Below are 57671 nucleotides of genomic sequence, written 5' to 3' on the forward strand. Positions count from 1 at the left end.
CGACCTCACGCTTATCAAGCGCGCGCTCTAACCAACTGAGCTACAAGCCCCTAACGCTTCCTCCGATGAGGATCAGGGACATGCGCGCACGCAATCGACTCGCGCCGATGCATCGCACAGCGCTAAGCCCCGGCGCGTGTTCGTCCGCGAAGAAAGAGAAACGAAGACGGCGAAATCCCGCCAATGCAGCTCAACAATCCTGACGATTGTTGGCCACTGATGTTTCTAAAACGATCCGATAGTCAGCGTGAGCTGAACTGAAGGATCATCCTTAGAAAGGAGGTGATCCAGCCGCAGGTTCCCCTACGGCTACCTTGTTACGACTTCACCCCAGTCGCTGACCCTACCGTGGCCGGCTGCCCCCTTTCGGTTAGCGCACCGTCTTCAGGTAAAACCAACTCCCATGGTGTGACGGGCGGTGTGTACAAGGCCCGGGAACGTATTCACCGTGGCGTGCTGATCCACGATTACTAGCGATTCCAACTTCATGGGCTCGAGTTGCAGAGCCCAATCCGAACTGAGACGGCTTTTTGAGATTTGCGAAGGGTCGCCCCTTAGCATCCCATTGTCACCGCCATTGTAGCACGTGTGTAGCCCAGCCCGTAAGGGCCATGAGGACTTGACGTCATCCCCACCTTCCTCGCGGCTTATCACCGGCAGTCTCCTTAGAGTGCTCAACTAAATGGTAGCAACTAAGGACGGGGGTTGCGCTCGTTGCGGGACTTAACCCAACATCTCACGACACGAGCTGACGACAGCCATGCAGCACCTGTCTCCGGTCCAGCCGAACTGAAGAACTCCGTCTCTGGAGTCCGCGACCGGGATGTCAAGGGCTGGTAAGGTTCTGCGCGTTGCGTCGAATTAAACCACATGCTCCACCGCTTGTGCGGGCCCCCGTCAATTCCTTTGAGTTTTAATCTTGCGACCGTACTCCCCAGGCGGAATGCTTAAAGCGTTAGCTGCGCCACTAGTGAGTAAACCCACTAACGGCTGGCATTCATCGTTTACGGCGTGGACTACCAGGGTATCTAATCCTGTTTGCTCCCCACGCTTTCGTGCCTCAGCGTCAGTATCGGGCCAGTGAGCCGCCTTCGCCACTGGTGTTCTTGCGAATATCTACGAATTTCACCTCTACACTCGCAGTTCCACTCACCTCTCCCGAACTCAAGATCTTCAGTATCAAAGGCAGTTCTGGAGTTGAGCTCCAGGATTTCACCCCTGACTTAAAGACCCGCCTACGCACCCTTTACGCCCAGTGATTCCGAGCAACGCTAGCCCCCTTCGTATTACCGCGGCTGCTGGCACGAAGTTAGCCGGGGCTTATTCTTGCGGTACCGTCATTATCTTCCCGCACAAAAGAGCTTTACAACCCTAGGGCCTTCATCACTCACGCGGCATGGCTGGATCAGGCTTGCGCCCATTGTCCAATATTCCCCACTGCTGCCTCCCGTAGGAGTTTGGGCCGTGTCTCAGTCCCAATGTGGCTGATCATCCTCTCAGACCAGCTACTGATCGTCGCCTTGGTGAGCCATTACCTCACCAACTAGCTAATCAGACGCGGGCCGATCTTTCGGCGATAAATCTTTCCCCGTAAGGGCTTATCCGGTATTAGCCCAAGTTTCCCTGGGTTGTTCCGAACCAAAAGGTACGTTCCCACGCGTTACTCACCCGTCTGCCGCTGACGTATTGCTACGCCCGCTCGACTTGCATGTGTTAAGCCTGCCGCCAGCGTTCGCTCTGAGCCAGGATCAAACTCTCAAGTTGGACTTGAAACCTTGAACCGGCTGATCACAACGTTTGACGAGGTCCCACCATTCTTCGCCGGCCGAAGCCGACGAGCTGCCCACGATTCACATCGCTGGCAACGATGGTGTAACCTTTAAAACGTGTACCGCCGAAGTCTTTCGTCCACTCCCAGAACTTGAAAGCCGAAGCTCTCAAGTATTCCGAGAGACGCAAGGACTCCGCCGTCCACGTTTCTCTTTCTTCATCTTCACTTGTCAAACAGCCCGGGACCCGAGGGACCCCACCCTTCCACTTCTGGAAGGTTCCCGCGCACTTCATCCGACGACAAATAACAACCGATTGGTATCGGCTGTTGAGTCACTCATCGTAATGAGGAGCTTACGGGGCGCGAATAGATGCCTTGGCCTCGTGGCCAATGCATCGCCGCGCTCAGTGGCCGGGTTATAGGCCCGCCCGATCGGGGTTGTCAACGCCCCTCGTCAAGAAATTGTCGTATCGCTCGCAAGTTTTTTGGGACGCCAAGAAGTCCCTATGTTTCGGGCCTTTGGCCGCACTTGAGCCACATTCCTGCGACGTTCTGACTATAAGGTTTGCATTGAATCGCCGGTACCAGTGGGGGCTGCCGGAGTTCATCTACCTGGGACAGGCGGTCTCGAGGAACCCGTCGCCTTTCCCACGCGGCCAGGAAACTTCGAGAGATCTGCTCACCATTGACGTTCGAGATTGTGGCCGGTCTTCTTTCTGGCCTCTGATTCCCGAATTTCCATGCGTGCGGCAACGCCATGCTCCGGATCGCTCCTTCAAAAGGGCGGAAACTTGGGTCTGGATCGGGCGAAGGTCTTGTCGGATGTCGATGGAATTTGGGGGGACACAGGGTTGAGCCAGAAGGCGCCACGCGGGAGCGGCTATGGACGCGAGATCGGGATCATCGATCTCGGTCACGAGCCGCCACTTTCCGTCGATGGCTCCGAGGCCGCGGTGATCGATCGCCGCCGTGTCTCCGTACAATGGTTTAGCGGCACCATCCTGACCGGTCTGTGCGGCGCGGCCCTGATCGGCGGCGCCGTTTTTGCGTCGCTCGACGGCGAAATGACCTTTGCCAAGGTGCCGGAGCGTGTCGAGGGCGCACTACGCGGGGCATTCGGCGCCAACGATCGTACCGCGACCCTGCATAAGAGCGACCGTCTGCCACCGCCCGGCGAATCCACCGCCTCCCGCAACGTGGTGCGGATATCCACAGTCACCCGTGTCGGCAACCGCGAGGTGATGCGGGCGCGGCCCTTCGTCCGCATCTCCGGCAACCTGTCCATGACGACGAGCGATCTCAGCTCGAAGATCCCGCCCTACAATGCCCAGCGCCTGCTGACCGATGTCGGCACCTCGACGCAGGCGGCTTCCGAGGATCCGAACAATCCCGAAGCCGTCGAACCCGACGCCGAGGTTTCCTTCGTTACCAAGGACCTCGCGACCGTGCTGCCCAAGGCGAAGCTCGCCGCCGTGGTCGCACTCGATGAAGTCCTGATGCGGGTACGGGATGCAGCGAACTGGCGCGGCTCGGGCGGTGTCCGCTACACGTCCCTTGCCAATGCCGCAGCCGACGCCAGCGGTGTGCAGTCCGATCTCAAGCTCGCCTATGCCACCGAAGGCAACGTCTCCGATCCCTATGCCGGCTTTGAAACCCGTATCGTGCCGGAAAACGTCACCCTGCTTCCGAAGACCAAGGACCAGATCACCGGCGGCAATCCATCCGGCGAGCGCGTTCACGTCGTGAAAAAGGGCGACACCATCGCTTCGATCCTGCGCGACCTGGGCGCGACGCCCGATGAAGCCAGGGCGGTTGCGCTGACCCTTGGCCCCCGCGGCCGCGACGGCGGCCTGAAGGAAGGTCAGAAGATCCGCATCCTGATGGCCCCCTCCGGCCTCGGACCCAGCGCCCGGCTGCAGCCCTATCGGGTGATCGTCGCCAACGAGACCACCGTTGAAGCCGTCGCCGCACTGTCTGACGTCGGCAAATATGTCGCCGTCGACGTGCAGAGCATGAATACCGTCGCCGAAGCCGCTACCGGCAAGGACGACGATGACGACGATGAAGATGATGGCAGCGGCGTCCGGCTCTACCAGAGCATCTACGAGACCGCGCTGCGCAACAAGGTGCCGGCCGCCGTGATCGAGGACATGGTCCGTATCTATTCTTACGACGTCGACTTCCAGCGCAAGGTGCAGCCGGGCGATTCCTTCGACGTGTACTTCGCCGGCGACGACGAAGGCACCCCCAACAACGAAAAGACCGAAGTGCTGTTCGCTTCGCTGACCGTCGGCGGCGAAACCAAGAAATATTATCGCTTCCAGACACCGGACGATTCTGTCGTCGACTTTTACGACGAGACCGGCAAAAGCGCGAAAAAGTTCCTGGTCCGCAAACCCGTCAACAACGCGATCATGCGTTCGGGCTTCGGCGGCCGCCGCCACCCGATCCTCGGCTTCACCAAGATGCACACCGGCGTGGACTGGGCGACGCCGTACGGCACGCCGATTTTCGCCTCCGGCAATGGCGTGGTCGAGAAAGTCGGCTGGGAAGGCGGCTATGGCAAATATGTTCGCCTGAAACACAATAACGGCTACGAGACCGCCTACGGCCACATGTCGGCGTTCGCCAAGGGCATGGAGCCCGGCAAGCGCGTGCGCCAGGGCCAGGTCATCGGCTTCGTCGGATCGACGGGCATGTCGACCGGCGCCCACGTCCACTACGAAATCCTGGTCAACGGCCGCTTCGTCGACCCAATGCGCGTCAAGCTGCCGCGCGGCCGCTCGCTCGAAGGCTCAATGCTGGCGAATTTCGAAAAAGAGCGCGACCGGCTCGACACCCAGATGAACAATCGCGGCAGCTCGGCGCGGGTTTCGGAGGCCACCGGCACCACGCCGCAGACGCGCCAGGTCAGCCGTTGAAGTCAGCCGCTGAGCCTTCGATAACATCTTGAAGATCCGATAGGAATACTCACGCCACGCCGAGTGTCGGATCAAAGGCAGCGGTCACGCGAGCACCGAAAGTGTCATTTGCCAGACCGCTCGCTGCCTCCGGCCGCGCCCGGCGGACCGGCGTCGGCGTCGGTGCAAGCGGGGGTGATCTATTTCTCGTCGGATATCGGGAACGCGATCTACAAGGTCGCGAAAAAATAGCCGCCGCGGCCTGAGGCTGGCGGAACTCTGCCCGCGCTCTCCGGTTGATGTGCAGGACAAAGCCGCCGGCCCGCCGCGGCCGGTGACGCATGGCCCGAGTGATGGAGGTCGTCATGCAGCTGACGCGTGAGGACGTTGCCAGGGTGGTCGGCGCCGCCGACGATGTGACCATCGCCCAGATCATTGGAACTGGCGCCACCGTGGACGAACTTGCCGAGGCCCAAGCCTGGCTCGCCAATGACGAGCCAATGATGAACGCCGGCAAGCCGCTGGCAACGGGCCGCGTGCGCGAACTCGTCGACATCCTCTCGGAGCTTGATCCAAGTGAGGATGACGACGAACGCGGTGGCAGCAGCCCGGCGCCCGAGCAAGCCTGACCCAACAATCTGGCGGGTGGATGCCTCCCGCATCTAGCGGGATGCATCCACTCGCTTTCCTGCCTGGCTTAGTTCAGCTTACGCTTCGGCACCGGCGTCTCGAACTGCGCGATCTCGGCGGTCTGGGCTGCCTTGCCGTTGAAGGTCAACACATTGCCCTCGCTCGAGATCACGACGCGGTCGCCGTCGGCGACATCGCCGGAGAGGATCATCTCGGCCAGCGGGTCCTGCAAGCTGCGCTGGATCACCCGTTTCAGGGGTCTTGCGCCGTAAGCCGGATCCCAGCCCTTGGCGGCCAGCCAGTCGCGGGCGGCCTCATCGAGCGTCAGCGTGATCTTGCGATCCTCCAGCAGCCTCTGAAGACGAGCGAACTGGATCTCGACGATCCGGCCCATCTCGCTCTTCTGCAGGCGGTGGAACAGGATGATCTCGTCGACGCGGTTGAGGAATTCGGGCCGGAAGTGCACCCGCACCATCCCCATCACCTGCTCGCGCACCGCCGAGGTATCCTCGCCTTCCGGCTGATTCACCAAAAACTCCGAACCGAGATTCGAGGTCATGATGATCAGCGTGTTGCGGAAGTCGACGGTACGGCCCTGGCCGTCGGTCAGACGGCCGTCGTCGAGCACCTGCAAGAGCACGTTGAAGACGTCGGGATGCGCCTTCTCGATCTCGTCGAACAGCACCACCTGATAGGGCCGCCGCCGCACTGCTTCGGTGAGCGCGCCGCCCTCGTCATAGCCGACATAGCCGGGAGGCGCGCCGATCAGCCGCGACACCGAGTGCTTTTCCATGTACTCGGACATGTCGAGGCGGACCATCGCGGTCTCGTCGTTGAACAGGTACTCTGCCAGCGCTTTCGTCAGTTCGGTCTTGCCGACACCGGTGGGCCCTAAGAACATGAACGAGCCCATCGGACGGTTCGGGTCCTGCAAGCCCGCGCGCGAACGGCGCACGGCGGTTGCAACCGCGCGCACGGCTTCGGCCTGGCCGACGACGCGCTTGCCGAGCGCGTTCTCCATCTTCAGGAGCTTGTCCTTTTCGCCTTCCAGCATCTTGTCGACGGGAACGCCGGTCCAGCGCGACACCACCTGCGCGATGTGGTTGGCGGTCACCGCCTCCTCCATCATCTCGCCGGCGTCTTCATTGTCCTCGATGGTTTCGAGCCGCTTCTCCAGTTCCGGAATCTTGCCATAGGCAAGCTCGCCCGCGCGCTGGAATTCGCCGCGGCGTTGCGCGTTGGCGAGTTCAATGCGTAAGGCATCAAGCTCACTCTTGATCTTCTGCGCGTCGGAGAGCTTGTTCTTCTCCGCACTCCAGCGCGCCGTCAGCGCCGACGATTTTTCCTCCAGATCCGCCAGTTCCTTTTCCAGCGACTGCAGGCGGCTCTTGGAGCCGATATCGGTTTCCTTCTTCAGCGCCTCCTGCTCGATCTTCAATCGGATGATTTCCCGATCCATCAAATCGAGCTCTTCCGGCTTGGAATCGACCTGCATCTTCAGCCGCGCCGCGGCCTCGTCCATCAGGTCGATCGCCTTGTCGGGCAGGAAACGGTCCGTGATGTAGCGGTTCGAAAGCGTGGTCGCGGCAACAAGCGCAGAGTCGGTGATGCGGACGCCGTGATGCTGCTCGTATTTGTCCTTCAGGCCGCGCAGGATCGAGATGGTGTCCTCGACCGTCGGCTCGGAGACGAACACCGGCTGAAAGCGCCGTGCCAGCGCCGCGTCCTTTTCGACATGCTTGCGGTATTCGTCGAGCGTGGTGGCGCCGATGCAATGCAGCTCGCCGCGCGCCAGCGCAGGCTTGAGCAGATTGGACGCGTCCATCGCTCCGTCCGCCTTGCCGGCGCCGACCAGCGTATGCATCTCGTCGATGAACAGGATGATCGAGCCTTCGGCCGCGGTGACTTCCTGCAGCACGGCCTTCAACCGCTCCTCGAACTCGCCGCGGTACTTGGCGCCCGCGATCAGCGCACCCATGTCGAGCGAGAGCAGCTTCTTGTCCTGCAGGCTCTCCGGCACGTCGCCATTGAGGATACGCAGCGCCAGCCCCTCGACGATCGCGGTCTTGCCGACGCCGGGCTCGCCGATCAGCACGGGATTGTTCTTGGTGCGGCGGGACAGCACCTGGATGGTGCGGCGGATTTCCTCGTCGCGGCCGATTACCGGATCGAGCTTGCCGTCGCGCGCGGCCTGCGTGAGATCGCGGGCATATTTCTTCAGCGCGTCATAGGCGTTTTCCGCCGTCGCGCTGTCGGCGCTGCGGCCCTTGCGCAACGCTTCGATCGCCGCATTGAGGCTTTGCGGCGTGACGCCGCCCTTGTTCAGAATGTTGCCGGCCTCGCCGTTCTTCTCCAGCGTCAAGCCCAGCAGCAACCGCTCGACCGTGACAAAGCTGTCGCCGGCCTTCTCGGCCGCCTTTTCCGCGGCGTCGAAGGCGCGCGCCATGTCGGGGGCAAGGTAGATCTGCCCGGCGCCGCTGCCCGAAACCTTCGGCAGCTTCTTCAGCGCGTCCTCCGTCGCCTTGAGGATGGCGCGGGAGTTCCCGCCGGCGCGATCGATCAGACCCGCGGCCAGCCCCTCGCTATCATCAAGCAGAACTTTGAGGACGTGCAGCGACGAGAACTGCTGGTGCCCGTCGCGCATGGCGAGCGACTGCGCAGACTGGACAAAGCCGCGCGCCCGCTCGGTGTATTTTTCAATATTCATGGTTTTACTTCCCTCGGCCTACCGCCCTCACCCCTGAGGCATGATTGCGGCATCTTCATTGGGGTTTCGCGGACCGCGTTGACATTCCTCAACCGGCCGCGGGTCGTCGCCCGCTTTTCAGGCTTGACGCAAATGTGGGCACGACCGGGCAAAACGGAAGAGCCGAGGCCATAAATTCGGAGTTGTGGCGCGAGCCGGAGAAATCTCTTAATAAGCCGCATGGACGCGACCTCCCCTGCCCGGATCACCGGGATTTACCGCTACCCCGTCAAAGGCCTGACCCCGGAGCAACTCGGCCGCGCCGAGCTGAAGCCCGGCCAGACCCTTTTGGCCGATCGCCGCTACGCCATCGAAAATGGCCCTTCCGGGTTCGATCCGGCCGAGCCGAAATGGCTGCCGAAGCCGCACTTCCTGATGCTGATGCGGGATGAATGGCTGGCCGGCCTGCACACCCATTTCGACGATGCGAGCCAAATCCTCTCGATTCGCCAAAATGGCGAGATCGCAGCTCAGGGCAACCTGGCGACGGCCGAGGGCCGGCGGATCATCGAGAATTTTTTCGCGACCGCCTTCGCCGGTCAGATCAAGGGGCCGCCGAAAGTGCTGGAGAGCCCCGGCCACAGCTTTTCGGACGTCGCCCGCAAGGTCGTTTCCATCATCAACCTCGCCAGCGTCCGCGCCATCGAGGATATTGTCGGCGCACCGGTCCATCCGCTTCGCTTCCGCGGCAATCTCTACGTCGACGGCTGGCCGGCCTGGCACGAATTCGACCTGCTCGACCGCACGCTTGCGATTGGCGATGTCAGGCTGAAGGTGGTGAAGCGCATCGTCCGCTGCGCCGCCATCAATGTCGATCCCGATACGGCCCAGCGCGACCTCGCGGTCCCGCCGGCGTTGCAGCGCCGGCTCGGCCATGCCGACTGCGGGATCTATGCCGAGGTGATCACCGGCGGCACGATCAATGCCGGCGATACGATCGCGGCGGAGCAGGTCGAGTTGTTGTGACGTGGATTGGGGCGGCATTGTCCGTCCTGCGATTTCTGTCGTCATTGCGAGCGAAGCGAAGCAATCCATTCGTCCGCATGCGTGGTGACAATGGATTGCTTCGCTGCGCTCGCAATGACGTGGATATGACTTCGCCTTCTCGCGACGCACCGCGCCCGAGGTTTGCATGAACCATCTCCTCCCCTCGACAACGAGGGTGCAGGGAATGCCGGGTGCTGGCTAGCACCCGCGGTCTCGTGTGCAATGTGTGCAGAAGATGCGCACACGAGCATACAGGTACAGCCGAAGCAGTCCGGCATTCCCTGCGCAAGGAAGTCAACCGGTCTGAAAAGTCGAGACAAATCAACGTCGTGTGGTGGATGTGTTCACATTTGTGTCGCGATTCCCGTTGGTGTCTTGATGAAAATAAATATCAATCGCTATACAGCCCTGTGGAGAGTTTGGCTCCGCCTGCCTAGGCATGCCGCCCGGAAGCTCATAGTGCTGCAAGGCGGCCGGGGGGAGAATTGTTCGGTTGGCAAAGAAAACGGGCAGCCGGAGCCGTCGTTGATGCGCTTCGGCCAATCGTCGGAACGATCCAGTACCATGGTGTACCCGCTGGCTTGTGGCTTGAACCTTACGTCGCGGGCTTTTTCGCTTCGTGATTGGCCATCACGCCAAGATGGCAACGAGCGGTCGCATCACCGGCGCGGACTTGGGGGTTCTGCTGGCGGAGGTTTTCACGGCGCTTTCGAACATGATCGGTGTTGCTATCGCACGGCTTGCGACCGAACTACATGCAGCCAATGATCCGACTTCAACCGAGCGGCCGATGATGCGGCGGCTGTTTGTTTTTATCAAATACGTATTCTCAAAAATGAGATCGACCATCCGCTGGTTCAAGCCGCCACGCGTATTGCTGTTGCCGCTGGCGAAGCGAAGGGCGAGAACCGGGAGACCATCTATTCCATGATGTATGTGGCCTCGCTTTTCAATGAAGTGGCGAGGCTCCGCGGCGAGAGTTGAAAATCTTTTGAGGAGTCTCACTTGTCTGACCGTTGGTATTACGCCGATTACAACGGACAAAATGGACCGGTAACCCTTCAAGAATTGAAGGCGACGCTGTCACGTTCTGCTGAACCCGAGAACGTGCTGGTTTGGCATGACGGCTTTCCAGATTGGATGAAGGCCGGTGCTGTTGCCGAATTGAAAGCGCAGATTTCGAAGCCGCCACGGTTGCCAACGGACCAGATTCCTACTTGGCAGGTGAAGTGGTGGTGGTGGTACCCGGTCCCTTTCATTTCAATTGGTATCGGCAGCCAGGTGGGACGAAAAGTAGTGATTTGGAGTTCTGCGCAGCGGCGAACGGCAAGATTGCAAAAAAGGCTGCGTGATGCCTAAGCCTCCTTATCCCCGCATGACGAGCGGCGCGTCTGTACCATTGCGATGGTTGAACGGTACGAAAAAGAAATTAGGGGGGTCGAATGGCAGGCATTTGGAATAGGCTGTTCGGGAAGCGCCAGCGGCCTACAGCAGCGCTAACGTTGCTCGATTACGCCGAAAATTATCTGTTTGTTGTTTGAAGTCGGCTCGCAGGATGAGAAAACTCAAATCGCTGAACAACTGTTTGGGGCGGCAAGCAGCACAGCTCATCAGGTGGGCGCAGGCGATCTTCATTTGCTCATCAAATCCAGTAACATTGAAAAAGTGTCGCGGGCGGCGGTTTATTCCCGCCAGAAATTCGACGAGGTTTTTGCCAGCAACGAGGCAAGATTCGGGGCGGGCGCGTTGGCTCTGGTCCACTTCATTATCCTCAACTCGACGGGCGCGCTTAAAGACACACCGCGCGCAGAACTGGTGGCCCGGAAGGCAGCGCATCTCTATTCGGCCACATACGCCGGGAAACAATCGACCAAGCCGTATTAGCAGCTGTCACATGCTCATCATGACTGATTATTATTTTGCCTCCCTATCCCGCTCCGCCCGCGCAAACGCCTTCGCCCGCTCCAGAGCTTCTTCGCTGGTGAGGATGTCCGGCCGCAGCCGTCGGGCCAGGATGTCATCGAAGTAAAGAATTTGGATTCCCGGCCGTCGGCGAAACGGACTTCGAAGCTGCCGGACTTCGGCACGGCTTCATGGCGGATGATGCGAATGCAGTTTGGCATCAAAACAGAAGGACCGGTTAGATGTCGCTGTGTGTCCGCTTCTTCCGCCACAACGCAAATGCGATTAAAGCCAGCACCGCAATGCGAAAGGTGCTGGGCCGCCGATGTGCATCGTTTCCTAACTCACGTCGCCGTCGCCAGTGCATAGAGATCGTTCCCTGACTTGCCTCGCCCTCGCCAACGCTAGGCCGCCGCCAAACATACGCCAGATGGTTAGGATCGTTCCTAACGTGGCGGCCCTACTCAATGTATAAAAAGAGCGATGACCATTAACAGGACCGTCAATGCTCCAAGTGCGATCACTGCAATTTTGAACCAGATATCTCCAAAACTACTCCCGTCGGAAAACTCATACGGGAGTACCGATGATGTCTCTCCAGTCACCAATGATAGGCGATGAATGATAGGCGATGCGGTGATGATGAAAGTTGATTTATGTTAGGCAGCCGGCGCGTGGGAGGTTTCTGAAAAGGGGGTGCCGGACTCTCCCGATGCCTCAAGTCCAATCTAGCAGCAGGCATGGCGGAATTGGTGTCGCTGCCTGTCCCTCCCTCGGAACAAAGATTAAATTTACGCCGCGCCCTGCCACAGACCGCGCCTCGCCCTTGCCCCCGCGCCGCCGATCTACCGATCTCCCTCCGATTTCGCGATGATCGCAAGGCTCTCAAATTGGTTCGCTAGCGCTGCCCAGCTACGTGAAATATTCCTTAGCACGGCAGATCGGCGGGCTGAATTCCTAGGATTACCTGCGAGGGCTTTGTACTCCGCAGCATAGGCTCTGCATTGTTCGACTGAATGCATTTGGGCTCCGCGCGGAGCCGCCATTGGCCCTCGTGTTTGACGGCAACATCGTATTTCTTTTGCAGTTCCTATTTTTCCCGTCGGACTCCACTGTGTGCGTGCAGGATCGTCAAATGACAACCGTCTGGATCTATGTCGATACCAGCAGGCAAGTCGGCGACCGGGATCACCTCAAGGTTTTCGCGAACCGCGACGCCGCCGATGAACGGTTTGCGAAGAACGATCCGGAGGGCGTTGCGTTCGAATACGAGGTTCTGGAATGAGCCGGAGATGCGGCACGGTAACAGGCGCAACGAACCATGACCCTTCAGGGTGCCGCCCAAAGGGAATACAGCATGCCGACGACTAGAGCCACGCTCAAAATGATCGTCGCGATCCCGGCAATCTCGAGGATGGAAACCTGCTTTGGATCAACTGCCATCCGCCATTCACCGGCGGCTGCTGGGCGACGGCGTTGATCTGGATCAAGTAAGAGAAGACGCCATCGAGGGGAGCTTTCTTCAGCCCGCAGCTAACAGGATTGGCAACAACGTCACGGCGGTCAACAGTGCTCAGAGCAGAAGAGAAAGCGCGCCGACCTTAAACCACCCAACCATGGCAGCCCCCTTACTCTACACAGGGTGACCAGTGTTGATCTGGCGAAACCGAAAAGCAACGTCTTTCCTCTCACGCCTTAGTGACATGCAATATGCAGTTTGTGCCGCGGCCACCAGCCGAGCCGGCTGGAAGCGCCGATCACGCTGACCAGGCGGAGGACGGGCGCGGCAGCTCGGCCCAATGTCGACTATGACGACGTACCGGCTTCGGTGCAGGAGCTACTGGAGATGGCAAAGCGCTGAAGCCTGGACGAGACTTGCGCTCGATCAATGTGGAACTCCGCACCTCGCCCATCATTGCTGCTCGTAATGAGTGAGCATTGGCTGATGAGTAGGCCATTCATTTTCAAATGTCCGATAACCAATCAGCACGTCCAAGGCTGGTTGAGGATGAGGATGCGCAAGTTACTGAGTTCGAAGGAATGGCCTGCCCAGCGTGTACGCGGCTACACTTCGTCAATCGTAAGACCGGCGAGCTGCTGGGAGCCCGAAGCAAATAAGGACCAAGGATGCCGCTTAAGCTGATCCTCATTCCCGATTGCTCTCGCTGATCTCGGACTCGGCCTGAAGCCAAAACTCCAAGTCGCGGTCTGCAGAGCGTCCGTTCTGTCCCTAAATTTCCCGAGCACAGTACGCCTCTCCGACCTGGAGCCGAGATTTACCTGTCAGGTTTGCCGCCATGGAGCCGATTATCCGGCCGTCTTTGAGCATCGACGCATGAGGACCGGTTAGCCCCGGGTATCGCTGTCTGCCGATCTTCGTGACGCGGAGGGTCAGGGCTTCGGAGGCGGTCCTGCCTCGAACGCCATTAGATTGATTGTCTCTGGTGTGGACCGCGTCAGCCTCGCCCGGCACCCGCCTTCGTACGAAGGGCCCCAGCGGGGGCGACGCTGAGGCCCTTGCGGGCTGAGGTGTCGCACTTCGGCAAGCGCGACAGCGCCTCAACCCACTTCGCTCGCTCGCGTTCCTAACCTCCGCGCCGCTCCTTGAGCCCCATGCACGATGCGCCGGTTTCCAGCTGTTCCTGGCCTGGAGCGATGCAATTCTTAGGAACGAGTTGAGGACTGACGGCATAGAATTGGGCGGCGTCTCCCGTCGACGCCACGGCTCCAGCTCTAATCCACCGCCTCAACTTCCAAGAGCTGAGCCACCTAGTGGAGTTGCGTATGCGTCACTCGCAATCAATGGTGCCGTCAGAAGGCGGCGGGGATACGTATTTGGTGCTGGAGGACTTGGGCCGCTTCGGCCGCGTCTGGCGCGAGACCGCTGAAGCGGACGCCAACCACGAGATGCTGATCCGCGAACTGTTGGACGATCAATACAGCCGTCCGAGGCGTATCGTCGCATTCAATACCGCTGAGGGGTGGTCTCGCGACGTGACGGTCGATATAGCCGACGAGCTACGCCGACGGTTTGCCGAGTGCGATGACGTGCCAGTTTCCGTCGAGGAGTTCTTGGAGTTGGCGAGACGCTGAGCCCTCAAGTTCCGAAACGGATGTGAGCGCCGATCTGAGAGCGTGAGCGGCCCGACACACGATAGAGACGACATACGCTGGCCAAACCTGGCCCCGCCGGACTGGCCTGTTCTGGCTACGGATTTTTGGCAACGTTTGGGCTAAAGCTCTTGGCCTCGCTTGTGTCGCGAGCAAGCGAACGATACCGATCGATCTGCCCGGCGACTCGCTTCCAGCTATTGGCGAGGTCACGCAAAACCCGAGCCTCAGTTTCGCTTGCCGCCGATTTCATCAGGCGCAGACATTCTTCGGCTTGTTCCAGGCAGTACTGTGCGCGCATTGCTTCCTATCCACACTAGCCAACGCAAACAAGGTGATTTGGTTGCCACGCAAACAGGGCTTGCTTGCAGGTTTTTCCCACCAATGCTCCTTGGTGCAGCACATGCGCAGTGTGCCGAGTGCAATTCCACCGCTTTTTCCTTCCCTTCTTTGCGGATCTTAACAAAGGATAATGACGGTCGGCAATTTTCTCGATTAACTGAGCTTTTCGTGGGGGCGACTACCCACGGACTAGTCGATGAACTATTTCGATGAAGTCAGTACCAGCTATCGCCAGTCGATTGAGATCGCCTCGAACTACCTTGTAAGAAAGGGTTACCCCCGCGCCCGCCGCTCGAGACCAAGCGCGATTGCACGTCATCTCTCTCCTGAACGCTGGAGAACGTCGGCCACTTGTGGTCGCAATTAAGGCGATTTCCGAGATCGAATACCGAGCCTCCCTTCTGGGGCCTGTAGAGAACTTATCGAGCACCTTAGTCAGTCTTGCTGCTCGGACGTGAAGGGCCACCCCGCTCCAAGTTTCTCGCAGCGCCTCGATGACGTCGGCAAAGGAGCCTCAGGCAAATTGACTTTGGCCGAGATAGCAACCAAATGGGGTTGATGTATGTTCATGGTTCGCTGGGCGGCTCTTAGAGGAGCGTTCTATGTGCGATTACAGCTTACACGCGGTCGCCAGCCGTCCCGCGCAGGTCGCGGAAACGCTGGTTTCTTCCAAATTTCAAGCCACGACGACTCGAGGCTTTGCTAGTCCGAACGATCCGCAGGTCGCTGTCTGCCTTCGTCCCGGGACGGAGATCGCATTCGAGACGAACGTACAAAAAAGCGGCCTGTTGTTCCGCAAAGATATTGGCGATCGGCTGGCTCGCTTTCGGCAGATAGATCTCGATCAACCGATGCATCATCACGACGCGCTGGAGTTTTCCAACGGCACAATCGTTTTGGTGACCGATCTCATTCCAGGACAAAAAGCTACAGTGCTTCAACTACCCGCCAACCCCCTCGAGCAAAACGTTAGCAAGCCTCAGTCTGCCGCCCGACACAGCTTCGCTCAGCACACCTAAGGCTTACGTTCCGAGTGACCTCGCCCGCCAACTTTCGCGGGCGGGGCACTAGTGATGGTTTTTCTCTGCTCGGGTTGCGGAGCAGCTTACAAGGCTGCCGTTCAGAAGCTCACGGAGTCAAGGCAGCTAGGGTATTTTGTGTTCAGAGTGTAAAATCCTGGTCCTTTCTTGGCACGACGTTTACGACTACTCCGCTTTGACTCCGATGTTTGCAAAAAAGGCGGGCGCCAACCTAAGCGGCAGGGGCGCGGAGTTTTTGTGGCGTATCAGCGCAAGGAGGCGGCGATCGGCGTGAAGGCGCCCTACCTCGGGTTTGTTAGCCAGCGCTGGCGACCTCGATCGATAAAGTGCCGTCCGGCGATCGCTGGATCCACGAGATCAAGTTCGACGGCTATCGCGTTCAGCTTCATATCCATAACGACGCCACCAAGGTCCTTACCCGCTGCGGCAATGACTGGACCAGACGCTTCAAAAAAGTTGCCGACGATGCCTAATGCGGGCAGCGCCATTACCGATGGCGAGGGTGGTGGTGCCCGCCGCCGACGGCACCACTGATTTCTCCGTGCTGCAGAACGAATTGCGCGGCAAGATCGCGTTCGATCTGTTCTACCTCAACGGCCAGGATCTGCGAAAACTTCCGCTGATCGAACGCAAGGGGCATCTGTAAGAGACTAATGAGAAAACCGCGATCCAGTTCAGCGAAAGCTTCGAGGTCGACCAAGGAGATGTTCGCCCACGCCTGCAAGGTCAGGCTGGATGACGTCGTCTCAAAGGTCCACGACAGCCGCTATCTTTCAGGGCGCGGCCGCGACTGGGTCAAGAAAACCTGCGCCCAGCGCGAGACGCTGACCGTCGCTGCCTTTGCGCTCGACGGCAACGATTGAGACGGCATCTATGTCGGCCGGCGCAAGGGCGATGACCTGGCCTATGCTGGCAAGGTCGTCCACGGCTTCGACAAGAAATCATCCGCCGAGCTGCGCAAGCGCCTAGCGCCCCTGATCTGTAAAACCCATCCCTGCACCAAGCGGATCGCGCACAAGGGGATCTGGGTGGAGCCGGAATTAATGGCCGAGATTGAGTACCGCGCTAAGTCTGCCGAGGGAAAGGTTCGCCACCCATTCTTCAAGGGTCTGCGGGAGGACCTGTAGAGAAAGGGGGCCGCCAACTGAGGCGGCCTCTTCCAAGCACGACTTCCGCTTTGCTCTTCTTATCAACGGACATCGTTAGCTTGGCGCGGCGCATCCGATAAAGTGCCAAACTCGGAAGCCTCGCTGCCTGCACGGCACGTCCGTTGTAACTCCAGAGCCGAAAGTCGTAAACCGGCTTCGAACACGCTCGACGGCAGACTGATGGAACTCGGTGAGGCGACGACGCGGCGCCCCTGTCTTAACGTTGGCCACTTAGCGCTGGTAGAAGAGCTTCACGCGCTATTCGGGGAAATTGCCAGATTTTCGAGGGGGGCCGTCAGGCGGCAAATGAGCCCGGTTGATCCATACGATACTTCCACGGAGCCTCCGAAATCGTCTTGTAGCACTCGAGAAATGAGGCGCGAACCAAAGCCTACAGCGGCGGGTTCCGTCGCAGGCGGGCCACCAAGCTCCCGCCAGACGAAAACAAATTTTGGCTCACCCTCCTGATCTTCGGATGTCCATGTAATCGAGACGTGGCCGCCCGCCACAGTCAAAGCGCCATACTTCAAAGCGTTGGTCGCAAGCTCGTGGATTGCCAAGGACAGAGCGAGGGCCTGTCGAGATTTGACGATAAGTGGAGGACCCGAGACCGCAAACCAATCTTCATCAGTCCTATAAGGGATTAGGGCGGTGCTGATCACATCTTGAAGGGGCGCTGCAGCCCAATTTGCTGCGGTAAGTAAGTCGTGCGCTCGACCGAACGCTGCAAGCCGTCCTTGATACTTTTCAAGATCGGCTTTGCTCGACGTGTTGCGAAATGTCTGAGTGGCCACGGCACTAAGTACTGTGAGAGTGTTCTTGACACGATGCTTGAGCTCCTCATTGATGAGGTTCAGCGCTTCCCTTGCCATGTGCTCGGACGTGACATCTCTGCAGACGACAAGCACGCCGCCCACTTTGCCTTCGAAATCGATTGGACCAAAGCTATACGTCCACCAGACATCCTCGCGACGACCGTGACGCGTTACCGGTACCAGTTGGTCCTCATGCCAGGTGGCTCCTTTACCTGCCATGACGTACTCGATCTGGGGACCAATGGTGTCCCATATCTCATCCCAACAATCGCGGCCCCGTGCACCCAAAGCACTTGGATGCCTTTCGGGCCCCATCGTCTCACGGTATGCATCGTTATAGAACTGGATGAGCTCCGGTCCCCACCAGATGAACATCGGGTGACGCGAGGTGAGAACGAGCCGCACCGTAACTCGAAGGCTTTGCGGCCAAGTTTCTGGAGAACCGAGCGACGTTTTTGACCAGTCAAATCCCCTCGTCAAAGCGCCCATCTCGCCGCCGCCCGCCAAGAAGTCGCTGACTATTTTCCGGTCCATACGCGCGCAACCTCACTCAGACGCTCGTCGCCAAGCCTACAGCCCGAACTCCGCGAATTGCAATGTCCCTTCGGGTTTGACCAGACCACGGCGACTTTTGGTCGACTCCGGTGAATGTCTCAAAGGTGCCAGGACCCGACATGCTGCTGCTCGCTTCGTCACAGTGGATTGCGGGGCCTGCCAGCTTCCGGCCCAGCGTTCCTGTCAGGGCGGAGTGCATCTATTTGGACTTTGGAACCGAACCCGCTTTCTCACGACCACCGGCGCGCTGCCGGGACACCCTCCATTCGGCGAGAAGTTGGCTTGAACTACAAGTTCGACTGGGGCGGGCCGATCGCCAGAAGATATTGATCGCACGAAGGCCTCGACTTAAGGGAACGGCTGCCCGCTTCTGCATCTTTATGAGCTCAAGGCCTACACTTGCTCGTTCCTCGGGTTATTACTGCCCGCCTTTACTGGACGAGCACAAGCAGAGGACTCCGTGGCCCTCACCGGATGCCTACCGTCCAACTCGGCAATGCGGCGGTCAATCTCACCGATCACGCGCTTCGAGAACGGCCCGAGGTGCAGGTACAGCGCCATCAGCATCACGATGTAACGCAGCGCGCCTGGATTGGTCTTAGCGATCTCGACGAAGGTCTTCCAGAACGGCTCGCGAACCTCCGGTAGGATCCGCATGACCTTGTGTACGCTGTCGAGGCCGCCAAGTCTCTTGCGCATGTCGCCGTCTGGCAGGTCGCGGCGACGGTCGGAGCGGTCAAGCATGACGGCGAGCCGTGACAGCCGTCCCGCGTATGCCGTCGGGCAGAAAACGTGATCGAGCACTGCCTTGTAATCCACAAGGATGTCACGAAGCGGACGCTTGGTGTCGAAATTGCATCCGAGCGTGCATTGGTCGCCCGCCTGCTCTACCTTCATGAGGTCATGGCCGTTGTGCAGGCGGCCTTCCTTGGCTAGCCGCCGCGTCAGCTGTGTACCAGGCAGCGCATAGAGTAGTCCAACCATGCAGACTGGAATGTTCGTCTCCTCGATGAAGTCGATCATCGCCTGTCCCATCGAAACTTTCTCGGTATCGAACCCGACGATGAAGCCCGCGGTGATGAACATGCCGTAGCCGTAAATCTTATGGACGCACTCCGCGATGTTGCGCCTGGTGTTCTGCTTCTTCTTCATCTGCACGAGCGCCTCTGGATCCGGGCTCTCGATGCCGACGAAAATCGCGAAGAAATTTGTGTCCTTCATCGCCTGCAACAGATCATCGTCGTCCGCGATATTGATCGAGGCTTCGGTCGAGAACTCGAACGGATAGTCGCGCTCTTCCAGCCAGGCTTTGAGCTGCGGCAGCAGCGTGCGAAGGTTTTTCTTGTTGCCGATGAAATTGTCATCGACGAAATCGACATGCCCGCGATAACCGTGATCGTAGAGCGCTTGCAGCTCGGCGAGAATCTGATCGTTGGTCTTGGTGCGCGGCACGCGACCATACAGCTCGATAATATCGCAGAACTCGCAGGTGAATGGGCAGCCACGCGAATATTGCACGCCGATGAAGAGATAGTGATCGAACTTAATCAGATCGTAGCGGGGCATCGGGCTTAGGGTGACGTCGATCTTGAATTTCTCGGCGATGAACACGCCCTTGCGCTCGCCTCTTTCCCAGGCGGCGATGAAGTGCTGCATGACTTGCTCGGCTTCGCCGATCACCTGGAAGTCCGCGTCCGCGTAAAGATGCGGGCTGGAGGACACGTCAGGTCCACCGACGCATACCGGCTTGCCGTGCAGGTGGGCGAGATCGATCAGGTAGATGAAATCAGGCTGCTGGTTGAGCATGCCGCCGATCATCACGAGATCGGCCCAGTCGAGGTCCGCGTCCGTCAAAGGTTCAGTGTTACGGTTGACGAGACGGATGTCCCAATGCTTCGGCAGCATGGCGGCGACCGTGATCAGGCCGAGTGGCGCGGCCGGATACTTCGCGCCGACCAGTTCGCAGGCTTCCGTATAGTTCCAGAACGAGTTCGGAATGAACTTCGGATAGACCATTAGGACACGGCAGAGAATCGTCATGTGCCTCCCCGTAGTTTGGGGGAGGGTGTCACGCAGTTTGTCGGGACTCAAGGGGTCGATTCTTCCGAAAAGTTCCATTGCCGGAAGTGATCGGCGACCTATTCGATCACCTCGACGCGTGTCAGCAAGGTCGGTGGACTGTCGAGTCGGCGTCCTTTAGCCGGCCGTCTGCGCGCGCGCCCAGGCTGCCCGCTCGAAGTCGATCATGAAATCGCGCGTGATCGGCACCGCATCACGTTTGGTCGACAGCAGAATTTGAAACACCATGTGAGAGCCATGCAGGAATTCGAGTTCGACGGCGGCAAGATAGAATTCCCACATCCGGCAGAACCGCTCGTCGTAGATCGCAGCAGCCCGGGCTCTATTTTTGGCGAAGCGCTCGCGCCAGTGTTTCACCGTGTAATAATAATGCAATCGCAGCACTTCCATGTCGTTGCACCACAGACCGCAGCGCTCCGTGGCAGCGAAGGTCTCGGATAGCGCCGGCACATAGGCGCCAGGAAAGATGTATTTGCGGATGAAGGGGCCGGTGGTGCCGGGCTGCGACATCCGGCCGATGCAATGGATGAAAGCATAGCCGTCAGGCGCCAGGAGCTCGCGGATTTTCAGGAAATATTCATCAAAATGACCGATGCCGACATGCTCCATCATGCCGACCGAAACCACTCGGTCAAACTGGCCGGTGAGTTGGCGATAGTCTAACTCGCGAAACGAGACGCGATTGGAGACGCCGGCGGCCTCGGCATGATCTCGTGCGGCCCTGATCTGTTCGGGCGAAACATTAACCGCGGTGACATGGGCGCCTGTTTCGCGCGCCAGATGAATGGCGAAGCCGCCCCAGCCGGAGCCAATCTCGGCGACCGTCATGCCGGACTTTAATTGCAGCTTGCTGGTGGCGTGAATCAGCTTGTTGCGCTGCGCCTGTTCGAGCGTTTCATGCTCGGGGTCTCGAAAATAAGCGCAGGAATATTGCATCTGATCGTCGAGGAACAGGCGGTAAAGCTCGGTCGAGATATCGTAGTGGTGGCGCGCATGGGCGGCGGCAAGCCCGATCGGATTGGCCTGATGCCAGCGGCGCAGGCCGCGCCACACCCGCCGCATCAACTTTTGTGAGCCGTACGAATAAAGCCCGGCGCGGTTGACGGAGAACAGCAGCAGAAAATCGTGGATTGCGGCACCGTCCTCCAGCGTCAGACTGCCGTCCATATAGGCTTCGGCGGCGTATAGCTCCGGATTGATGAACAGCTTGGCGTAGAGCCTGCGATCGTGGAGGTGGATGGCGACGTCGGGCCCGGGCCGGCGTTCGCCGAAGACATGGACCTTCCCCTCGGCATCGCGGACTCGCAGGGTGCCCTGGCGGATGAAGCGTCGAAGCAGATTGGACAACAAGCGCACGTTGCCGTCCTCCGTGGTCACTGCAAGTCTCTTTAGCAATGTATCCGAAGGAGGTCACGGGCGCCAACAACGGAAGTCGCAACCGGATATTCTCATGTGCCGCTCTTGCAGTACAAGCCGTGTTATCCTTCTCCTTTTACCATCCTCTTGAGCATGGCAATTTGTCGGAAGAAGTCTCTTTTTGGCTGAGCCGGGCTGCCAAGCACTTTCGCGCCTGCATCCACATCCGAAATGACGCCCGCCTGCGCCCCGATCTCCGCGCCTTGACCGATCCGAAGATGTCCGGCCATAGCCGCCTGCCCCCCGACGCGAACGAAATCCTCAAGCACGGTTGAACCCGAAATGCCGACCTGTGCGACGATGACACAACACCGGCCGAGGATAACATTGTGGCCGATCTGGACGAGGTTATCGAGACGGGAGCCGGCGCCGATCACCGTGTCTCGCGATGATCCTCGATCAATCGTGCTATTCGCACCCACTTCGACGTCGTCTTCAAGGATGACTCGCCCAAGCTGAGGAATAGATAGAAATCCATCTGTGGTAGAGGCGAATCCAAACCCTTCCTGTCCGATCCGGGCGCCGGGGTAGACGTAAACGCGTGCTCCCAGAAGCGCATGGCTTAGACTCGCATGTGCGCCAATCCGGCAGTCCCGACCGACAATCACGCCGCTGCCGATAACCGCGCAGGGACCGATCCGACAGCTTGTTCCTATCTCTGCTCCGGCCTCAATCACGGACAGCGGCCCGACCTCCGCAGACGGATCGACGCGCGCCCCCTCTGCGACAATTGCGGACGGATGGATGCCGGGAGAAACTGGAGGCACGGGATAGAAGAGTGCAGCAACACGCGCCCATGCCGCGTAGGGTTCGGTGGTCCGGATCGCCACTGTCCCAGCAGGCACTCGCGCTGCCATATCAGGATGCACAATCACAGCACCGGCCGATGTCTGATCGAGTGCCGACGCATAACGTCGATTATCCAGAAAACTCACTTCATTCGAGCCAGCCGTTTGCAAGGGGGCCACACCTTCGAGAAGCAGTTCGAGTTCATCCGCAACCCCGCGTGCCGTACTCGCAACAACTGCAAGCGAATGTGGCCCACTTCGGCGAAAGAACCTTGCGCTGCCCAAAGTTGCTTCAACCATTGGCGTTCCCAGCTAGCGAACCGGTTCAGCTAGCGTTACCTTTTTTGACTGGCGCCACAGAACTATCGGCGCTTTGATACAGATCAAATGCGTCAGCCCCTTATTGGTCGCAACGTGCGTGCCGCCCTGGGCCGCTCGCCTGCCGTGCCCCGCCACCTCTAGGAGCGCCCCGCCTCGCATGATCTCCGCATCTACAAACGAGATGTCCGCGGCGCTATGACATCGCCGGCTTCCTTCTTGTTGCCGGCGGTAATCGCCTGTTATCCGCTTCGATCGATGCCAGCCAGACTAACAGCGTGAGGAAGCGCCTGCCTACCCGATCAACCGAGCACGGTTCATCGGCGTTCTAGGCCGAACTGCCTCTCGCGTCACTGGCGCGGCCGCAGCGCGACGCCGGGCCTCACGATGCAATTGGCGGGATAATCAACCTATCGGCAATACACTATGGCGATTGCAGTCAGGAGCCCGGCCATCGACGGGGGCGTCCCTACCGCGATGGATAGCTTCATTTTGTGCCTCCTCTCTTTCAGGAAACATAAATTGATCCCGCGCACGTACGAGGCGAAGGGAACTTGCGGCCATGCGAGGTCGCGTCAGTTGGTCTGGATATGTCCGAGTCGGGTCTGTCGTCCGCTTTTCCCCTAACCGCGTTCCAAACCAGTCATCGAGTCTTAAAAACGCATAGAAGGACGCCCAAATGAAAAAGCCCGCCCGAAGGCAGCCTTTCAGCTCGAACCCGATGGGCGCATGGTGCTAAGGCGGTGTCTATCGGCAAGTCAGCGCCTTGCGAAATCCCTCAGCCAAAGCATCTTCCTCAGAGCAAAACCACCGATTGGCCCGCTTCAGGCGTCGATAGCTCCCACAACTTGGCAGGTGATAAATGCCCTCGTAGCCTATGGCGCGCAGCGCGAGCTTAGCTTGATCGGGCATCCTGGCGGCATGGCGGTGTCGACGCGGAATAGCTTGTCACGTGTTCGGTTCTCATGGCCGGCCTGACAACCGCCGCCGATAAGTCGCGCTCCATGTGATTCCATCCTCGCAGGTCGCGCGGTTCTGCGAAGCATCCGTTCCACAGTCCGCGCCGATTCTCGCGTGCGTCAGCTTCCTCTGCCGCGAAACGGGCCTCTGCGGTAGGATCGAACTTGATCGCCCATCCTTCGCGAACGAGCCACTCATTGAGCGTCGTGGCCTCGCTTTCAATCGAACAAATCCCGATCCGCCGGTGCTTGTAGACGTCCCCGCGTTGGTCGAGACACATCTGGTCGATTTCAGGTGCATCGATACCGTCCAGCCGATAAATCGTGCGATCCAGTTGGAACGTATCGCCATTAGTCACAACAATTTCGGCCGCCAGGCTTGGCCCGGCCATCGCCAACAACAACGCCGCAATGAGAGCGCATGTGTTCCGCTTAGGTGTTGGGTGGTTCGGCAGCGTCGAGAAACAAGGGTCCACTTTCCTGTTGGAAAGGCGGACCAGATCGGGTCAGCGTTCGGATCAATGCTATCGAACCGTGGCAATCAGGGTGATTACTGACGTGCCCGCAGCCGTAGGCCCCTTGCCTGTCACCTGAACGGAGAAGGTATCGGTGCCGATGTACCCAGCGTTTGCTGTGTACTCGAATGTGGATTCGTTGAGTTGTCTCAACACTCCGTATCCGGGTTTTTGCGCAATGCTCGAACTCGCTATTACGCCTTCTATCCTGAGGGGGAAGAGGCAAGCTCCTCCGGACACGACGTTAAAGAGCCCCGTCGAATAAGTTTCGGCAGTTGCGGAGTGGGAGTGCGGTATGGGGCGTTATATCGACGAAATCCTGCAGCCCGGCGAAAGAGTGCTTTATTCGACCAACGAGCACTGGATGTTCTTTCTGCCGGCAATCGCGGCGTGGATCGTGGCGGTCGCATTTCTGGTGCTGCGGCGCTTAGCCACTGCCGACGCGCTGATGTTGGTTTGCTTGGCATTGGCGGCAGTCGCTGGACTTGCGGCCTTGTACTGGACGGCGACGGCTTGGTTCCACCGCTGGACCACCGAAACCGACGTCACCAATATGCGGGTCGTCCACAAGACCGGTTTCATCAAGCGGCGGACTTTCGAGATGAGCCTCGACAAAGTCGAGAGCGTCGACGTCAACCAGAGCATTCTTGGCCGCCGTATGAACTACGGCGACCTCACCATTCAGGGCGTCGGCGAGGGTACGCAAAGCATTTCCACCATTGCCTCGCCCCTCGCGTTTCGCAACGCCATCACGACAAGACCGGTTGGCACGTAAATCACGGCATGGTGTGACAGGCGCCGCCCCTCACCAAAAAAGCTGCTTCACTCGAAATTTTTCCCCCTCCCCGGCTAGATCGTACGACCGGCCCGCCCGCCCTTCGCAACCAATAATGATCCCAAAACTTCGGTGAGATTGGTTGTGCAACTTCGGTTGGATGCCATGCACTTTAGCCAACGGTGTCACATACGCGGCTGCTCAATGATGCGTACGCGGCAATAGTGCCGAATGGAACTTGCGTGCGTGTCGTACTTGGAATGGTTCAAGTTGGTCGCGCCTGCGTTTCTGATTTCTATTTTCATTGATGTCGCAATCTTCTCAATCCGGTGGTGGTTCATTGAGGTTGCTTCCCGCTTAACCTACCGGGATGCGGCGGTGCGTTTCTGTTCGCGTCATCGTTCAGGCTCTTGGCAATTTGCAACTGACCTCACGCGGGCTACCGCGCGGGAGCGCCACCGCGCACCGTGACACGCAACCGCCGGCCCATCGCATTGAGAACATGGCTTTATTGGATCGCCGGCAAACGCACTATGCACGTAAAAAAGCCCCGGCACTGTGCCGGGGCTAAGGCTTTGCTTGCTGGAGACAAGCGGTTGATCAGTAGCGGGCCGCCACTGGCGGCGCCCCGTAACCGCCGAAGCGGTAGTTGATGCGCAAGGTGACCATATCCACGTCCTGGCTGACCCGGTTGTTGAGCAGAACACCGGTAAAAGGTGGGGCAAGCGTGAACGAATTATTGGCATCGCCCATGAACAAGTGGTCGTATTCAAGACCGACCGACCAGTTCGGTGCAAAGCCGTACTCAAATCCGACACCCACGACGCCGCCCCAGCGGGTCGCACTTGCCGAGGCCAGTTCAATGCCGGTGGGGGCATCGAGGATGCTAAAGCGGTTGCTTGTCACCGCCGCGCCGCCCTTTACGTACAGCAGCGCTGCATTCCAGGCGTAGCCGATCTGGCCGGTAAAGAGGCCGATGCCATCGGTTTTGGTGCGAGTGGAGAATATCCCAGGAAAGAGCAGGCTGTCGCGCGTGTGGCTGAGATCCGCCCAATCGCCCTGGGCTTCCAGACCAAACACCCACTGATTGGCTTGCCAGCGATAACCGATCTGGCCGCCGACGACGCCGCCGGACCGCGAGTTGCAGCCCTCATCGAAGGTGCCCAACACGAACACACCGTCGGGAACGAAATCCCAGCAATTGCGGCTCTGACCCCAACCGCCATTGGCGCCGATGTAGAAACCGCTCCAGTTGTAGATCACCGGAAGCGGCGCAGGTGGCGGTGCTTTGACCGCCATATCAGCGGCCGAAGCGGGAGAGCCCATCCCGAGAGCAAGCAAACCGATCGTCCCCAGTAAAAACTTCTTCATCGTAATTTCTCCATCCCGCCGCCTTGTTGCGATCATCGAGTTGAAGTGCGCTTCCGAATTGCAACTGTAAGTAAGTTTGCATGATTTTCCCGGAAATGGCGTGACTTACCGGCAACAGTCCACTTTTGAATTGCGGCGGACCTGTGACAAAGCAAACACAACGGCCTCCGGGCGGCACGTCTCCGAAAGAACTCTCTTTACTGGTAGATTTTCCCCTTGCGCGACGGCCTCCTGCTAGAGGCGCGCCGATGATCCACTATGATTGTGTAGAACTGTCGCTGGATATAGGAAGTTTGATCCGAAACGCGGCGCCGCCGTGATCCCGATTTTTTGCCGATATCTCCCCATTGTGGGCCTCGACAATGGTACGCGCGATGGACAGTCCCATGCCCATGCCTTCGGCCTTGCTGGTGAAAAACGGTTCAAAAGACCCCTTTCAGTTTGTCTTCGGGGATGCCCGAGCCCCGATCCGATATAGATAGGTCGGCAAGGTTCTCGACGCGCGAAGTTCGGATGCTGATGATACGATTTTCGCTCGGCGTGTCCTTCATCGCGTCGATGCCGTTCATGACAAGATTCAGAACGACCTGTTGAATCTGGATGCGGTCGCCGAGGATCGGAAGCGCATCCGGTGTGATCGAACTGGTCAGTTCGACCTTTCGTCCAACGGAGAGCAGAAAGAACTCAATAAGGTCATTTAAGTCGAAGTTTTTCAGTTCAAAAGGCGCTTTTTTCAGGAGGCTGCGCATCCTCCGGATGACCTCGCTGGCGCGTCGGTCATCCTGCAAAATATCCTTCACAATATCCTTGAGTTCAGCGATGTCGGGTATTGGCGAGATCTCGTTCAAGGTTTCGGCGTTTGTCAGAATAGCGCCTAACGGCTGGTTGAGTTCATGAGCAATGGAGAAGGCCAGTTCGCCAGCCGTCGAGACGCGGTTGACATGAGCAAGCTCTGCCATGCGCTGCTGGGACTCCACTTCCGCGAATTGACGCCGACGATGCTCACGTAGCAGCACCACGATAAGCCCTGCCTGTACGAGCACGATGGTGATAGTCAGCGCGATTTGCCACCAGTAACGCTCCCACAGGGTTGCCTCGCGGAAGTAGATTGTGCTGCCGGGAGGCAGCATGCTCTCGGCGATTCCCCAGCGCTGCATTTGTCGCCAGTCGAATACTGGCGGCGCAGGTTTCACGAATGTCGGCTTGATGTCGGCAGGCTTTTCACCGTCAAGTATGCGCAGGGCAACGTCCGCTGTCGCTTTGCTCAGTAGAGCGATGGATTGCATCGGCCCCCCAACAATGCCATCCCCGAAAAAGGGACCATCGTGGGAGAAAATCGGTGCGTTGGCCACTGCAGCAAGCCGGAGGAGCGCGCTATTGCTTTCATGCGTCACGCCTGCCCCATCAACGTTCATGAAGAGCCAAAAGATTGCATTATCTGGTGGGAGAGCGGCTGCATCTTTCAGAATGTCTTCGAATGACAGATCGTTGTAATACCGAAACTGCACGCGCCCGGCCAATGGCGCGGTTGTTCTCCGCAGCTCTTCGCGCCAAAACGTCTCGTTAGGCGAAGTGCCGACAACGACTGAAATGATCTTTGTAAGTGGCAGGACACGCAAAATATTCTCAAAGAAAACGATGTCATCGTTGGAAGACGCCACCACGTGTCGTACTCAGTCAGCTTTTGGAAGTCCACCCGGCGGCGCTCAACAGCCGAGAAGACCATCGGCGTCGTCGGAAACAGATCTTTGCGGTGCCGCTGGACGAAGTTCGCGGCAGGGGCGCCGATGGCGAGGATTAGATCGGGTGGCTGATCAGCATTGAGAGCACGGAGATAATCGACAAATGGACCATCTGATTTGTCACTACTCAGACGGGCGCTCAAAAGTGACTGATCCTGAGAATCCACAGACTTTCGTCGGCTCATTTCAGTACGAAGGGCTTCCGCATAAGTAGTCCACGGCTTGAAGCGAAGGCCGAAGGAATGGAGCATCAGAACGCGTTTGGGCTCTGGATCAGCCGCCTGACTTTGGCACAGCGTCGCCAGCAATAATGCGATGGCCAGCGCAGAGGTGAAGGCCCGCGCGCAAAAAGTTCGCCATGATAAGGCACTCGACCAGAAACGCATTGCCGTCCTACTCCGGCACCTAACCGTGTATCAGGACCGTAAGGGCTCGACCCGATGATTGACAGAAAAAAGAGGGCTATTAGCAGCCGCGCTGTCGGGCCCGGAGCCGATGTCCGAGATGGGTCCATTCGCGTCGGTTTGGCCGGACGACGGCTACTTCCGATCTACCCCGGTGAACGGACGTCATCAGGATAGGCGGGCATGTCTCAAAGGTGCCAACAACGGAAGTGAAGCGCAGCCTACTTGAGCATTGGTGCCTTGACCGGATACGCGGGTGCCGCTGGAAGCTCGCACGGCGTTCACAGTGATTGCTTCTCCTGGCCTCTCAAGGCTTCCAGAAGTTCTTCGGTCGAGAAGGGCTTGATGAGAACCGAGATACCTTGCGCAGAAATCGAGTCTACCGTTTGCGATCTGATGTCGCCAGTCATCACAACGGCCGGTACGTTCTGGCAGAGAGCGGCGCGCAGTTGCCTGATGCTCTCGACGCCATTCGGTGAGCCACGAAGGTTAAAGTCACAAAGCAGCACATCCGGGCGCAGGCCCTGCTCTCTGATCAGAGTCAAGGCTTCTGTCGCCGTTGCGACAATGGTGGCGTCAACCCCTCTCGTCTTCAAGGATTTCCTAAGCGCCGAGCGCACGGACGCTTCGTCCTCGATCGCGAGAACGCTGCCCCGGAGGGCATTATTGTGAGGATGCAGCGGCGGTGCTGCATCCGGCGCCTTGACGCTGGATCGACCGCGCGGAACCTCAATGAGAAACCGTGTACCTTTCCCGGGGATCGAACGCACTTCGATCCGGTGATCCAGGATGTCTCCGAGCCGCTTCACGATCGCAAGGCCTAAGCCAAACCCGCCTCGCTCCACGCCGTCGGTCCCCTGATAGTACTCCTGGAATATGCGCGGGAGCTCGTCTTGGGCGATGCCGACGCCACTGTCCCAGACTTCGATACGAACGTCGTCGCCGGCTCGCCGGCATCCCAACAGAATTTGTCCCTTGTCGGTGTATCGGATCGCATTCGACAACAAGTTGCGGATCATCTCCGCGAGCATGTGCCTGTCACTGCGGATGATGAGCTCGGAACGGACGATGCAGAGCCGGAGCCCTCGTTCCAGTACGGGCGCGGCGAAGTCTGCAGCGAGCGACCCGAAGATTTCGCTCAGCGAAAACTCGCTTACGAATGGACGCAGGTTTCCGGATTCCAGCCTGTTCACGTCGAGCAGGCTCGAGAGGATGCTGGTCATGGTGTCCAGTGATCGTCCGATTTCAGTGACAAGATTGCGGGCCTCGCCGCTCGGATGATGTAGCTCAAGCGCTGCATGCAGGAGTTTCAGGGTCTGCAATGGCTGTCGCAGGTCATGGCTTGCGGCGGCCAGAAAGCTCGATTTGGCGCGATCGGCCATTTCTGCTGTTTTCCACGCGAGCTTCTGCTCGGTAATATCCCTCGCAACCTTTGATGCTCCAACAATTCTTCCCTCAGCATTTTTCACGGGAGAAACGGTCAACGAAATACTGACAAGGCCGCCATGCTTGCGTTGCCGAACCGTTTCAAAATGATCAATCCGCTCTCCTCGCCTGATACGGGCCAGAATCTCGCGCTCTTCGTCAAGCCGATCTTGTGGAATTATTATAGTGACGGGTTGGCCAATCGCCTCTTCCGCGGTGTAGCTGAAGAGGCGCTCCGCACCCCTGTTCCAGCTGGTGATGATGCCGTTCAGGTTCTTGCTTATGATCGCGTCATCACTGGACTCGACGACGGAGCCAATCCAACGCAAGCGTTGTTCACTTTGGCGGAGGGTTGTTTCGACTTGGACCCGTTCGATGAGATCCGCAGCTTGTCGAGCGAGCACGTCCAGCGCTCGAAGCTCGTCCTCTGCTGGGGAATGTGGCTTCTGCCAATGGGTTGATATCATGCCCAGCAGCCGCCCGGAGCGCGAGATGAGCGGCGTTGAGTGCATAGCCCGAAGACCCACTTGACGAGCGACCTTGAGGTCAGCCGAGCCTGCCATGAAGTCTGCACATTCGACGTCTGGCACAACGACCCGATGTCCTACCGACAAAGCCATGCCACAGCTGGTCCCGGAATCGCGGTTAACCCGGTCCCAGAATGCGATTGCTTCAGCGGGAAATCCTCGCGAGGCCAACAGTCGAAGTTCATTCCGCTCGGGATCGTACTTCTGCATGCTCCCCACGTCGGCGCGCATCAGGTAGACGGCTGCGTCCAGGACGCGCTCGTAAAGCACGTCGAGGTTACCTTCCTGAATCAGCAAAGTGCTGATTTCTTGCAGTCGAAGCGAGGCGTCAACCTTGCCATTCAGTTCGTGAAGCATATGGCGAAACAATCCCCGTGGTCCTGCGTCAATCTGAATGTGCGATTGTCTGAAGTCAGTCTTAGCACACGGCACGGAGTATGGGCACGGAACTGCTCCAGACGCTGCGACCCAATCTCCGTTCTGGGTGGCGACATCTGCTCACTACCAGCGTAGGTCAGCTTTACACTTAGAACGGACATAAGAACGGGGTTGGTCAGGTGCGCCCCGTTCCCTTGATCAGCCCCTTGAACGAACTCGCCCGCAGTAAGCCTTCCGACGTGATGTCTCGGTATTCAACATCGGCATAGAACTTTGGCTCTGCGATGGAGCGCGTTCGAAATCAGACGTTTTGAGTGCCTGACAATCGCGCGACATTCGCCGCGACAATCTTCTGGTAGTTTTCGATTACAAGCGAGGGATTGCCGCCACGAGCGATAATCGCCTTGGCCTCCTCCATCGCATTCATCTTCTCGGACACCATAAGAAACATTTCGGCCGGAGTGCTCTTGCCGAGGGCCATCATCCGGAGGCGAATTTCAATAACTCGGGCCGCGTCCGCCATGAGCGTCATAAACGAGAAAATCAACATGTACTTGACCTCACGGCGGGATGCCGCAGTCCCTAACAATCCCTATACATGTTCGTTCCTAGCGCTTTCGTTTAAGAGCCTTCACGACGCGCTTGCGGCTATATCGCCCCTCGTTTCCAGCTCATGCGCGCTACATCGACTATTTTGTTCGGAAAGTAATCACGCCGCGCGCCCCGGTATTCCTCGGCGTGTGGCGCTTGTGCTTACTTGATGTAACGCGGCTGTGATTGACTCGAACATGTGCGTGATGATGAGAAAATAGATGCACGATGCACGCTACTTGCTCTCGCGTTCGTGGGCATCAGTACGTATCTATGAATCATAGGTAGGAAATTCGCCCCAAGGACAACACTCCGCAAAAGGAGCCTTACTATGGCGAATGTTCTAACTTCTGGGGCCTGGCTTTCTGCCCCGACTAAAAAACCCTCATTTTTAGCACGATTATTCCGCGTCCAGATCGACTCACGTCAGCGACGAGCTGACCGCGTGGTTGAGCAGTACATTGCTACCCACGGACTGCATAAGCTATCGGATAACGCTGAACGGCAGATCGAGCGTCTGCTTTTTGAGAAGGGCCAGCAAGCATGGTTACGCTCATCATAGTGCACGTAGCAAAGAAGCTCGCTCGCTTTGGGAAAGATGTTTCTGAGTCGTGGCGCGAAGCTCAGCGGCTTCGCCGTAGCCTTCCCGGCCCAACCGAGGAGTAGCTACACGCCTCATCCACTTCATCGAAACGTCGCTTCGTCAATTCAATCGTCTTGAGGACGGCTTTCGGAGCGCCTTGCCCGTCTAGGACCACCATCAATTTCCCGACCTCCGCAGAAAGCAGGCCCCGACTTTCCGCCCAGCAGGTCGCACACTTAGTTCCCGACAAAACCAGCTCCAGGAGCCGATTGGCTAAGTCGGGACCATCGCCAAATGAAAACGTCTCTAAATCTTGCCAGCGATGGGGCGAAAGACTGATGCTCGTTTTTGGCGGCGTCAACGCTATCGAAATGGACCGCCCGCGCCATGTCCGGGTTACCCCCGTTAGCGACCGAACTGCGGACATCATCAGTGGTCCGTTTCCTGCCAATGGCGGACATGCAGGTGCAGACCTTGATCAAGCCATCAACGAGCGAACGGAGCCTAGGAACGCCCTGCCAATGCTTTGAGTGGCTCGATGAGCGACTGCGCGGCGAAAGGCTTGTAAGAAATGCGATGCATCCAGAGGCCAGCGCAGCCTTGCGAACGGCAGGGTCTTCATTCCCGGTAATGTAGATAACCGGCACGGAAACGCCTGCGGCTTTGAGACCATGTCTCAGCTCGATCCCTGACCCGTCGTTCAGGTTGATGTCGAGGATGACGCAAGCCGCCTTCTCGAAATCGGTGTGGCTTTTGAAAGTCTGCGCGGACGAAAACAGGATGGGTTCGTACGCATGCTGCTGGAGCAAGCGCTTTACGCACTTCAACATTCCTGGGTCATCATCGACCACTAGAACGAGGTTCCGATTTGGCATCTAAGACATCCCTGACCTGTCCGCCGACACGCCTTGAAGCTCTTAAACTCTGCCCAATCCGAATATCAACTTTGACGCAGATCAACGCCTTGCGGTTCCAGAGCGGGAACGCACGCACCGTCGGCCCAATGCGAAGCCTGTTCGAGACAGTCTTTCGGCCTTAGCCGTTTCAGCCGGTCTGCGCAAATTTGATCGTTGAGACGGGCCACTTTCCACCGTGGCCCCTGATCGAAATTCGTAGGCCGTGCTCCTCGTCAAGCCAAACGTTCTCTATCGTCCCGGTCTTTCCGTCAGTGAGAACTACGGCCTTGCCGACAAGCTCAGACCAGGCCTCATCGAACGCGCCAAGGATCCGAGTTGCCCATGAAAGCGGACATCGCTCAATATAGTCGGCATGTCTCAAAGGTGCCAAAAGCGGGCTACCCAACCTTGTAGTTCACTCTAGCTTCTGCAAAGCAACGCCCGAGGACATCAATGGGCGGCTTACAATCGGTTTTGAACTTCAGATTTGGCGCGATTTGTGCTGGCACCTGTATGGGTGCTTGGTCATTAACTTGAGGCTTTGCTTGCTTGAGTGGCAGCCTGTCACTTTTAATCGAGCGGTTGGCTATCTGCTGAGTAAATATCGCAGAGGTCTCTATACCGGACTGGGAACGTGCCGCTGCGTCCGAAGGAATGACCTGCTGCACCGCCATTGAACTAGTAATGCACGAGATAGGTGAATGAATGCAACGTGATTGTATTGATAAGCATGATGCTCCCAGTTCGCACTGCCAAGCAGTGCTTTGAGGTTTTCAGTGCATGCGAATGCATGCGCCACAAAGAGGACAGCGCTCAAGCCCGTCACGACCTCGATCATCGTACCGCTCGCTTTTGCGCGCCCGCCCGAGGGATGATTTATCCCGGCACTAAGTTTAGGATAGGTGAGTTGTCGTTAATATTGTTCTGATGGGCATTGTCCTAATGGACTCCGCGCGGTCGCAAGGACCTGACCTGCCTGCGCTTGGCGAAGGCGCGGTTTTCACGACACAACGGGCAGATTTCGATCGCGCCAGTTCACCTCACGGCTTGGCGTTTCGCGTGATGCTGCCTGCTTCTCCCGACTATGCCCACACCCTGGACTGATGTCGGCTTCGGGTCCAATCGCGTCACTTTGGCCGTCGGCCGACTACTTCCGGTCTTCCCTTGAAAGCGGACGTTGTCAGGGCCAGTGAGCATGTCTCAAAAGTGCCAACAGTGGACGTCAGGTCTATTTGAATCCGGCCCGGTAATAAGCTGCCAGCCCATCAATCTCGCTCGCGGTTAGCTTCGCCGCGATGGTCCTCATTCGTCCATAGACATCGTTGCGCCGCTCGCCCGAGGCATAGAGCTTTAACTGCCGGACGGTGTAATCCCGTCCTTGCTCGGCAAGGATGGGAGTCTCAATAGGGCCGCCCGATCCGAGGCGATGACACGACGCGCAGGGCGGAATGTTGCGGCTGGGATCGCCAAGTTCGACCAGGCGAACTATCGCCCGAGGCGACTCCGCGAGCGTCGTTACGTTCGGATTGCGCTGTGGCTGAGCTGCGTAATACGCGGCAACATCAGCTAACGTTGCCTCATCCAGGGCCTTCGCGATGCCCGTCATCAACTGATGCGTTCGGCTGCCTGTTCGATAATCGCTAAGCTGCTTGTAAATCGCCGCGCCCGATTGACCGGCAAGATGCGGATTCTCCGGGACGGCCGACACGCCCTGCTCGCCATGACATGCGACGCAAATCTCTTGCGCTTTGGCGCGGCCCCGTTCCGGTTTTGCGTTGGCGAGAATTTGCAGCAGGTCGGGCGTCCACACCACTTGCGAAACCGGTGCCGGTGGCGTGCGATCGGCAACCTGTTGCCGTGCGGGCGATCCCGGCAAAATTCCGAGCGCCCGGCAAATCGCGGTGTAGGCGTCGATCCCGTCGCTGCGGCCTTGGACCACGGGAATGATCACCACGCCCAAGACGATGCCGCTGAGCACAATGCCGAAAATGGCGACGCTCGCCCAAATCCGCCATGGCTGATCGAGGACGTGGGGCTCGGACTCGGATGTATGCGCCATGGCGCGCTCCCTAATGCATCCGATGCACCATCGCCGCCGGCGACGGCTCGATTACGAATTGGGCGATCGGGTAGCCGTATGCCAGCAGCATCAAGACAAGGACCAGCACGTTCCACAGCCCAAAGCCATTGAGCGCAGCCGGAACGCGATGCGGCGGATGCACCGCCAATGCGTAAAGTGGACGTTGAGCCACCGGCAGCGGGCTGCGATGAAGGACGGCGAGATTGCGTACGAACAACAGGGCAGAGGCGAGCAACACGAGACCGCCGAAGAAAGACACAAGTACCCACGGCCCCCAGGCGGCGATAATAGGATCGGCGTAATTAAAATTGGCGACGCGCCGCCATTGGCCTTGCAGGCCCAGCAAGTGCCAGGGCAAGGTCATCACCATCATGCCGATGAACCAAAGCCAAAGTTGCCAACGCAGCGGTGCGGGCGAGGCGTGCTCCCGGCCAGTCAGATGCGGCCATATCTCGTAAGCGATCGCGAAGTACATGATGACGACGGAGCCACCAAAGATCAGATGAAAGTGCGCGGTGACCCACGACGTGTTGTGCACCATAGCGTTCATGCCGTATCCCATATTGATCAGCCCGCCGAAACCACCGAAGCCGAGCATGACGAAAGCAAGGCCGGTTGCGAGGACGGCCGGCCGTTCCCAGGGAAGCCTTGCCATCCATCCGAAAACACCGCGGCCGCCGCGCAGCCGTCCCGCGATTTCCAACGATGCCATGATGGTGAAAATCGTCAGCAGCGTCGGCACCGACACGAAGGCAGTGAGCAGCATTTGGATAAACTTCCAGCCGTTGCCGTGCTGGGGGTCCATCATTAGGTGATGCATTCCGACCGGCAAGCTATAAACCAGAAATAGAATGAAGGTGAGGCGGCCCATCGTATCGCTGTAGAGGCGTCCGCCGGCCGCGCGCGGGATCATTGTGTAAAGCGCGATGTATGCCGGAATGAGCCAGAAATAGACGATGGCGTGCAGCGTCCACGAGAACAACGTGCGTGCCAGACCAGCATCGATGGTTTGTACGATGCCCAGCGATGCCGGAATGACCTGGAAAAGCAGTTCTGCTGCTACGCCGACGGTGGTCCAAAGCCACATCACCGCGTTTGCGACCGTTGCGAACATCGCCAACGGCACGGGCTGCCCCGGATTTTCGCGCTTCCACTCGCGCATCGCGACGAACATGAGAATGCACCAGACCCACGAGCCGACAACGACAAGAACCAGTCCGATATAGAACCAGGGGCTCGCCGTGAGCGGCGGATAAAATGTGAAGAGCACCGAAGCCTGACCCATGATGATCGGGATCAGCACCATCACGACGCCAACGATCGCTATCCAGAAGGCAATCCATGCCCAAACTTTGCCGGGAAGCGGACGGCCAAGAGATGTCACCGCGACGAAATAACCAAAGCCCATAATGAAGAAGGTGGTCAGTACATAGGCCATCGAGACGCCGTGCGCCGTCACCGACATGAAATAGTGTCCGGGCGTGCCAACGTTGGTGCCCCATGGGCTGCGCACCCACATCTGCCAGGAGCCCAAAACGCAGGCGACTAGAAATGCTGCGAACGCCACCCAGAAATGGGCAAGGCAAAGCCGCTCAACGTTGCGCACAGGAAACCCTCCCGTCAGGGCCCGGCTTGAATCTATCGTCTGGCATCACTTGAACAGTGGCCCACATCTCGCTGTGGCCCAGACCGCAATACTCATGACAAGGCATCAGCAGGTCTTCGTCGCGGGTGAATTCGGTGTGCACTTGGGCGACGAAGCCCGGCACCACCATGGTGTTCACATTTGTCCTGGTGATCAGCAGACCGTGGATGACATCCGGTGACGCGAAGCGGAGCGTAACAGCACGGCCGCTGGGGACCGCGATGCAACGCGGAACAAACATGAATTGCGTCGCGATGATCCGCGCCGTGACCCTGCCGTCCGGTCCGACCGTCGTGCCTAGATTGTGTTCTGCGAACTCGCCCGACAGGTGCAGCGTCTTCGGATCGATCCGCTCGACGTTGCTGGGCGGGTTGATATCCCTGCTCAGAGCGGTAAACACAACCACGCTGAGCGTGGCCGCAACGAGCACGCCAACACCAACCGCCCATAGCAATTCGGTACCTAGAATTCGCTGCTCGTGAATTTCGGCTGGTCGGTCGGTCATGGCGCTAGCCCACCGTGCCGCGCGGCAGGAAGACCAGCAGATAGATCGCTAGATAGCCAAGCACCAGCAACGCAACGGCCGTCCCGGCGAGGACGGCGGCGCCGAGGGGTGTCACCCGCATCGCCTCCGCGAGTGCAGCTTCATCGATTTGATCAGCGATCTCAGACGGATGATAAGCGTCAGAAGATTGGTCAGCAGAGTTCATCGTTTCGCCCCGACGATTTCCAGCTAACTTCTGGGTCCGAAAAGTGCCAGACTCGGACTCATGCACCGCAGCAAACTACATGCACGAACCGCAGTGATTTACTCAATCACCTCGTCGGCGCGGGCGAGTGATCGAACCGCGCCCATCGCGCTCCGTTAATAGACACACCACGCTGCACGGCGCGACGCGTATGGCGGTACACGCGACGGTCGACACGACGCGCAGTCACGCGGGCGCGCCGGTACGTGACGGCCTGCGCTTGATCAACGCTTAACTCCACGCCGCGCGGTGTCACCTGCGGCGAGACCGGAATCGTCGCCACCAGGCCCGACGCAATCGCGAGCCCGAACAGGGAAAAAACCCTTCGACGCGAAATCACTTCCGACTTGATCTTTTCAGTCATCACAGCCACCTGTTGGGCTTGAGTGAATGCCACCGACGTTGGCGTTCGTCCGTCACAAATCGGACGCCAGCTCCCTATTTCGATGCACGTAATCGACGCAGCTCTTATGCGGCGCCCATCGACGGTCGAGCACCTCGGGCTCTGGTCCATACAGGTATCGTCAGATTGAAGCAGTGGGTGCTGACGCAGAGAGCTGTAGCGCTCCGTCAGCGCCTGCCGACTCGATCGACCGGACCACCACGATTCATCGGTGTTCCAGGCCGTACCGCTTCTCGCGCCGCAGCTCGCGCAACCGGCCGCGGCCGCAGCACGACACCAGGCCTTACGACGCAATTGGCGGGATAATCAACGTATTGGCAGTAGACCACCGCACTGGCCTTTTCAGTGCTCGCGGCTACGAAACCAGTTATTAGCAGGGCAGCCGCCGCTAACGCAATTGAGAGCCTCATTTTGGGCCTCCTCCGTTCAGTAGCTTTATAGGCAATCTGATAGACCGGCGGAGTGTTGATCTAGGTCAATGGATCAATTCGTGGCGAGACGTCATTGCACCCCCGCGATAGCGGAGACTTTTTGTGACGCGTATGTCCTAGTTGGGTCAATCGCGTCGTTCTGACCGTGCGCCGATCACTTCCGGTCTGCCCCGATAAGCAAACAATTGCAGAACGGGTCGGCACTTCGCATATGGGCCAACAGCCGACATCGCCCCTGTGCCGGAATGACGAAAGAGGCCGCCGATTGAGGCGGCCTCTTTTTATGCTTCGGCGCTTCGTTTTTACTTCTTGCGCGGATCATCGGCTGGATCGATGAATACGATGCCCCCCGGCCCGGTGAATACAATTTGGACCATCGTTTCTTCGTTTGTCGTCCAAACATAATGGGGGTGCTTCGCCGGCAGCGCGAAGACGGAGCCGGGCTGCAATATCTCGCCTTTCGAGGGATCAAACTTTTCCCCCATGGCGTTCCCAAAGCTGCCACTCATCACGGTGACGACCTCGGCATAGGGATGAGTGTGCGGCGGAACTTTATAATTCGGCGGGAATTTCACCCGCTGGACGATCGTCTCGGCCTTTGTTGGATCACCGATCAAGATGGCGGTTTGCACGCCCCTGAAGACCGGATGCTCTATCCACGTCAGCCCGTCGGGCTTGACCACCTTCATCGCATCTTGAGCCATCGCAGAACTTGCCAACGCGATCAAAGTGGCGGCGACAAAGGACTTGTTCATCCTAACCTCCTCCCAAATGTTGCGGAGCTCGAAGGCCCAATAGGATACAGCAAAACTCAGACTGAAGCGCTTAAATTCATTTTCGGATCGGCTTGAACCGTCCATCGCGAACCAAGTCGGAATTGGGTCAAAAGCGGCGTTTGCGAAGTCCGCCAATAACTTCTGGTTTACCCCGACAAGCGGACTATCTCAGAGCCCGCCCTGACTTCGCATTAGTGCCAATTGCGGACATCTGGGTTGCGGCACGATGGACCGATGGATTGATTTATCTCAAGACTGTATCAGAAACGCGGGCCCAGCTTACATTCGTAAGGTAGCGATATGTCCAGACAGGCGGGAGGTGAAGCATGTACCGGCATATTCTCATTCCGACAGATGGGTCGGAGCTGGCGGGTCATGGGGTGGCGCATGGGTTGGCGCTGGCGAAATCCCTTGGAGCCAAGGTGTCTGTGATCTTCGTTGTGGAACCTTTTTCAGAAATGACAGGGCGGTACCTTGAAACAATCGAAAGATATGTCGAGCTGCGCAAGGAACAGGCCACGAGCGTATTGGATCGCGCGGCAAAGGCGGCCAAAGAGGCTGGTGTTTCCTGCGAGACGGTTCAAGTGGAGAACGGGCAACCCCATCAAGCCATCATCGCAGCAGCCGAGGGCAAAGGCTGCGATCTCATTGTTATGTCATCGCATGGGCGCAGCGGACTTTCCATGCTTCTAATCGGCAGCGTGACAAACAAGGTGCTGACGCTCGCTAAAACTCCCGTTCTGGTTTGCCAGTGAACGTGCGGACCGCTCGATGGGTCAAATTCGATGCATCGGCGATCACGCTCGCGGGCATCGTCCACAACCTCGTCCCTGTCACGCTCGGCAACATCGTCGGCGGAGCAGGCATGGTGGGCGCTGTCTACTGCAATTGGGCGGCGTTTGGTGCCGGCCGGCTTACCTCGAAGGGCTCAACGGTGCGGGGAAACGGGACCATTCGATGCCGAGGGAACGACTTAGAAGAAGGGAGATTTACATGCCGCTGGCGAAAGTCAATTGGGAGCCTAACAAAGACATGCCCGTTGGGAAAGGCGCGACCATCCAGCAATTCTTCACCACACTCGGGAAAGACCGCTTCGAGATCAATGTGGCTCCTTGGGGCGAAGGACAGTTGAAGGTCAATGGTCAGGAGGTCGCCAGGACTTCGGAGGCCAAAGACCGTCGCCACGCGTTCGCCGTCCTGAAAGACGCCGCAGAACGCTACGCACGCGGCGAGCCGATGGAGGGGCCGACCAACGGGAAGGGTCGCTTGATACCTGCGGTCAAGGCCAAGTTGCTGGAGGGAAAGAAAGGATTGGTTGTCGGCATCGCGAACGAGCGCTCGATCGCGTGGGGTTGTGCAGCCGCGTTCCGCGCGTTCGGAGCCGACCTGGCCGTGACCTATTTGAACGACAAGGCCAAGAAGCACGTGGACCCCTTGGCCCAGGCGCTGGAGTCCTCGATCGTTATGCCCCTCGATGCGAGGGTGCCGGGGCAGATGGAAGCAGTATTCGACCGCCTTACGAAAGAATGGGGCAAGCTTGACTTCGTCGTGCATTCCATCGCTTTCGCTCCTCAGGACGCCCTTCATGGCCGCGTGGTCGACGTATCGTTGGAAGGATTTACGACGACCATGCAGATCTCATGCTGGACGTTTCTTCGGATGGCGAAATTGGCTGAGCCGTTGATGAAGAAAGGCGGCACGCTATTCACCATGACCTACTACGGCAGCCAGACCGTCGTGAAGAATTACAACATAATGGGCGTAGCGAAGGCCGCGCTCGAAAGCGCGGTCCGGTACGTTTCGGCGGAGCTTGGACCCAAAGGGATACGGGTTCACGCCATCTCGCCGGGCCCGCTCGCCACGCGCGCGGCTTCCGGCATCCCCGAATTCGACAAACTACTCGAAAAGGCGAAGAGCAAGGCGCCCGCGCGCAGTCTGGTCAGCATTGAGGACGTTGGTGCAGCGACGGCGTTCCTCGCCCATGACGCTGCACGGCTTATTACCGGAGATACGATTTACATCGATGGGGGATATCATGTCGTTGACTGAATGACGCGCCCTTTGTCCGTTTTGGGTCTTGGCCGTGTAAAAACGCGAAGACGCTCAATCGCGATAGAAGAAGTTGTTCGTCCGAGACCGCCTTAGTCGCTCAACGCGCAAGCGGATTGAACTTAGAGGTCGAACTGGAAAATATCATTCTTCGCCGCGTTTCGATTTTTGAGTTTTTACACAGCCAGGGTCAAACTCGGACCTCCGGGCCGCGCCCGAGCCAAGTCCGCTCTACCCTCAATAGCGGAAATCGCCAGACCGCCCGGGCTTGTCCGTATCGATTTGTAAGCTTAGGCCGAGTGATATCGGATTTAGTCTGGCACCAGCAAGCGCAGCGTTGCATCGTATCGAATGCTCTGCTCGCCAAGGAGGGCCATCGCATCGACCTTGGCACCGGCATCGTTGTAGGTGCCAAGAAATCCGATGTGTTGGACGCGGGCCGCCGTCGGTCGCCCGGTTAGGGTATGTTCTTGACTGGTTATTTTACCCTGCCAATTTCCGGCGGAGCATTCAAAGCTTCCTGTGTAATAGACGTAGGCATCGCCGCCATGCAACTGACCGTCGCGCAATATCAGGACGCCACCAACGTCTTCGGCCACCATCGCGAGAACTAGCATTCAACGAATAGATTCCTAATCATGATTGTTTCCACACCCGATCACCAACAAACATAGCCGGCGCCGGCAAGATTGTCGCATGGTCACATAATACCGGGTGTGCCCCGAGCGGTGACAACAGTGGTGAACCCTACCACAATTCTTCCTTGATCCGGTGCAGCTATCAGAACTGTTGAATTACGCATCACATCTGTGGAGGGCAGGAAGCATGAAATTGTTTACGGGGCTGCTCGCGGCAATGCTCTTGCTGGCGGGTGCGGGCACAAGCCATGCGGTAGTTCGGATTGCTAATGATCGGGGCGGACAGATCGGTCGTTACGTAGAACGATACGAACAATTGCGAGCCTCAGGCCAAACGATAATCATTGATGGCCTTTGCGCCTCGTCCTGCACTCTCGTCCTCGGCGCGATCCCTCACGAGCGAATCTGTGTAACTCGGAACGCCAACCTCGCCTTCCACGCGGCGTGGGATTTTGGAGCCCACGGACGTGCCATTACCAATCCGGGGGCTACCCGGATGCTTTATTCGATGTACCCATCGCAAGTCCGGCATTGGATCGCTAATCGCGGGGGTTTGAGTCCACGGATGATCTTTCTGCGAGGCAAGCAGTTGGAAGCGATGTATCGCCCCTGTTATCTGCATGCCCAGGTGCCTGGACCAAGATGAAAGCCTGACTTCCTTGGAGGAATTGTCGCTGGCATCTAATGTACGGCGGGCGACTGCCGCCTCGCCCCGGACGCCGCAGCCAAGGGACTACCGGGGACGAAGAGACCTCGTGAGGCTTGTCCGCATCACAAGGGCGAGTCGCGATTCTATGATATGCATTCAGCGAACGATCTGCTGAACGTAAGTGCAGACCGCCTAGCTCGAAGTTCTCTCTCAATTGCACAGGGGGCTCACGACGGGCGTCCTGCTCGTTTGCAAGTTCTTCGCTGTGGCTCAATCGCGTCGGTTCATCCCACGCTGACCGCTTCCGGTCTTTTCCCAACTGTGGACATTACTCATCGGGACCACCACTTCCGAAAAGTGCCAGAAGCGGAACAACGTATCAAACGGCCATGTTTGGGCCACTTCCTCATCGGGCGTCCCTGTGGTTCAATGCGTTGATCTTTGGTTGAGCTTTTGGTCCAAAGTGTCGGAGATTTCCCATGACTGACGGTCAGGTCAATCTCGCCGTTCAGCACCTTTGCGAGCAATTGCACTTGGCGCTCCGATTGAAGGGCAGCGAAGCACATCCACCAAACGCCACGGACATTGGATTCGATCCTGCCTCTGTAAGAACTGTATTGCTGACCGGGTTCACGATCCACCACGAGGCGGCCGGGGGGAGCGAAGAGCCGCCGTGGTCCTAAACGCAAAACCCCGCGCCAATTCTCAGTTGGGTCAAAAGCGCCGTTTTGGCAGTCATGGCTGCCGTCACGAGCGCGGCGCAAGCGAACTGGGGACAATTCCCCAGCTGAGAAGCAGCGCGTCGGCAAGGATGGCAGGTCGCGGAAATCAACTGATGCATCTGCATCACCCGAAAAGCGCACCGGGCGGCGATTGCTGTGCCCTCTTGGGTTAGGTAGATTCCAAATTATTGCGAAAGGGCGATTTGGATGAGCGGTATTTTTAACGGTGTTGATCGCGCTGGGGCTGGTGCAGCAGCCCAACATCGAAGACCGGCGCGAGCCGGGCAGTTACATCGCGCCGGCGCCGGACCCGTGGGATGCGAAGTTTGTCGAAGAGAAATCGCGACTGCTCTAACACGGGTTCGTTCGCTATTACGGCGGCACGCCACTGTCGCGCGCGCTCGGCGAGGACGACCTCAAGAGGCTAGAACCATGACCACGACGCAGGAGAGGACAGACCATGGTTAAGGATGAGCGACACGGGCGGCTACTATCACGAGCCGCCGTATACGTGGGAGGAAGAGATGGCGATCTACAAAGGCATGGACATCGATGGACCGGTCACAGTCCTTCATGGTCCTCGCCCTGCCTCAACGCCAGCGACCCCGCCGCAAAAACCGCCGCCACCGCAGGAAGAGCAATAGAGCCCTTTTTCAGCACATCTTCCAGACGATCGACCCAGCCCGGCCCATCGGCAACGATGCGCCTGGCGTGACGACCTCAAGAGGATGGAACCACGATCGATGTTGCAGGAGGCATCCTATTGGCCATAGCGGCCATCTTTGGGCTGGCGTTGATTGTGATGGTGATCGCCAACGCCTTTGAGCCGCTTGGCAGGTGTATAGCCCACCATAAGGCAGCCAAGGCTAACGCTGAGTTCGATCGGAAGCGGCGAGACCACGGTGATTACGTAGAGACGCACATCAGGAGCAAGCCATGACCGCGACGCATTACGATCCCGACCTCCCCAAGAGCGCCGAAGAGCTCGAGCTCGAGGGCATCGTCTATCGGCTCGTTCACCAGCTTTACGCGGCCCGCGAGGACAGCGCCGAATACAAGATGATCAAGCGCCAGCTGGAAGGCATCCGCCACGGTAGCGAGCTCGGCGGCCTGCTGATGCAGGAAGTCGACATGAGCGGAATGTCTGCGGTCAATCACTGGTAGTTGTCCTGCGCGGCGAGGCTGCCCGTCACGGCGCCAGGTAGCCGATCGGCCATGCCAGAAGACGCCTTGCGGTTGATTATCGACATCCAGCAACAGGCCAGCGTGGCGCTTGGACTGCCGGAAGACCTCAACCTGATGACCGGCGATCCGTTGGTTGACCTCTAGCGTTCACCCCATCGTTTCATCTGGTCTGCTCGACCTTTCCCTCAAGCTGCTGGGAGATAGGGACCGCGAGGCCCAGCCTATGTCCTGCTGCTCCAAAGGCCGTTTCGGGGCCGTTTAAACCCAGGTCTATGGCCTCATTAGTGGTGCCGGAAATCCGAAGCGGCAACGTCAGCGGGGGCCTCGGAGACATAGGGCGATAACCGGTACCGGTACCTGCTCGATATCAATCCCGACATACCGCCCCCCGGCCTTCCCCACCCCCTCCTCGCACCCTGCCACAGGCGCCTGTCACGGAGCTAGATCGCGATGGAAGCCCGAGTGGAGCGCCCCCGGCATCCCGCTGGCGGTTCGGCAAGGGAACGAGATTATCGCACCAGCGGCTCGCGCTGAGTCAGTCGTTCCGGTTTCAGTGTCAGTGCAAGAAGGTTTTCCTGCATCGAGATAAAAACCGCTGGCGCTCGGAGTCGAGCGTGATTTACATATGGACGCACGACCACGTGTAAATCTCGGGAGGATAAAAATTCTATGCGCGCCGCCGTTTCCTACATCCGCGTTTCAAAACCCAAGCAGGGTCGCAGCGGTCTCGGTCTGGAAGCCCAACAGACAGCGATCAGACTGTTCTGCGCGCACCACGGATACAAGATCGAAGCCGAGTATCGTGAGGTAGAGACCGGCAAGGGCGCCGATGCGCTTGAGCGCCGACCTGAACTCGCTTCGGCCATGAAGCACGCTCGCAAGCTCGGCAAAGGCGGCAAGGCCGGTTCTGCGCCGATTATCATCGCCAAGCTGGACCGACTGAGCCGCGACGTCCATTTCATCAGCGGCCTAATGGTGCAACGCATCCCGTTCATCGTCACCGAGTTAGGCCCCGACGTCGATCCGTTCATGTTGCATATTCATGCCGCCGTAGCCGAAAAGGAGCGCGAGCGGATCGCACAGCGCACCAGAGAAGCCCTCGCCGCCGCCAAAGCCCGTGGCCAGCAGCTCGGAGATCCCAACATCGGCCAGCTTCGCCAAGCAGAGGCGATTGAGCGTGCCAACGGGCTTCGATCCATCATCGAACCGCTGCGCAAAATGCCTGCTACACGAATTTCCGCGATCTTGAACGAGCGAAAAATCGCCGCTCCTCGTGGAGGTCGCTGGCAAACTACGCAGGTGATCCGGCTAATAGCTCACCTCGATCTCGCAACACCATGATGAGGCAGGTGCCCATCGCGACCGCATCCCGGCGTCGGCTGTTCCCCTAATCGAAGAACTTCCAAATCACCACGTTCGCGTTCCGATCCTCGGGGTGTGCAGCGAAATGGCGTTCCAGCGCCACATCCGTATCTTCCTCAGGATCACGCCGAACTTCCACGACCTTCCATGGACGCGGCTGGCTCCGGCTCTCGATCCGGTCAACTGCTTGGGACAGTCGGTTGATGAATAATGTGGTGACCATTGTGGTTGTCCATGTTTCGCGTCAGCGTAACCAGTCGCTGTTGAACATCGGTCAGGATCTCGGCCTCCAGACAGGCGCGGATTTCCTTCAATGCGTAGATAAACCGGGTCATTTCGTCGGACGGGATCCGCCCATTCAAGGCAAGCCGATACAGCCTCGCCATCTCGCCCCGCACCCCGACAAGCGTGTCCAAGGCCATCGCATTACGAGGGGATAGCACTTCGGCTTTTGGTTTCTGGGTCAAAGACATCCGACTGGCTCATTGGGTGTGGCGCCCAGTATACCGCAGTTCGTCTGAGCGGCGATTACTCGGTTGGTCGGCGGCAAAGCTGCCCGCCGCCGTGAAGATACGGAATCAGTGATCGGCCACATTGCAAGTGCTCCAGCGGACTTCACAAGTGTCGATATCAACAGCCTGTCCGGCCGCAACGCAGTTCGCCACAATTTCCTCTTTCATTCTATCGTCGCTCATGGTCCTTCTCCTTGGCTTTAAGCTTCACAGAATTGAGAAGCCGCCGCTTTCGCGCAGGAACGCGGCGAAGGCGGCGACGTTCTCGGTCGAGAATGGGTAATGGCTTGCCCACGGGCGAACGTAGCCGGCCCCTTGGCACTTGTTGCACTTGATGCCGCCTTCTTTCAGAGCATCCGCGCCGCGATGCGGCCTGGGCGTTCGCATGCCGGTCCCGGCGCAGATGTTGCAAGGCTCATCGGGCATAAGCTCTTGGTCGGAAGCATATCGCCGCGCGTAGGTTTCCGTCCTTCCGGCATCGATCTCCCTTTGCAAAGCTTCCGCCAGGGCGAACGCGTCCGCAGCGTCGAGACCGTCGCGATCGTTGCTGTGCCAATACCTGCATGCCGCGCAGATATCCGGCGCGACCGTGGTGCAATAGTCCGCCAGGGGATGCCACCACCAAACATTGTTGCGAAAATACTGACCGGGTTCGCCGGTCGGGTTCCTGCCACAGATATCCATACCCATCGATCCCTCCTCAATGTCGGAACGGCCCCGATGCGAGGCATTGGTCCTTGCCCGGCAGCCGGCCGAGCGCGGTTTCAACCCTGTTCGACTCGCCGGCGCATCAGCAGCGAATACTCACCGTGATCTGTGCCATCGAGCGCAGGCAACGGTTCCCAGCCTTCAGCCGTGTACCCCGGAACCTCAGCACGCTGGACGTAGCGGAACAGTCCCGATGACGCGGTTACGGCAGGCGTTCCGCTAAGCCTGCTGCGGTAGGCGCTTTGCTTGCATGCCTGCGAACAGAACCGAGAACTGGATCGCTGCGGCTCATAGGCCTTGCGGCATTGCTCGCAGATTCCAGTCCGTCGAATAGGAGTGACGGTGTCACCGCTACGACAGTGGAAGACTGGGCCGCCGTTATGCCGGGCGTTGAACCTGTACCAGGCGTGGTTGTCCTTGCCGGTATGCTTCGAACCCTCAATCCATTTGACGCGGCCGATCGCCACAATGTCCGAGCACGAGGCCATGAACGGCGAAGCCTGCCGGGTCGACGCCCAATCCGATTCCAGCAACAGCCACGTCGGTGCAATGCGCTGGAAATGCTCGATCAGCACATGCATCACCGGGCGGTTGTAAGGCGGGTCTGTGATAATCGCGTCGGCTGCGCCGTAATGGTCGAATTTAAGTGCATCCTGACCGGTGTGGATGTCGCCGGCATAGACACAGCGCAGGCCGAACCCTTGGAGATGCCGTACCAGGTCGCCGTCGCCGGCACAGGGTTCGGCAAAGCTGCGAACTCCGCGAAGGTACGGGATCAGTGGCACTACCGCTGCCCGTGGCGTCGGGTAGAAATCAGCCTCGCGGCGCTCGAAGTTGGATCGTTTGCCCATCAGGCCGCAACCTCCTTTTTTCCGAGCCAGATTCGGGTCGGAAATTTGCGTCCGCACCGTCCGCAGCGTCCGCGGCGTTATTTTCCAAGGAGTTGCCGCAGACGGTTTGATCGTCTTAGCCGCTACCGTCCGCATCGCGCGACTTTGCGTCCGCATCGCTATTTTGCGTCCGCGCCGACTGGGCGAAGAAGCCATTGCCGAGATTGGCTTTTCCCGAATTGGCGGACGGTGCGGACGATGCGGACGCAAATTCCCCCGGCTTTTCTGGTGCGGAAAAAGTGATGGTGATGATCCGATCCCGCACCCGGCTTTTTTTCTTTGCGAAGGCGATTTCGATACCGATCTTGCGCAAGTTGGTCGCAGCCCGCCGCAGCCGGCCCGAAAGCGCCCGTGGGTTATTAGGCCAGTGCTTCGACTTGGCGATGCGCTCACCCGCTTCCTTGGCAAGGTCGCCCAGAAGGTCCGACGCCGTCCCCGTCCACACCGTCCGCGCTGTCATCATGGCGCGCACGGCTGTAGCGATGGGGTTGGCGTCGATCATGGCCTCCACCGCATCTTCAAGGTTGCCACAATAGGCCGACCAGAAGGTGCCGTCGGACCACAGCGCCGGTTCGCACGCGGTCGCCCACAGCGCGAAATCCGCCATGCGGGGCAGCTTCTCGAGCCGTGTTTCGGGAAGTAGCTTCAGGCCGACAACTACTGCATCGAGCAGGGCGCCAAGGATATGCGGTCGTTCGGTCTCAAATGCAGCCCATAATTCCTGTTCGGGTCGTCGGTGTTCTTCCGAGATCGGTTGTAACGTCAGGAACAGCGCGCGGTCGGCGAGGTCGGGCCGGTTGACGATCTCTTCAATGCCATTAAGGATCACAGGTCGCGCCGCGTCGAACAGCACCTCATCATGGTCGGTGTAGAGCTGTCGCACGGCAAAGCCGCCGCCCGTTGCCAGCCGACAAAGCGTGTCCGATATCCACTCCGGCAGACCCGATACGTTATCGAAGGCCAGGACATGGCCGTTACTGGCGGCGATGAACAGGTCGCGGTCCTCGCGCGGCAGGGCGCGCAACGGCGCGGTGTTGGGATCGAGCAGCGACCGCAGGATCGCCAACAAGGTGGACTTGGCCGAACCCTGCTCGCCAGACAAAACCATCACCGGATAGGGACCGCGGTCGCGCAGAACAGCCAGTGCCCAGGCCACCAACAGGACAAAGTCACTATCAGATTTCACATTGAGGAAGGGGCGCAGAGCCTCGATCGATCCACCGGTCACCGGCACCGATAATGCCTGCATCCCGGCGGCGCGCCGGAAGCGGACAGGCGGATTCTCGACAACGCGCCATCCAGTGGCGTCGATCTCAACCGCGCGCCAGGTGTTGTCGGCAAGGTCAAGGTAGAGCCTGCCTTCGAATCCGCCGATACGGATGTGAACGTGCCGCTCCGGCCCGTCGAAATGGGCCTTCGCCTCGATCACGTTCAGCGCCGATTGCAGCGCTTCGGAACTCGGCGCGCCGCCGGTTGCTTCATAGAAGCGGCGGGTTAGCCAACGGCGGAACCCCTTGGAGCGGATAGGCCAGGTTTCGCGATGGCCATTAACGTCGAGGTCGGCAAAGCCAGTTCCGTCCGGAGCATGGAACGGTTCAGCGGTTTGCGCGAGGCCGACCAGAATGTCGGCCTGTGTCGGTTGCCGCCCGCCGGCATTTCCCGTCTGCTCCGCGATAGCGCCGTCGAGCGCCGTCACTCTGCAGCCCGCACTCTTGAGCTGAGCACGCAGCGACTCGAAAGCTGAGCGGTCATTATTTTTCAGCGCGGCAAGGGCGACTATCACCTCCGGGTTGAAGGGAGCGCCGGGATCGCCAGCGGTTTGCTCGACCAATCCATCCAGTGCGTCGTGCACCTCCTCGGCGGCAGCAATGGTGTTTAAGATCACGTGATCTGCGATCTTGACGTGTTCATCGCAATCAGAGCCCGCCAAGGCATGGCTCGTGGAGGACCTCGCCGAACCACTGCGATCACTTCCTTCGCAACGAACGCAGAGGAACTGTGGAAACCCGTGCTCGCACTCGTTTGTGTTTACCGCCACGGCAAGACACTCCTCGGGCTTGATCCGTCTGTGGCGCTTTCCTTGGTATTGCCGGGACCGCCATCGGCGAACGCGATCACGGGGCGAAACCCCACGAGCAGATCGTTGAAATCCATGCCGGTCGGCGGTCGGGCGATCCGAACGCTGCGCCCTCCGCGCTTCCAGCGCTGGGCGCAATTCCAGGCCGCCGCTTCGCCGGGTTCGTCGCCGTCGGCGAGAATGATCACGTCACGAACGTTGGTCGGCAGACCGAGGAAGCGCAGGCCAGATGTCGAAAGCGCAGCCCATGCCGGATGTCCGGTCGCCTGCATGGCGGAAAGGCAGGTTTCAATGCCTTCCCCAATCATCAGCAAGGAGTCTGGCAGGGCGAGCCGGACCACGCCGCCGCGACACGGACCGAGCATCAACTTCTGCGGCTCGATCGGGGCCTTACCGGCCCCGTCGCGGGCAAGGTAAGTGCGATGAATAGCGAGCGGCTTTCCGCCAACGCTTTCGGTCACCAAGGCCACCATGGCCGGCCAAATGCCTCCCGAGGGATGCTTCAAACCAGCGTGGAAGCGAAGCGCATCTGGTAACGGCAGGCCGAGGCCCCGCGAGGCGAGGTACGTCTCCACCGACGACCGTAACGCCGATCGGGCGGTCTGCCAGATGGCGAGGGCCGTCTCGCTACGCCTCTCATTTTCCTGATACGAAGCGCGCTCGATAGGCGCGCGGCGTGCCGTGCGCGAAATCGAACGAGGACGGTGATCGGACCAAAGGCCCCGCGCTCGAAGTGCCGAAATGACGCGCTCCTGGGCGCAACCAGCGTGGCAGTGGATCAGCAGCTTGTTATCCGCATCACGAATCGAGAGGCTCGGCTTGCGATCCTCGTGCGCCGGGCATCGCGCCATCCAACCTGAACCCGCCCGATGTCCGCCAAGGGCTTTCGCGAGATTTTCAGCGATCATGACACGCCTCGCGTGGCTTTTTCGCGCGCGCGACGCCACGCTTCGGCCGCCTCACGTGAGATCAACACGCGAGTGCCGACGCGGAACGTCACGGGCATCAAGCCCAGCGGTCTCAATTTGTAGTAAAGCTGCGGGCTGATGCGATGACGCGCGCAGAATTCGTCAATGGAATAGGCGTCGGCGCAGTCGCCTGCGTTGGCCCGGCCGGTAACTTCGGGGCGTGCCACGCCTTGTCCTCCATACTTGAGAAGCCGTATGGAGAACGATGAGGCAGTGTGGAAATTTAAGCGAACACGCAAATACGCATTTGCCTATTTGCGTATTGGCGTATTTGCGTATTTGCGTGTCAGCCGACCTTTCGCCGGCCCCGGGCACGGGCGATAGAGTCAATTGAAGGCGGTTTCCAAGATTTGTCTTTAAAAAGCGGCCCGATAAGGCGTTGGATTTCCTTTGCGGGAACATTGGGCGGTACGCCGTCCGGAAATTCCAAGTGTAGCGCCCATTGGATACGGCTGACTTGCCAACGGCGGCTATGTGCCTTGTCGATCACTGTTGCCGGTAAGACAGGAAATTCGCCGCTCACCGGCCACAGCCGCAACACATCGCTCTGCCCAAGTGTCACTGCGGTGAAGGGCTCGGGCTGGCTGACGGCGTCATACCTCAGGACGTCTCGCCCCCTTTCATCGCGCAATCGAAGGTAAACCCACTCCCGCGATGGAATCTCGACTACCGTGCCGTGGACGTCAAAACCTTGGGCTATCAGACGATTCTCCGACAACGCCTGCCACAGCGCGGCCACTGCTTCCCGAACCGTCATGACGGCGGTTGGGGGAACATTGCCTCGACCGCGTAACAATCCATCCCGCAGCACCAGCCGGCTGACCGTCGGCGCGAGTCTCGTCTCGAGAAAATTTCCTCCGCGCTTGACAGGCTTGGCAGTTTTGTCCGTGGAATCATTCCACTTACGATAGATCCAATGAAGGCACGCCGAGCAGAACTCGGGATCTTGCTCCCTGACCATTTCGAAATCACGCCACGCGATCCATGCCACCGACATCACGATCGACCAGTGGGATTTGGCCTTTGGATCGAAGCGAGGCAACTCAGGCCTTCGTTCGAACGGTTCAAGGCCATGGGCGGCGGCCGCCGCCTCCGCTTGCTCCTTCGTGAGCTCGCCACGTTCAGCCTGCATAAGCAGCCGGTTACGCAGTACATGGGGGTCGGTGTCGTCTGGCTCGTCAGCCATTCGCGCGCACCTCGCGAGGCAGCACCGTGGGACACGCGGAAGCTGGCGGTGCAAGCCGGCTTGTCGGGAGCTACCCTATCCGCGCTTGATGATCAGCTTACGTCCGGGATGCCTTGGTGCCAAGGACGACATTGAGTTCCGTGCGGGTTGGTGTTGAAGTTCACCTGTCACCTTGCGAGTGCAATCACATTGTCAGCGGCTGGCGCAGATTCCGACAACAGTCCGACGCGCGCGATGTCGTCGATAGAATGCTCAGTGATGTACTTCGAATAATGCTTTTCGATCATCGCGACGCTGGTGTTGTGCAGCGACGCCACCAGCCTGATTGGCACATTTCGCAGCAGCATGCGGACGATGCTGGAGTGCCGCAGGCAGTACATCGTCACCTCTGCAGGATCGAGCCCGATAGCGCTGACGATGTTGTCGACTTCGCGATGATAATTCTGACCTGGATTCTTATCCCAGGGGATGCCCTCGCTTTGCAGCAGTAGCGGCGCCTCGCCAGCGCGGCCCTTCGCCGCTGCCTTCAATCTCAGCGCCAACGCTCGGGTGATCGGGACGCTGTAGCGCTCGATCTTCTTCGCACTGCGGTTTCTGCCGCCACCCTTGGCCGACTTCGGCATCATTAGCTTCGGCCGCAGCGGGTGATCGTGCAGATCCTCGACCCGGAGGCGGACGGCTTGGCTGGGACGAGCGCCAGTGATCGCCAGCGTATCGGTCAGCAGCCCCAGTTGATGGTCCAGCGCGTAAGCGGCGGCGACAAACGCGAGCACCTTGTCGTCAGACAGAACAACGTTTCGAGCTTCTTGCGCATCCGGCAAACCAGCAAGTCCAGTTTCCCAGGCTTCTCGGTTCTGAACACGCTTGTCGTGCCGCGCTGCCAGCGCCAGCGCGGCACACAAACAACGGCAAAGTCTGTTAATGGTCGCCGGCGCCATTGTGCCGAGCTGGCCGTCGCGCCACTTCTTGAGCTCTGCGCTCGTGAGCAACGCCACCGGCTTGCTCAGCAGCACGCCAGTGAGGTGTAGGCGCGGCCACTCGGCGTTATAAGGATTGGCCTCGCGCGCTTCCAAATCGCGCCTGTAGGCCGTAAGCGCACTATCAACGGTGATTAGTGCGCTATCGGCGCTTCCGTCATCCCCACGCGCCAGTTTCTTCGCTTGATCCTGCGCCTGATAGAACGTCAGAACGCTCTTGGCGTCGGCGTCATCGAAATCGTCGGCCAGGGCGAAGGCTTTGGTCCAGTATGCGCCGTGGCCGTTGCTGGCCTTCAGCACCCAGGTGCCATTGGTCTTGTTGCGGCGATACATGAGGGCAATGCCGCGCGCTAGCGATGGACCGCTGTAGGGCCTGCGGCGGATTTTCAATCGAAGTCGTGCACTGCGGCTTTCCAGTGCACTAAAACTCACCCGGCGTGCCATATGAAATCGTGTCCCGTTCCCGCGAAGTGTCGCGATCGTGTCTGTGAAGGCCTATGGAGGCGTAGGACACGTTATGGGGATATTGCGCGGGCGATCAATGGCTTGCGGAGTCCACAGGGCTCCATAGAACTTCATGGGACTCTTTATTTTCCCTGCGCAATGGGTTGACGGCTTATGCCGTGGTCTCCCCGGAGCCGAATTCCTCTGGCCTCCGTCGCTGTCGGATTAGTGGTTATCGAAACCCGGTTGGGTTTCACAAACCTCCGTCAGCTTGGCACCAGCCACGGGTGTCAGGACCACACGGTTTTGCCGTACGCAACCCGTCTTCGCCAAGAGGCTTCGCCGGGCTTGGTACCCGCCCGACGAGCGTTAGCGAAGGCGGAAATCAGCGCCGTCATCTTGCACGCCGTGAGCCGCTCACGAGTTGACCTCGCCCTGCTGCCACCTTGCGCGCCGACGCTGCTTGCGTCCACCGCATCCCGTCCCGCGTTCGTGACGACCGCGATACGCCCCTCTTGCCGGGACGAGACGCGCGAAAATTGCCGCTGATTTGGGGTGAAAAGGAAGCGGTATATTTTTGCGCGGACGACTGGACGACCCAAATCAGTTTGAATCTGCTTCAAAAATTAGATTTTACGCGCAACGGGTTTCGGCTCGCAGCGATCCGAAAAGTTCGACAGAGCTATTCCGCGGGCGCGAGGCGTGCGCTCGCGCGGGTTGCGGCGGTCTCGCGCACGCGGATGCGGGCGCGGCGCTTGCGCCACCAGATCACGACGCCTGTCACCGACAGCGCCGCAACCACCAGCCCCATGATCGAGATCAGGATGCGGCCGGGCAATCCAACGATCCGGCCGGAATGCAGCGGGAACTGCGCCTGCACGAAGATGTCGGCGGCGGTGCCGACCCACGGCAGTCTCTGGCCGATCGGGCGGCCGTCCTCGCTGTCGTAATAGAGCTGCGCCGGGCCGACGCCGCCGGCGCCATGATCGTCGCCGGGGTGGAAGAAGGCTGCGGCATAGACGCCATGGGCCGGGCCATAATTGATCGAGCCGACGGGCGTGGTCCATCCGCGGCTCTTGCCGTCGGCCGCCGCGCGGGCCGCAATATCCGCAAACGTGACCTTGGGTTCGATCGGGTCGTCGAGATGCCGGTACGGACGCTGCTCGTAGGGCGTCGGGGTGTAGTTCGACACCGTCTTCATCAGCGGCGAAAACACCTCGAAATACAGGCTAAGCGAAAACGCCGTGAAGGCGATGACGAACAGCAGCGCCCATGTCCACAGGCTGAAAGCGCGGTGGATGTCGAAATTGATTCGATAGGCGCTGCCCGAGGTCTTGATCTTCCAGGCCGGCGCCCAGCGCGCCCAGAAGCCGCGGCCGAGTTGGCGCTCTACGGCCGGCGCCCGCTCCGCTTTGGCGCGGCGTCGGGACGGCAGCGTCAGATAGAAACCGACGAAACAGTCGATGGTCCAGATGATCGCGATGACGCCAAGCACGCGCATGCCCCAGCGATCGCTGCCCCAAAACTCCGGAATGTGCATGGTGTAATGCAGCTTGTAGAGGAATGAGACGAAGTTGGCGCGCGTCACCGGCCACACCGCGCCCCAGTAGCGCCGCCCGAGCTCCGCGCCGGTGTTGGGATCGAGGAAGATCTGGTTGTAATCCAGCGTGAAGCGCTTGCCGGTGGCGGGATCGATCCGCGGCAGCACGATGAACCACAGCGAATGACCCTTCTCCGGCGTCATGAACATGTGGACGACGCGCGCGCGCGGATCGCGCTGCTCGATCAGCTTGACCAACTCGACGGAGGGAATGGCGGGACCGCTGCTGGTTACGTCGAACAGATCCTGGTTCAGTGCATCGTCGATCGCGTGATCCCAGGAGATGATCGCGCCAGTGACGCCTGAAAAGAACAGAATGCCGGCGGTGAAAAGACCGGCCCAGCGATGCAGCCGCCCGAAGATCGATTTCATGGCTTGCGCCCGTGCTGTTGGTGCCGCAGTGAAACATCATCACCTCCGGTCGATCGACCGGCGGTGATGTAACCGTTGCGCATGTGCCAGCCGACCTACCATCGATAGGTCAGCTTCGCGATCGCCTTGCGGCCTTCGGCATAGAAGCAACTGGTGTAGCCGTAGCAGGCTGCGACATAGCGGGTGTCGGCGACGTTGGTGACGTTCAGCGCCAGGCGATAATTGCCCTTGGTGTAGGCCAGCAGCGCGTCGAACGCGGTCGAGGCCGGCACCTTGAAGGTGTTGGCGTCGTCGCCGAAGGTCGAGCCGACATAACGGACGCCGCCGCCGACCTGCACGCCAGCGAGCGCGCCGCTCTGCAGCGTATAATCGCTCCACAGCGCGAACCGGTTGAGCGGCACGGTGGTCGGCGCCTTGCCGACGTTGACGGGATCCTGCGTGACCACGGCGTCGATGTAGGAGTAGGCGCCACGGACGTTGAAACCTTCCGTCAGCGTGGCCGTGCCTTCGAGTTCGATGCCGCGCGAGTTCACCTGCCCCCTCTGCTCGGCAGTGTATGTCGGAGGCGCGAAGGTGACGACATTGGACCGCGTCAGATCGAAGGCCGCCAGTGTGATCAATGCATTGATCCCGACCGGCTGATATTTCACGCCGACTTCATACTGGACGCCGGTTTCCGGCTTCAGCAGCTCGCCCGCGGCGTTGGTGTTGAGTACCGGCAGGAATGATTCGGCGTAGCTGAAATATGGCGCGACGCCGTTGTCGAAATTGTACATCACCGCTGCGCGACGGGTGAATGCCGAAGCGTCGGCGGTGGCGGAAGACCGAAGGAGAAAGTCGTTGAGGTCGGTCGTGGCGAAGTCCTGCCGGGCGCCAAGCAGGAACGAGAGCCGGCCGAGCTTGATCTGATCCTGCGCGTAGAAACCAATCTGCGACTGCTTGATGTTCAGGTCGTCAGAAGGGCCGAGGTTGGTCCAGGTGTTGGTGTAGACAGGCGCAAACACGTTGATCTTGCCGGTGCTATACGTTGAAGCTGTGTCCCGGAACGACGTGTTGCGGTAGTCGATGCCGAACAACGTAGTGTGGCTCAGGATGCCGGTAACAAACTTGCCCTGGAGCTGGTTATCGACGGCGAACGAGTTGATGGTTGACGCGCCGCCGGAACCGGCGCGTGACATCAGACCTGCCGCTTCGTCGGCCGCCGAGAGGTAGCCCAGACCGTAGAAGCTCTGCTGTTCGTTGTGCATCCACGCATAACGCAGGTTCTGCCGGAACGTGAGTGCCTCGTTGAGGTCATGCGAAAGCAAGTATCCGGCTGTGGCCAGTTCGGTATCGAACCGGTTGAAATTGGGTTCGCCGCCGAAAAACGTGTTCGGGATAATGCGGCCGTTGTTCGGAAATACCGTGCCGGAGGGCGGAAGGAACTGCAGACCCCAGCCCGCAGTGTCCTTTTGATAATTGGCCAGCAGCGTGATGGTGGTGGCGTCGTTCGGCTTGAACGTCACCGCGGGCGCGATGAAGACGCGGTTGTCCTTGGTGAAATCGACCTGGGTTTCGCCGTCGCGGACGACGCCCGTCAGCCGCCACAATACGGTGCCTTCCTTGTTGGCGGGGCCGCCGACGTCAAACTGCCCCTGGTAGCGATTGAAGCTTCCGCCCGACACCGACACTTCGCCAAACTGGTAGGCCGTGGGCAGCTTGCTGACATAATTGAGAATGCCGCCGGTGCCGCTGCCGCCATACATTACCGAGGATGGACCCTTCAGCACTTCCAGGCGCTCGGCGCCGTAGGGTTCCAGACCGAGGAAGTGCACATAGCGGCTGCTTGGCAGCCGGAGGCCATCGAGATAGAGGCCGGGCATGGTCATGTCGAAACCGCGGATCTGCAACCCGCCGAAGCGGGTATCCGATCCGCCGTTAACGTCCCCGCTGACGCCTGCCGTGTAGCGCAGCGCGGCGCCGACCGATTCCGCACCCTGGTTCTTGATCTGATCGGTGGTGACGACGGAAATCGACTGTGGGGTTTCGATGATCGGCGTGTCGGTCTTGGTCCCTGTTCCGCTGCGGGTCGCGACGAAGCCGCGCACCGGACCATTGGCGCGTTCGCCGGCACCGGGACCCGATGCGGCCGCAGCGGGCACCGCTTGCGGCGAGCGGGCTGCACGAGCTGCGCGCGCGCCGCGCGTGGTCGAAGCGCGGCGGGATGGCTGGGCCGCAACCTGACGAGCGCGTTGCTGCGGCGCGTCCACGGTGACCGGTGGCAGCGCCGACTGCGCCAGTGCGGTTCTGGGCGGTAGGAGAAGGGTTAATCCGCTGACTGCCCCGAGGCAGATCATTCGCATGAGTTGAAGTCGAGTGGCGGAAAGCGAATCGAATCCTGTTGGTGTCACCCTGAAATTGCCCCGAGGTCTGCCGGCTTGGCCGGTATGATTTTTTGATGCCCCGCTCTAACGCAAGCATCTTCGGAGTTCGATGGGTGGTTGCTAGAATCTCTCCAGACTGCCCAGCCGATAGAAATATTTGGAAACAGTTCC

Annotated in this window: 53 protein-coding genes, 1 tRNA gene, 1 rRNA gene and 1 pseudogene (1 of these 56 only partly in view); 18 read left to right on the forward strand and 38 right to left on the reverse strand. The window is 59.2% G+C overall.

What is annotated here, in order from left to right; genetic code table 11:
• Positions 1-50 (reverse strand) — tRNA-Ile (locus ACH79_RS04695) (it extends 27 nt beyond the left edge of the window).
• Between the two features lie 225 nt (positions 51-275).
• A 16S ribosomal RNA gene (locus ACH79_RS04700) occupies positions 276-1764 on the reverse strand.
• 858 nt (positions 1765-2622) lie between these two features.
• Here ACH79_RS04700 and ACH79_RS04705 point away from each other — a divergent pair.
• Together ACH79_RS04705 and ACH79_RS04710 are read left to right on the forward strand one after the other, a co-directional pair.
• Positions 2623-4692: a M23 family metallopeptidase gene (locus ACH79_RS04705; RefSeq protein WP_161849977.1), complete on the forward strand. Its 2070-nt coding sequence runs from the start codon at positions 2623-2625 to the stop codon at positions 4690-4692.
• Positions 4693-5036: 344 nt separating this feature from the next.
• Positions 5037-5300: a hypothetical protein gene (locus tag ACH79_RS04710; RefSeq protein ID WP_202639174.1), complete on the forward strand. Its 264-nt coding sequence runs from the start codon at positions 5037-5039 to the stop codon at positions 5298-5300.
• 68 nt (positions 5301-5368) lie between these two features.
• Here ACH79_RS04710 and clpB read toward each other — a convergent pair whose 3' ends face one another.
• Positions 5369-8008: an ATP-dependent chaperone ClpB gene (gene clpB, locus ACH79_RS04715; protein WP_161849979.1), complete on the reverse strand. Its 2640-nt coding sequence runs from the start codon at positions 8006-8008 to the stop codon at positions 5369-5371.
• 219 nt (positions 8009-8227) lie between these two features.
• On the opposite strand from clpB, the gene ACH79_RS04720 reads away from it, so the two are divergent.
• Positions 8228-9013: an MOSC domain-containing protein gene (locus tag ACH79_RS04720; RefSeq protein ID WP_161849980.1), complete on the forward strand. Its 786-nt coding sequence runs from the start codon at positions 8228-8230 to the stop codon at positions 9011-9013.
• A gap of 651 nt (positions 9014-9664) precedes the next feature.
• On the opposite strand, the gene ACH79_RS04725 is transcribed toward ACH79_RS04720, so the two are convergent.
• Positions 9665-9883, reverse strand: a complete 219-nt coding sequence (locus ACH79_RS04725) for a hypothetical protein (protein WP_161849981.1) — start codon at positions 9881-9883, stop codon at positions 9665-9667.
• A gap of 156 nt (positions 9884-10039) precedes the next feature.
• On the opposite strand from ACH79_RS04725, the gene ACH79_RS04730 reads away from it, so the two are divergent.
• The 5 genes from ACH79_RS04730 (at position 10040) to ACH79_RS04750 (ending at position 14029) form a co-directional block, all read left to right on the forward strand.
• A complete protein-coding gene (locus tag ACH79_RS04730; RefSeq protein ID WP_161849982.1) occupies positions 10040-10393 on the forward strand; it encodes a DUF4339 domain-containing protein in 354 nt (117 codons plus the stop codon).
• A gap of 171 nt (positions 10394-10564) precedes the next feature.
• Positions 10565-10918, forward strand: a complete 354-nt coding sequence (locus tag ACH79_RS04735) for a hypothetical protein (RefSeq protein ID WP_161849983.1) — start codon at positions 10565-10567, stop codon at positions 10916-10918.
• A 1063-nt stretch (positions 10919-11981) separates the two neighbouring features.
• Complete coding sequence (locus tag ACH79_RS42865) at positions 11982-12221, forward strand: hypothetical protein (RefSeq protein ID WP_202639388.1); 240 nt, start codon at positions 11982-11984, stop codon at positions 12219-12221.
• A gap of 142 nt (positions 12222-12363) precedes the next feature.
• On the forward strand, positions 12364-12582 hold the full coding sequence (locus ACH79_RS04740) for a hypothetical protein (protein WP_161849984.1): 219 nt from the start codon (positions 12364-12366) through the stop codon (positions 12580-12582).
• A gap of 1138 nt (positions 12583-13720) precedes the next feature.
• A complete protein-coding gene (locus tag ACH79_RS04750) occupies positions 13721-14029 on the forward strand; it encodes a hypothetical protein (protein WP_161849985.1) in 309 nt (102 codons plus the stop codon).
• Positions 14030-14144: 115 nt separating this feature from the next.
• Here the strand turns inward: ACH79_RS04750 and ACH79_RS04755 are convergent, their stop codons facing one another.
• On the reverse strand, positions 14145-14348 hold the full coding sequence (locus tag ACH79_RS04755; RefSeq protein ID WP_161849986.1) for a hypothetical protein: 204 nt from the start codon (positions 14346-14348) through the stop codon (positions 14145-14147).
• Between the two features lie 643 nt (positions 14349-14991).
• Here ACH79_RS04755 and ACH79_RS04760 point away from each other — a divergent pair.
• Together ACH79_RS04760 and ACH79_RS04765 are read left to right on the forward strand one after the other, a co-directional pair.
• Complete coding sequence (locus ACH79_RS04760) at positions 14992-15408, forward strand: hypothetical protein (RefSeq protein ID WP_161849987.1); 417 nt, start codon at positions 14992-14994, stop codon at positions 15406-15408.
• A gap of 258 nt (positions 15409-15666) precedes the next feature.
• A pseudogene (locus ACH79_RS04765) lies at positions 15667-16556 on the forward strand (DNA ligase).
• Between the two features lie 272 nt (positions 16557-16828).
• Here ACH79_RS04765 and ACH79_RS04770 read toward each other — a convergent pair.
• From ACH79_RS04770 to ACH79_RS44990, 6 genes are all read right to left on the reverse strand, one after another.
• Positions 16829-17926, reverse strand: coding sequence for a sensor histidine kinase (locus tag ACH79_RS04770; protein ID WP_161849988.1), 1098 nt, complete (start codon positions 17924-17926; stop codon positions 16829-16831).
• Between the two features lie 414 nt (positions 17927-18340).
• On the reverse strand, positions 18341-19987 hold the full coding sequence (locus tag ACH79_RS04775; RefSeq protein ID WP_161849989.1) for a B12-binding domain-containing radical SAM protein: 1647 nt from the start codon (positions 19985-19987) through the stop codon (positions 18341-18343).
• Between the two features lie 156 nt (positions 19988-20143).
• A complete protein-coding gene (locus ACH79_RS04780; protein WP_371419362.1) occupies positions 20144-21403 on the reverse strand; it encodes a class I SAM-dependent methyltransferase in 1260 nt (419 codons plus the stop codon).
• A gap of 101 nt (positions 21404-21504) precedes the next feature.
• The gene (lpxD, locus tag ACH79_RS04785; RefSeq protein WP_161849990.1) at positions 21505-22530 is read right to left on the reverse strand and encodes a UDP-3-O-(3-hydroxymyristoyl)glucosamine N-acyltransferase; all 1026 of its coding nucleotides are present in this window, start codon (positions 22528-22530) and stop codon (positions 21505-21507) included.
• 913 nt (positions 22531-23443) lie between these two features.
• Complete coding sequence (locus ACH79_RS04795) at positions 23444-23899, reverse strand: thermonuclease family protein (RefSeq protein ID WP_246738638.1); 456 nt, start codon at positions 23897-23899, stop codon at positions 23444-23446.
• A gap of 132 nt (positions 23900-24031) precedes the next feature.
• On the reverse strand, positions 24032-24262 hold the full coding sequence (locus ACH79_RS44990; RefSeq protein ID WP_371419363.1) for an Ig-like domain-containing protein: 231 nt from the start codon (positions 24260-24262) through the stop codon (positions 24032-24034).
• Between the two features lie 55 nt (positions 24263-24317).
• Between ACH79_RS44990 and ACH79_RS04805 the strand changes: the two genes are divergently transcribed.
• Positions 24318-24797, forward strand: coding sequence for a PH domain-containing protein (locus tag ACH79_RS04805; protein ID WP_161849993.1), 480 nt, complete (start codon positions 24318-24320; stop codon positions 24795-24797).
• A gap of 600 nt (positions 24798-25397) precedes the next feature.
• On the opposite strand, the gene ACH79_RS04810 is transcribed toward ACH79_RS04805, so the two are convergent.
• From ACH79_RS04810 to ACH79_RS04870, 16 genes are all read right to left on the reverse strand, one after another.
• Entirely contained in the window at positions 25398-26168 is a 771-nt protein-coding gene (locus tag ACH79_RS04810; RefSeq protein ID WP_161849994.1) for an outer membrane protein, read from the reverse strand.
• A 256-nt stretch (positions 26169-26424) separates the two neighbouring features.
• Positions 26425-26562 carry an ATP-binding protein gene (locus tag ACH79_RS43675; protein ID WP_371419364.1) on the reverse strand — a complete coding sequence of 46 codons (138 nt, stop codon included), beginning with the start codon at positions 26560-26562 and terminating at the stop codon, positions 26425-26427.
• A 28-nt stretch (positions 26563-26590) separates the two neighbouring features.
• A complete protein-coding gene (locus tag ACH79_RS43680; protein WP_246738425.1) occupies positions 26591-27688 on the reverse strand; it encodes a histidine kinase dimerization/phospho-acceptor domain-containing protein in 1098 nt (365 codons plus the stop codon).
• Positions 27631-28296 carry a hypothetical protein gene (locus tag ACH79_RS43685; protein ID WP_246738426.1) on the reverse strand — a complete coding sequence of 222 codons (666 nt, stop codon included), beginning with the start codon at positions 28294-28296 and terminating at the stop codon, positions 27631-27633. The genes ACH79_RS43680 and ACH79_RS43685 overlap by 58 nt, the downstream gene beginning before the upstream one ends.
• A 299-nt stretch (positions 28297-28595) precedes the next feature.
• Positions 28596-30623 carry a PAS domain S-box protein gene (locus tag ACH79_RS04820; protein ID WP_161849995.1) on the reverse strand — a complete coding sequence of 676 codons (2028 nt, stop codon included), beginning with the start codon at positions 30621-30623 and terminating at the stop codon, positions 28596-28598.
• A 322-nt stretch (positions 30624-30945) separates the two neighbouring features.
• Positions 30946-31194 (reverse strand): hypothetical protein, encoded by a 249-nt coding sequence (locus tag ACH79_RS04825; protein ID WP_246738427.1) that lies wholly within the window; start codon positions 31192-31194, stop codon positions 30946-30948.
• Between the two features lie 664 nt (positions 31195-31858).
• Entirely contained in the window at positions 31859-32068 is a 210-nt protein-coding gene (locus ACH79_RS44995) for a hypothetical protein (protein WP_371419365.1), read from the reverse strand.
• A complete protein-coding gene (locus ACH79_RS43690) occupies positions 32055-32693 on the reverse strand; it encodes a response regulator (RefSeq protein ID WP_246738428.1) in 639 nt (212 codons plus the stop codon). The genes ACH79_RS44995 and ACH79_RS43690 overlap by 14 nt, the downstream gene beginning before the upstream one ends.
• A gap of 169 nt (positions 32694-32862) precedes the next feature.
• On the reverse strand, positions 32863-33078 hold the full coding sequence (locus ACH79_RS04840) for a PRC-barrel domain-containing protein (protein WP_161856215.1): 216 nt from the start codon (positions 33076-33078) through the stop codon (positions 32863-32865).
• 864 nt (positions 33079-33942) lie between these two features.
• Positions 33943-34773, reverse strand: coding sequence for a cytochrome c (locus tag ACH79_RS04845; RefSeq protein ID WP_161849997.1), 831 nt, complete (start codon positions 34771-34773; stop codon positions 33943-33945).
• Positions 34774-34783: 10 nt separating this feature from the next.
• Positions 34784-36400, reverse strand: coding sequence for a cbb3-type cytochrome c oxidase subunit I (locus ACH79_RS04850; RefSeq protein WP_161849998.1), 1617 nt, complete (start codon positions 36398-36400; stop codon positions 34784-34786).
• The gene (locus tag ACH79_RS04855) at positions 36387-36944 is read right to left on the reverse strand and encodes a cytochrome C oxidase subunit II (RefSeq protein WP_161849999.1); all 558 of its coding nucleotides are present in this window, start codon (positions 36942-36944) and stop codon (positions 36387-36389) included. The genes ACH79_RS04850 and ACH79_RS04855 overlap by 14 nt, the downstream gene beginning before the upstream one ends.
• 4 nt (positions 36945-36948) lie before the next feature.
• Positions 36949-37149, reverse strand: a complete 201-nt coding sequence (locus tag ACH79_RS04860) for a hypothetical protein (protein WP_161850000.1) — start codon at positions 37147-37149, stop codon at positions 36949-36951.
• Between the two features lie 106 nt (positions 37150-37255).
• A complete protein-coding gene (locus ACH79_RS04865) occupies positions 37256-37552 on the reverse strand; it encodes a hypothetical protein (RefSeq protein ID WP_161850001.1) in 297 nt (98 codons plus the stop codon).
• Positions 37553-37758: 206 nt separating this feature from the next.
• Positions 37759-38001, reverse strand: coding sequence for a hypothetical protein (locus ACH79_RS43695; RefSeq protein ID WP_246738429.1), 243 nt, complete (start codon positions 37999-38001; stop codon positions 37759-37761).
• 323 nt (positions 38002-38324) lie between these two features.
• Complete coding sequence (locus ACH79_RS04870; protein WP_246738430.1) at positions 38325-38777, reverse strand: cupin domain-containing protein; 453 nt, start codon at positions 38775-38777, stop codon at positions 38325-38327.
• Between the two features lie 347 nt (positions 38778-39124).
• On the opposite strand from ACH79_RS04870, the gene ACH79_RS04875 reads away from it, so the two are divergent.
• Positions 39125-39553 (forward strand): universal stress protein, encoded by a 429-nt coding sequence (locus tag ACH79_RS04875; RefSeq protein WP_161850002.1) that lies wholly within the window; start codon positions 39125-39127, stop codon positions 39551-39553.
• Between the two features lie 481 nt (positions 39554-40034).
• A complete protein-coding gene (fabI, locus tag ACH79_RS04880; RefSeq protein WP_161856217.1) occupies positions 40035-40847 on the forward strand; it encodes an enoyl-ACP reductase FabI in 813 nt (270 codons plus the stop codon).
• A gap of 311 nt (positions 40848-41158) precedes the next feature.
• On the opposite strand, the gene ACH79_RS04885 is transcribed toward fabI, so the two are convergent.
• Positions 41159-41464 (reverse strand): hypothetical protein, encoded by a 306-nt coding sequence (locus tag ACH79_RS04885; protein WP_161850003.1) that lies wholly within the window; start codon positions 41462-41464, stop codon positions 41159-41161.
• A 208-nt stretch (positions 41465-41672) separates the two neighbouring features.
• Between ACH79_RS04885 and ACH79_RS43700 the strand changes: the two genes are divergently transcribed.
• The 5 genes from ACH79_RS43700 to ACH79_RS04900 all read left to right on the forward strand — a co-directional run bounded on the left by ACH79_RS43700 (position 41673) and on the right by ACH79_RS04900 (position 45382).
• Positions 41673-42131 (forward strand): hypothetical protein, encoded by a 459-nt coding sequence (locus ACH79_RS43700; protein ID WP_246738431.1) that lies wholly within the window; start codon positions 41673-41675, stop codon positions 42129-42131.
• A 482-nt stretch (positions 42132-42613) separates the two neighbouring features.
• Positions 42614-42817: a hypothetical protein gene (locus tag ACH79_RS04890; protein ID WP_161850004.1), complete on the forward strand. Its 204-nt coding sequence runs from the start codon at positions 42614-42616 to the stop codon at positions 42815-42817.
• Between the two features lie 265 nt (positions 42818-43082).
• The gene (locus ACH79_RS44715) at positions 43083-43211 is read left to right on the forward strand and encodes a hypothetical protein (protein ID WP_256380299.1); all 129 of its coding nucleotides are present in this window, start codon (positions 43083-43085) and stop codon (positions 43209-43211) included.
• 581 nt (positions 43212-43792) lie between these two features.
• Positions 43793-44020, forward strand: a complete 228-nt coding sequence (locus ACH79_RS04895; RefSeq protein WP_161850005.1) for a hypothetical protein — start codon at positions 43793-43795, stop codon at positions 44018-44020.
• Positions 44021-44710: 690 nt separating this feature from the next.
• Entirely contained in the window at positions 44711-45382 is a 672-nt protein-coding gene (locus tag ACH79_RS04900; RefSeq protein ID WP_161850006.1) for a recombinase family protein, read from the forward strand.
• Positions 45383-45582: 200 nt separating this feature from the next.
• Here ACH79_RS04900 and ACH79_RS04905 read toward each other — a convergent pair whose 3' ends face one another.
• The 10 genes from ACH79_RS04905 to ACH79_RS04950 form a co-directional block, all read right to left on the reverse strand.
• The gene (locus ACH79_RS04905) at positions 45583-45876 is read right to left on the reverse strand and encodes a hypothetical protein (RefSeq protein WP_161850007.1); all 294 of its coding nucleotides are present in this window, start codon (positions 45874-45876) and stop codon (positions 45583-45585) included.
• Between the two features lie 246 nt (positions 45877-46122).
• On the reverse strand, positions 46123-46605 hold the full coding sequence (locus ACH79_RS04910; RefSeq protein WP_161850008.1) for a hypothetical protein: 483 nt from the start codon (positions 46603-46605) through the stop codon (positions 46123-46125).
• A 74-nt stretch (positions 46606-46679) separates the two neighbouring features.
• Positions 46680-47474 carry a hypothetical protein gene (locus ACH79_RS43705; protein WP_246738432.1) on the reverse strand — a complete coding sequence of 265 codons (795 nt, stop codon included), beginning with the start codon at positions 47472-47474 and terminating at the stop codon, positions 46680-46682.
• Between the two features lie 115 nt (positions 47475-47589).
• Positions 47590-49443, reverse strand: coding sequence for a hypothetical protein (locus tag ACH79_RS04920; protein ID WP_202639175.1), 1854 nt, complete (start codon positions 49441-49443; stop codon positions 47590-47592).
• 98 nt (positions 49444-49541) lie between these two features.
• Positions 49542-50051, reverse strand: a complete 510-nt coding sequence (locus tag ACH79_RS43710) for a toprim domain-containing protein (RefSeq protein ID WP_246738433.1) — start codon at positions 50049-50051, stop codon at positions 49542-49544.
• Between the two features lie 443 nt (positions 50052-50494).
• The gene (locus ACH79_RS04930) at positions 50495-50725 is read right to left on the reverse strand and encodes a hypothetical protein (protein WP_161850010.1); all 231 of its coding nucleotides are present in this window, start codon (positions 50723-50725) and stop codon (positions 50495-50497) included.
• 119 nt (positions 50726-50844) lie between these two features.
• Positions 50845-51744 carry a hypothetical protein gene (locus tag ACH79_RS04935; protein ID WP_161850011.1) on the reverse strand — a complete coding sequence of 300 codons (900 nt, stop codon included), beginning with the start codon at positions 51742-51744 and terminating at the stop codon, positions 50845-50847.
• Between the two features lie 167 nt (positions 51745-51911).
• Complete coding sequence (locus ACH79_RS04940) at positions 51912-53165, reverse strand: tyrosine-type recombinase/integrase (RefSeq protein WP_161850012.1); 1254 nt, start codon at positions 53163-53165, stop codon at positions 51912-51914.
• 682 nt (positions 53166-53847) lie between these two features.
• Positions 53848-55137: a siderophore utilization protein FsrB gene (gene fsrB / locus ACH79_RS04945; RefSeq protein ID WP_161850013.1), complete on the reverse strand. Its 1290-nt coding sequence runs from the start codon at positions 55135-55137 to the stop codon at positions 53848-53850.
• A 95-nt stretch (positions 55138-55232) separates the two neighbouring features.
• On the reverse strand, positions 55233-57224 hold the full coding sequence (locus tag ACH79_RS04950; RefSeq protein ID WP_161856218.1) for a TonB-dependent siderophore receptor: 1992 nt from the start codon (positions 57222-57224) through the stop codon (positions 55233-55235).
• Between the last annotated feature and the right edge of the window lie 447 nt (positions 57225-57671).

The sequence above is a fragment of the Bradyrhizobium sp. CCBAU 051011 genome, from assembly GCF_009930815.1.
Taxonomy (GTDB): Bacteria; Pseudomonadota; Alphaproteobacteria; order Rhizobiales; family Xanthobacteraceae; genus Bradyrhizobium.

What these genes read in the sequence shown, in the direction of transcription:
- ACH79_RS04855 (WP_161849999.1), bottom strand. Translation starts at nt 36,944, where the DNA reads ATGACCGACCGACCAGCCGAAATTCACGAGCAGCGAATTCTAGGTACC.
- ACH79_RS43690 (WP_246738428.1), bottom strand. Translation starts at nt 32,693, where the DNA reads ATGCCAAATCGGAACCTCGTTCTAGTGGTCGATGATGACCCAGGAATG.
- lpxD (WP_161849990.1), bottom strand. Translation starts at nt 22,530, where the DNA reads ATGGTTGAAGCAACTTTGGGCAGCGCAAGGTTCTTTCGCCGAAGTGGG.
- ACH79_RS43705 (WP_246738432.1), bottom strand. Translation starts at nt 47,474, where the DNA reads ATGGGCAAACGATCCAACTTCGAGCGCCGCGAGGCTGATTTCTACCCG.
- ACH79_RS43675 (WP_371419364.1), bottom strand. Translation starts at nt 26,562, where the DNA reads ATGGGCATGGGACTGTCCATCGCGCGTACCATTGTCGAGGCCCACAAT.
- ACH79_RS04865 (WP_161850001.1), bottom strand. Translation starts at nt 37,552, where the DNA reads ATGACTGAAAAGATCAAGTCGGAAGTGATTTCGCGTCGAAGGGTTTTT.
- ACH79_RS04775 (WP_161849989.1), bottom strand. Translation starts at nt 19,987, where the DNA reads ATGACGATTCTCTGCCGTGTCCTAATGGTCTATCCGAAGTTCATTCCG.
- clpB (WP_161849979.1), bottom strand. Translation starts at nt 8,008, where the DNA reads ATGAATATTGAAAAATACACCGAGCGGGCGCGCGGCTTTGTCCAGTCT.
- ACH79_RS04760 (WP_161849987.1), top strand. Translation starts at nt 14,992, where the DNA reads ATGTGCGATTACAGCTTACACGCGGTCGCCAGCCGTCCCGCGCAGGTC.
- ACH79_RS04895 (WP_161850005.1), top strand. Translation starts at nt 43,793, where the DNA reads ATGACCGCGACGCATTACGATCCCGACCTCCCCAAGAGCGCCGAAGAG.
- fsrB (WP_161850013.1), bottom strand. Translation starts at nt 55,137, where the DNA reads ATGAAATCGATCTTCGGGCGGCTGCATCGCTGGGCCGGTCTTTTCACC.
- ACH79_RS04810 (WP_161849994.1), bottom strand. Translation starts at nt 26,168, where the DNA reads ATGAAGAAGTTTTTACTGGGGACGATCGGTTTGCTTGCTCTCGGGATG.
- ACH79_RS04845 (WP_161849997.1), bottom strand. Translation starts at nt 34,773, where the DNA reads ATGGCGCATACATCCGAGTCCGAGCCCCACGTCCTCGATCAGCCATGG.
- ACH79_RS04720 (WP_161849980.1), top strand. Translation starts at nt 8,228, where the DNA reads ATGGACGCGACCTCCCCTGCCCGGATCACCGGGATTTACCGCTACCCC.
- ACH79_RS04805 (WP_161849993.1), top strand. Translation starts at nt 24,318, where the DNA reads ATGGGGCGTTATATCGACGAAATCCTGCAGCCCGGCGAAAGAGTGCTT.
- ACH79_RS04885 (WP_161850003.1), bottom strand. Translation starts at nt 41,464, where the DNA reads ATGCTAGTTCTCGCGATGGTGGCCGAAGACGTTGGTGGCGTCCTGATA.
- ACH79_RS04900 (WP_161850006.1), top strand. Translation starts at nt 44,711, where the DNA reads ATGCGCGCCGCCGTTTCCTACATCCGCGTTTCAAAACCCAAGCAGGGT.
- ACH79_RS04725 (WP_161849981.1), bottom strand. Translation starts at nt 9,883, where the DNA reads ATGGTCGATCTCATTTTTGAGAATACGTATTTGATAAAAACAAACAGC.
- ACH79_RS04795 (WP_246738638.1), bottom strand. Translation starts at nt 23,899, where the DNA reads ATGGCCGGGCCAAGCCTGGCGGCCGAAATTGTTGTGACTAATGGCGAT.
- ACH79_RS04770 (WP_161849988.1), bottom strand. Translation starts at nt 17,926, where the DNA reads ATGGACCGGAAAATAGTCAGCGACTTCTTGGCGGGCGGCGGCGAGATG.
- ACH79_RS04935 (WP_161850011.1), bottom strand. Translation starts at nt 51,744, where the DNA reads ATGGCTGACGAGCCAGACGACACCGACCCCCATGTACTGCGTAACCGG.
- ACH79_RS43700 (WP_246738431.1), top strand. Translation starts at nt 41,673, where the DNA reads ATGAAATTGTTTACGGGGCTGCTCGCGGCAATGCTCTTGCTGGCGGGT.
- ACH79_RS04940 (WP_161850012.1), bottom strand. Translation starts at nt 53,165, where the DNA reads ATGGCACGCCGGGTGAGTTTTAGTGCACTGGAAAGCCGCAGTGCACGA.
- ACH79_RS04710 (WP_202639174.1), top strand. Translation starts at nt 5,037, where the DNA reads ATGCAGCTGACGCGTGAGGACGTTGCCAGGGTGGTCGGCGCCGCCGAC.
- ACH79_RS43685 (WP_246738426.1), bottom strand. Translation starts at nt 28,296, where the DNA reads ATGCGTTTCTGGTCGAGTGCCTTATCATGGCGAACTTTTTGCGCGCGG.
- ACH79_RS04870 (WP_246738430.1), bottom strand. Translation starts at nt 38,777, where the DNA reads ATGAACAAGTCCTTTGTCGCCGCCACTTTGATCGCGTTGGCAAGTTCT.
- fabI (WP_161856217.1), top strand. Translation starts at nt 40,035, where the DNA reads ATGGAGGGGCCGACCAACGGGAAGGGTCGCTTGATACCTGCGGTCAAG.
- ACH79_RS43695 (WP_246738429.1), bottom strand. Translation starts at nt 38,001, where the DNA reads ATGAGGCTCTCAATTGCGTTAGCGGCGGCTGCCCTGCTAATAACTGGT.
- ACH79_RS04910 (WP_161850008.1), bottom strand. Translation starts at nt 46,605, where the DNA reads ATGGGTATGGATATCTGTGGCAGGAACCCGACCGGCGAACCCGGTCAG.
- ACH79_RS04890 (WP_161850004.1), top strand. Translation starts at nt 42,614, where the DNA reads ATGACTGACGGTCAGGTCAATCTCGCCGTTCAGCACCTTTGCGAGCAA.
- ACH79_RS04755 (WP_161849986.1), bottom strand. Translation starts at nt 14,348, where the DNA reads ATGCGCGCACAGTACTGCCTGGAACAAGCCGAAGAATGTCTGCGCCTG.
- ACH79_RS04825 (WP_246738427.1), bottom strand. Translation starts at nt 31,194, where the DNA reads ATGTTGATTTTCTCGTTTATGACGCTCATGGCGGACGCGGCCCGAGTT.
- ACH79_RS04875 (WP_161850002.1), top strand. Translation starts at nt 39,125, where the DNA reads ATGTACCGGCATATTCTCATTCCGACAGATGGGTCGGAGCTGGCGGGT.
- ACH79_RS04750 (WP_161849985.1), top strand. Translation starts at nt 13,721, where the DNA reads ATGCGTCACTCGCAATCAATGGTGCCGTCAGAAGGCGGCGGGGATACG.
- ACH79_RS04820 (WP_161849995.1), bottom strand. Translation starts at nt 30,623, where the DNA reads ATGCTTCACGAACTGAATGGCAAGGTTGACGCCTCGCTTCGACTGCAA.
- ACH79_RS04905 (WP_161850007.1), bottom strand. Translation starts at nt 45,876, where the DNA reads ATGTCTTTGACCCAGAAACCAAAAGCCGAAGTGCTATCCCCTCGTAAT.
- ACH79_RS04860 (WP_161850000.1), bottom strand. Translation starts at nt 37,149, where the DNA reads ATGAACTCTGCTGACCAATCTTCTGACGCTTATCATCCGTCTGAGATC.